This window comes from Nocardia sp. NBC_01377 (genome assembly GCF_045040005.1).
Lineage (GTDB): Bacteria > Actinomycetota > Actinomycetes > Mycobacteriales > Mycobacteriaceae > Nocardia > Nocardia noduli.
In genome coordinates this window covers 287,150-344,820 of record NZ_CP109567.1, presented here as the reverse complement: position 1 = coordinate 344,820, position 57,671 = coordinate 287,150, and the positions used below count along the sequence as shown (strand labels likewise).

45 protein-coding genes and 2 pseudogenes (1 of these 47 cut by a window edge) are annotated in these 57,671 nt (G+C 64.0%); 30 read left to right on the top strand and 17 right to left on the bottom strand.

The window, feature by feature from the left end:
• Window positions 1–1,160, top strand: partial view of a TniQ family protein gene (locus OG225_RS41960; protein ID WP_331757919.1) — the 3' portion only. The gene continues 58 nt to the left of window position 1, outside the view; the window shows 1,160 of its 1,218 coding nt (coding positions 59–1,218); the start codon falls outside the window, past its left edge; its stop codon occupies window positions 1,158–1,160.
• A 72-nt stretch (window positions 1,161–1,232) separates the two neighbouring features.
• The gene (locus tag OG225_RS41955) at window positions 1,233–1,571 is read left to right on the top strand and encodes a hypothetical protein (RefSeq protein ID WP_331757917.1); all 339 of its coding nucleotides are present in this window, start codon (window positions 1,233–1,235) and stop codon (window positions 1,569–1,571) included.
• 1,227 nt (window positions 1,572–2,798) lie between these two features.
• Here the strand turns inward: OG225_RS41955 and OG225_RS41950 are convergent.
• The 7 genes and pseudogenes from OG225_RS41950 to OG225_RS41920 form a co-directional block, all read right to left on the bottom strand.
• Window positions 2,799–3,653, bottom strand: coding sequence for a Fic family protein (locus OG225_RS41950; RefSeq protein WP_331757913.1), 855 nt, complete (start codon window positions 3,651–3,653; stop codon window positions 2,799–2,801).
• Between the two features lie 154 nt (window positions 3,654–3,807).
• A pseudogene (locus OG225_RS41945) lies at window positions 3,808–5,481 on the bottom strand (zeta toxin family protein); the annotation flags it as partial.
• 51 nt (window positions 5,482–5,532) lie between these two features.
• Window positions 5,533–5,697 carry a hypothetical protein gene (locus OG225_RS41940; RefSeq protein ID WP_405178874.1) on the bottom strand — a complete coding sequence of 55 codons (165 nt, stop codon included), beginning with the start codon at window positions 5,695–5,697 and terminating at the stop codon, window positions 5,533–5,535.
• A gap of 22 nt (window positions 5,698–5,719) precedes the next feature.
• Window positions 5,720–6,838 (bottom strand): annotated as a pseudogene (locus OG225_RS41935) (IS701 family transposase); the annotation flags it as partial.
• 536 nt (window positions 6,839–7,374) lie between these two features.
• The gene (locus tag OG225_RS41930) at window positions 7,375–7,995 is read right to left on the bottom strand and encodes a VOC family protein (RefSeq protein ID WP_331757909.1); all 621 of its coding nucleotides are present in this window, start codon (window positions 7,993–7,995) and stop codon (window positions 7,375–7,377) included.
• A gap of 187 nt (window positions 7,996–8,182) precedes the next feature.
• Window positions 8,183–8,770 (bottom strand): MepB family protein, encoded by a 588-nt coding sequence (locus OG225_RS41925; protein WP_331757906.1) that lies wholly within the window; start codon window positions 8,768–8,770, stop codon window positions 8,183–8,185.
• Between the two features lie 1,701 nt (window positions 8,771–10,471).
• Window positions 10,472–11,323 carry a hypothetical protein gene (locus tag OG225_RS41920; RefSeq protein WP_331757902.1) on the bottom strand — a complete coding sequence of 284 codons (852 nt, stop codon included), beginning with the start codon at window positions 11,321–11,323 and terminating at the stop codon, window positions 10,472–10,474.
• 2,680 nt (window positions 11,324–14,003) lie between these two features.
• On the opposite strand from OG225_RS41920, the gene OG225_RS41915 reads away from it, so the two are divergent.
• The gene (locus OG225_RS41915) at window positions 14,004–14,297 is read left to right on the top strand and encodes a hypothetical protein (RefSeq protein ID WP_331757897.1); all 294 of its coding nucleotides are present in this window, start codon (window positions 14,004–14,006) and stop codon (window positions 14,295–14,297) included.
• Between the two features lie 54 nt (window positions 14,298–14,351).
• On the opposite strand, the gene OG225_RS41910 is transcribed toward OG225_RS41915, so the two are convergent.
• Window positions 14,352–15,245, bottom strand: a complete 894-nt coding sequence (locus OG225_RS41910; RefSeq protein ID WP_405183567.1) for a helix-turn-helix domain-containing protein — start codon at window positions 15,243–15,245, stop codon at window positions 14,352–14,354.
• Between the two features lie 242 nt (window positions 15,246–15,487).
• Here OG225_RS41910 and OG225_RS41905 point away from each other — a divergent pair, with 242 nt between their 5' ends.
• From OG225_RS41905 to OG225_RS41885, 5 genes are all read left to right on the top strand, one after another.
• The gene (locus OG225_RS41905; protein ID WP_331757894.1) at window positions 15,488–16,375 is read left to right on the top strand and encodes an alpha/beta hydrolase; all 888 of its coding nucleotides are present in this window, start codon (window positions 15,488–15,490) and stop codon (window positions 16,373–16,375) included.
• A gap of 169 nt (window positions 16,376–16,544) precedes the next feature.
• Window positions 16,545–17,645, top strand: coding sequence for a hypothetical protein (locus tag OG225_RS41900; protein WP_405183566.1), 1,101 nt, complete (start codon window positions 16,545–16,547; stop codon window positions 17,643–17,645).
• A gap of 627 nt (window positions 17,646–18,272) precedes the next feature.
• Window positions 18,273–19,757, top strand: coding sequence for an NAD(P)/FAD-dependent oxidoreductase (locus OG225_RS41895; RefSeq protein WP_331757890.1), 1,485 nt, complete (start codon window positions 18,273–18,275; stop codon window positions 19,755–19,757).
• 48 nt (window positions 19,758–19,805) lie between these two features.
• Window positions 19,806–21,599, top strand: coding sequence for a 3-deoxy-7-phosphoheptulonate synthase (locus tag OG225_RS41890; protein WP_405183565.1), 1,794 nt, complete (start codon window positions 19,806–19,808; stop codon window positions 21,597–21,599).
• 485 nt (window positions 21,600–22,084) lie between these two features.
• Window positions 22,085–23,290: a cytochrome P450 gene (locus OG225_RS41885; protein WP_405183564.1), complete on the top strand. Its 1,206-nt coding sequence runs from the start codon at window positions 22,085–22,087 to the stop codon at window positions 23,288–23,290.
• A gap of 118 nt (window positions 23,291–23,408) precedes the next feature.
• Here the strand turns inward: OG225_RS41885 and OG225_RS41880 are convergent, their stop codons facing one another.
• Entirely contained in the window at window positions 23,409–24,308 is a 900-nt protein-coding gene (locus OG225_RS41880; protein WP_331758832.1) for an aminoglycoside phosphotransferase family protein, read from the bottom strand.
• Window positions 24,309–24,321: 13 nt separating this feature from the next.
• The gene (locus OG225_RS41875) at window positions 24,322–25,659 is read right to left on the bottom strand and encodes a helix-turn-helix domain-containing protein (protein WP_331757884.1); all 1,338 of its coding nucleotides are present in this window, start codon (window positions 25,657–25,659) and stop codon (window positions 24,322–24,324) included.
• A 315-nt stretch (window positions 25,660–25,974) separates the two neighbouring features.
• On the opposite strand from OG225_RS41875, the gene OG225_RS41870 reads away from it, so the two are divergent.
• From OG225_RS41870 to OG225_RS41850, 5 genes are all read left to right on the top strand, one after another.
• Window positions 25,975–26,340 (top strand): hypothetical protein, encoded by a 366-nt coding sequence (locus OG225_RS41870; RefSeq protein WP_405183563.1) that lies wholly within the window; start codon window positions 25,975–25,977, stop codon window positions 26,338–26,340.
• Between the two features lie 233 nt (window positions 26,341–26,573).
• A complete protein-coding gene (locus OG225_RS41865; RefSeq protein WP_331758829.1) occupies window positions 26,574–27,419 on the top strand; it encodes a transposase family protein in 846 nt (281 codons plus the stop codon).
• Between the two features lie 88 nt (window positions 27,420–27,507).
• On the top strand, window positions 27,508–28,305 hold the full coding sequence (locus tag OG225_RS41860; protein WP_331757879.1) for an SAM-dependent methyltransferase: 798 nt from the start codon (window positions 27,508–27,510) through the stop codon (window positions 28,303–28,305).
• Window positions 28,306–28,914: 609 nt separating this feature from the next.
• Window positions 28,915–29,991, top strand: coding sequence for a cytochrome P450 (locus OG225_RS41855; protein ID WP_405183562.1), 1,077 nt, complete (start codon window positions 28,915–28,917; stop codon window positions 29,989–29,991).
• Window positions 29,992–30,034: 43 nt separating this feature from the next.
• The gene (locus OG225_RS41850; RefSeq protein WP_405183561.1) at window positions 30,035–31,258 is read left to right on the top strand and encodes a cytochrome P450; all 1,224 of its coding nucleotides are present in this window, start codon (window positions 30,035–30,037) and stop codon (window positions 31,256–31,258) included.
• 194 nt (window positions 31,259–31,452) lie between these two features.
• Here the strand turns inward: OG225_RS41850 and OG225_RS41845 are convergent, their stop codons facing one another.
• Window positions 31,453–32,451 carry a helix-turn-helix transcriptional regulator gene (locus OG225_RS41845; RefSeq protein WP_331757874.1) on the bottom strand — a complete coding sequence of 333 codons (999 nt, stop codon included), beginning with the start codon at window positions 32,449–32,451 and terminating at the stop codon, window positions 31,453–31,455.
• Between the two features lie 498 nt (window positions 32,452–32,949).
• Here OG225_RS41845 and OG225_RS41840 point away from each other — a divergent pair, with 498 nt between their 5' ends.
• The 3 genes from OG225_RS41840 (at window position 32,950) to OG225_RS41830 (ending at window position 36,008) form a co-directional block, all read left to right on the top strand.
• Complete coding sequence (locus tag OG225_RS41840; RefSeq protein WP_331757872.1) at window positions 32,950–33,747, top strand: helix-turn-helix domain-containing protein; 798 nt, start codon at window positions 32,950–32,952, stop codon at window positions 33,745–33,747.
• Between the two features lie 167 nt (window positions 33,748–33,914).
• Complete coding sequence (locus tag OG225_RS41835; protein WP_331757870.1) at window positions 33,915–34,742, top strand: helix-turn-helix transcriptional regulator; 828 nt, start codon at window positions 33,915–33,917, stop codon at window positions 34,740–34,742.
• Window positions 34,743–34,892: 150 nt separating this feature from the next.
• Window positions 34,893–36,008 carry a helix-turn-helix transcriptional regulator gene (locus tag OG225_RS41830; protein WP_331757868.1) on the top strand — a complete coding sequence of 372 codons (1,116 nt, stop codon included), beginning with the start codon at window positions 34,893–34,895 and terminating at the stop codon, window positions 36,006–36,008.
• On the opposite strand, the gene OG225_RS41825 is transcribed toward OG225_RS41830, so the two are convergent.
• A complete protein-coding gene (locus OG225_RS41825; protein WP_331757866.1) occupies window positions 35,940–36,554 on the bottom strand; it encodes an NUDIX hydrolase in 615 nt (204 codons plus the stop codon). The two genes, OG225_RS41830 and OG225_RS41825, sit on opposite strands and share 69 nt — an antisense overlap.
• 739 nt (window positions 36,555–37,293) lie before the next feature.
• Between OG225_RS41825 and OG225_RS41820 the strand changes: the two genes are divergently transcribed.
• Window positions 37,294–37,770 carry a hypothetical protein gene (locus OG225_RS41820; RefSeq protein WP_331757861.1) on the top strand — a complete coding sequence of 159 codons (477 nt, stop codon included), beginning with the start codon at window positions 37,294–37,296 and terminating at the stop codon, window positions 37,768–37,770.
• Between the two features lie 458 nt (window positions 37,771–38,228).
• Window positions 38,229–38,810, top strand: coding sequence for a hypothetical protein (locus OG225_RS41815; protein WP_405183560.1), 582 nt, complete (start codon window positions 38,229–38,231; stop codon window positions 38,808–38,810).
• Window positions 38,811–38,845: 35 nt separating this feature from the next.
• On the opposite strand, the gene OG225_RS41810 is transcribed toward OG225_RS41815, so the two are convergent.
• The 3 genes from OG225_RS41810 to OG225_RS41800 all read right to left on the bottom strand — a co-directional run bounded on the left by OG225_RS41810 (window position 38,846) and on the right by OG225_RS41800 (window position 42,207).
• Window positions 38,846–40,153: a hypothetical protein gene (locus OG225_RS41810; RefSeq protein ID WP_331757856.1), complete on the bottom strand. Its 1,308-nt coding sequence runs from the start codon at window positions 40,151–40,153 to the stop codon at window positions 38,846–38,848.
• A gap of 161 nt (window positions 40,154–40,314) precedes the next feature.
• Entirely contained in the window at window positions 40,315–40,830 is a 516-nt protein-coding gene (locus OG225_RS41805) for a hypothetical protein (protein ID WP_405183559.1), read from the bottom strand.
• A gap of 318 nt (window positions 40,831–41,148) precedes the next feature.
• Window positions 41,149–42,207, bottom strand: a complete 1,059-nt coding sequence (locus OG225_RS41800; RefSeq protein WP_405183558.1) for a hypothetical protein — start codon at window positions 42,205–42,207, stop codon at window positions 41,149–41,151.
• Window positions 42,208–42,712: 505 nt separating this feature from the next.
• Between OG225_RS41800 and OG225_RS41795 the strand changes: the two genes are divergently transcribed.
• From OG225_RS41795 to OG225_RS41745, 11 genes are all read left to right on the top strand, one after another.
• Window positions 42,713–43,672, top strand: coding sequence for a nucleoside hydrolase (locus tag OG225_RS41795; RefSeq protein ID WP_331757849.1), 960 nt, complete (start codon window positions 42,713–42,715; stop codon window positions 43,670–43,672).
• Between the two features lie 1,140 nt (window positions 43,673–44,812).
• The gene (folP, locus tag OG225_RS41790) at window positions 44,813–45,700 is read left to right on the top strand and encodes a dihydropteroate synthase (protein ID WP_331757844.1); all 888 of its coding nucleotides are present in this window, start codon (window positions 44,813–44,815) and stop codon (window positions 45,698–45,700) included.
• Window positions 45,697–46,686 carry an NAD-dependent epimerase/dehydratase family protein gene (locus tag OG225_RS41785; protein WP_331757843.1) on the top strand — a complete coding sequence of 330 codons (990 nt, stop codon included), beginning with the start codon at window positions 45,697–45,699 and terminating at the stop codon, window positions 46,684–46,686. Before folP ends, OG225_RS41785 begins: the two co-directional genes overlap by 4 nt.
• Window positions 46,687–46,754: 68 nt before the next feature.
• Window positions 46,755–47,456, top strand: coding sequence for a hypothetical protein (locus tag OG225_RS41780; RefSeq protein ID WP_405183557.1), 702 nt, complete (start codon window positions 46,755–46,757; stop codon window positions 47,454–47,456).
• Complete coding sequence (locus OG225_RS41775; RefSeq protein ID WP_405183556.1) at window positions 47,453–48,553, top strand: MazG nucleotide pyrophosphohydrolase domain-containing protein; 1,101 nt, start codon at window positions 47,453–47,455, stop codon at window positions 48,551–48,553. The genes OG225_RS41780 and OG225_RS41775 overlap by 4 nt, the downstream gene beginning before the upstream one ends.
• Window positions 48,550–49,194 (top strand): ATP phosphoribosyltransferase, encoded by a 645-nt coding sequence (hisG, locus tag OG225_RS41770; protein ID WP_331757838.1) that lies wholly within the window; start codon window positions 48,550–48,552, stop codon window positions 49,192–49,194. Before OG225_RS41775 ends, hisG begins: the two co-directional genes overlap by 4 nt.
• Window positions 49,191–50,423 carry a hypothetical protein gene (locus OG225_RS41765; RefSeq protein ID WP_331757835.1) on the top strand — a complete coding sequence of 411 codons (1,233 nt, stop codon included), beginning with the start codon at window positions 49,191–49,193 and terminating at the stop codon, window positions 50,421–50,423. Before hisG ends, OG225_RS41765 begins: the two co-directional genes overlap by 4 nt.
• Window positions 50,420–51,586 carry a hypothetical protein gene (locus OG225_RS41760; RefSeq protein ID WP_331757833.1) on the top strand — a complete coding sequence of 389 codons (1,167 nt, stop codon included), beginning with the start codon at window positions 50,420–50,422 and terminating at the stop codon, window positions 51,584–51,586. Before OG225_RS41765 ends, OG225_RS41760 begins: the two co-directional genes overlap by 4 nt.
• 11 nt (window positions 51,587–51,597) lie before the next feature.
• Window positions 51,598–52,443, top strand: a complete 846-nt coding sequence (locus tag OG225_RS41755; RefSeq protein WP_331757830.1) for a class II fructose-bisphosphate aldolase — start codon at window positions 51,598–51,600, stop codon at window positions 52,441–52,443.
• Between the two features lie 4 nt (window positions 52,444–52,447).
• A complete protein-coding gene (locus OG225_RS41750) occupies window positions 52,448–53,017 on the top strand; it encodes a thioredoxin family protein (protein ID WP_331757828.1) in 570 nt (189 codons plus the stop codon).
• Window positions 53,017–54,063 carry a hypothetical protein gene (locus tag OG225_RS41745; protein ID WP_331757826.1) on the top strand — a complete coding sequence of 349 codons (1,047 nt, stop codon included), beginning with the start codon at window positions 53,017–53,019 and terminating at the stop codon, window positions 54,061–54,063. Before OG225_RS41750 ends, OG225_RS41745 begins: the two co-directional genes overlap by 1 nt.
• Window positions 54,064–54,154: 91 nt before the next feature.
• On the opposite strand, the gene purN is transcribed toward OG225_RS41745, so the two are convergent.
• The gene (gene purN, locus OG225_RS41740) at window positions 54,155–54,772 is read right to left on the bottom strand and encodes a phosphoribosylglycinamide formyltransferase (RefSeq protein WP_331757824.1); all 618 of its coding nucleotides are present in this window, start codon (window positions 54,770–54,772) and stop codon (window positions 54,155–54,157) included.
• Window positions 54,773–56,034: 1,262 nt separating this feature from the next.
• Here purN and purD point away from each other — a divergent pair.
• The gene (purD, locus tag OG225_RS41735; protein ID WP_331758826.1) at window positions 56,035–57,279 is read left to right on the top strand and encodes a phosphoribosylamine--glycine ligase; all 1,245 of its coding nucleotides are present in this window, start codon (window positions 56,035–56,037) and stop codon (window positions 57,277–57,279) included.
• Between the two features lie 95 nt (window positions 57,280–57,374).
• Here purD and OG225_RS41730 read toward each other — a convergent pair whose 3' ends face one another.
• Window positions 57,375–57,617 (bottom strand): hypothetical protein, encoded by a 243-nt coding sequence (locus tag OG225_RS41730; RefSeq protein WP_405183555.1) that lies wholly within the window; start codon window positions 57,615–57,617, stop codon window positions 57,375–57,377.
• Window positions 57,618–57,671: the final 54 nt, after the last annotated feature.

Below are 57,671 nucleotides of genomic sequence, written 5' to 3'. Positions count from 1 at the left end.
ACGACGAAATCCTGCCCGGCTATCTCCTGCGACTGGCACACCGCCTCGAAATCTCACCCAGATACCTGACCGCCCTGGCCGGACTTCGCGGCAACCGCTACGCGCCCGGTCGCTCCGTGCTCCTCGGGCTCGTCGACCCCGCCGGGTTCGCCCGCGCGGCCAGGCTGTCCATAACCGAGGTCGAGAACATGTCTCTGGCGGCCCTGGCAGGCCGCTATCCGCCGCTGCGGCTGCAATACCTCGGCAAAACCCGTGAGCCACAGGCGCTTCTCAAAGAGCCATGGGTGTTCTGGCGGTGGACGAGATATTGCCCGCAATGCCTGGCCGGTGACGGCACCGCCATCCAGCGACACCACGGCGGCCCCTGGAAACGAGCCTGGCGCTTGCCGATCGCCTTCAGCTGCCTGACGCACCGCAGGCTTCTCCTGCACCTCTGCCCCGACTGTCGACAACCCGTCAACCAGCAACCGGTCTATGGACACCCCTTCGACCTCTTTATCGCCAACCCACAAGCCCAACTGCACCCCACACAATGCCGATCCGGGAAACCACGACCTTGCGGCAGCTTCCTCGGCGACGCTCCCCTCGACGGCGACGAACTCGACCCCCAATCCCTTTCCAGCCTGCTCACCACCCAAGAGCAGCTGACCCACCTGCTGGCACCGAACGGCCCCACCACTACATCGAGCGGCGGTCAACCCACTCCCGCACCACTGATCTTCACCGATCTGCGCATGCTCTCCGAACTCCTCATCAAAAGCTGGCCGACCGCCCGAGCCTTCGCCCCCACCGCGCCCATCGCCGAAATCATCGACCAGCACACCGCCGAACTCCGCCACAGAGAGGGACCACAGCACCAGCCAGCAGGCAAGCACCGGGGACCATGCCGACCACCCCTGCCGGCCAAAGAATGCGGCGCGCTGCTCACCACCACGTTCAACCTTCTGAACATCCCAGACCACGAAGACATGGCAGCTCTGATCGATGAAATGCTCCACAACGACTACACCGGCCGACTCTGGAAAAGACTCTTCCTCCCTGCCCAACACGCTTGCTCGCCAGGACTGAGCCAAGCGATAGCTGCCTACTCGCGAGCCCATCCACCACCACCGCTCGGACGGCGACCACGCATCGCGGTGTCAGATATCGTGCTGAAGTGACAGATGTGATGCCTCGTCACAACAAGCCATCCCGGAAACCCGCTCGGCAATTAATCGGCTACTATCGAATGCGTGTTCGATGACTGGCCGGATCAGTTCACCCCACCTTTGCGGTCGGTGGTCGATCCGCCGCGGCCGGTGATCGTGGATCTGGCTGTGGCGCTCCCGACCCGTCCCGAAGTGTTCGGTCTCGATGCGGTTCCGCTCAGGGTCAAGTCAGGCGGGTTGCGCGTGGTAGGCAGCGTTCCCGGTCAGTTGCACGCGTGGGCGCGCACGCACACCGGTGTGTGGATCGGTCTTGCGTCGTTTGTCCTCGAGACCGGAAACAAGCAGGGCCGGATCGAGGTCACGCAGTGGTGCTCGGCGGCCGCGCTGTCCGCTGCGGAAACGCCGAGTCCGCCACGCCAGTAGTACTTCATCTGGACTGTTGTTCACGGCTGCGGCGGCCGCGAGCAAGCCAGCTGACCGATTCCGGTCGGGACCCCGTCCCTGTCGGTCATGCCCGGCCGCGTCGGACAGCCGAATAGCTGCGTACTGCTGTACTATTTGCTTCAAATGTGCTGTGCGGTCGGGGAGTTCGATCCGCTCGGTGCCGATACGTTGACGTTCGGCTGGGTGGTGAGTGCACTGTCCCCTCGGCACAGGCCGAGTGGGGAGGGGCTGTGGATCAGCACGGGCATGTGCCGGGCAGGGGTATGCATTGGCGTGGTCGGTTGCCGACTATCGCGGGTCTGTGGGAGGCGTGGAGTCACGCTGACCGGTTCGGCAAGGACGAGTCCTTCGCTAGCGAAGTGCACCGGTGCGTGGCGGGGTTGGTTGCCGCACACCGACGTTGGGAATTGGCGGGCACCGGTAGCGATCATCCGACCGGGGACGCGGTCAGCGCCGAAGCTGAGGTCTTCGTGCTGATGCAGGTCCTCGACGACATGGTCACTGCCTGGCTGGGTGAGCCCGCGGACGGAATCGGCGAGCACGAAGAGGGTTTCGGGGCGGTGATGAATCGCCTGGCGAGCAGGTACGTCGCCGCGTGGCCTGCCTCGGGCGCTTGGGGTACGGCCGATTCCCGATTCGAGTTCGGGCGCGAATGCGGGCGCTACACCGAACTGATCGAAGAGATCGCCTCAGGTCGGCGACGTTTTCCCCGCAGCGAGGGTGGCGGCCGTCACCGGCCGAAGTCGCGGGCCGCTGCCGAGCCGCCGCCGAATCAGCGGAAGTCCCGCGCAGCTCTCAGGCCGATGGCGGGCCGATGTCGAGTCCCCTCCGAGGTACCGGCAGGTCGGACTCGGCGACGGAGTCACCGCCGGGCCGCGCTGTCGAGTGGTCGACGCTACCGGGCAGGACAGTCTGGATCGTCGGTGCGATCCGGGCCACGTCGTTGGCTCGCGGTTGCGGGCCAGGCCGTAAGCCTTGTTCGCGGTCACCGGCCAGCAGCGGCTCGTCGACGACGGTGCCAACCTGACGGTCGGGCTGCTCGCAGGCGATCGTGGGGAATTCCGGGGCCGTTCGTATGGAGAGTGCGGCTCGAACGGTCGCTGGGGACCGCTGACGGGCTCGGGGGACCGCCCGGTGCCGACGCGATCTGTTGACGGCTTGCAGTGTCGTAGGCCATGTATCGGTGGCGGTGTTCGAGTCCGATCGTCACGGACCCGCATCGAGCTCGGTGCCCGAATCCACCGTAGAGGCGCGTTCCTCGTCGGCGACGCCCTGGTCGGTGGGGGAGGAGTCGATGATCCGCTGCGGGTTCAGTCCTGCTGCGTCGATCGCGGCGCCGGTCTCGTGCCCGGAGGTCACCGATTGGCGGGCGTTGTCGATAATCAGTTGCAGATCGAGTGGGTCGAGAGGATCGAGTTCGACGGGGGATCTATCTCGGCGGCTGGCGATCTCGTTGAACACTGCCTGCACGGGACGGTGGTTGGTCGGCCCCGCGTATTTGGTGGGGCGTGAGGCCATCGCCGCGGTCTCCCATCGTTCCGGACTGACGCGGGTGTAGTCGAGCATGTAGGGGGCGGCGGCGATCTGGCGATCGAGAAACAGCCGGGTCGATCGACCGTTGCCCTCGCGGAACGGGTGAACCCAGTTCAGGAGCGTGTACAGCCGCGCGGCGTTGTCCGCGAACTGGTATCGGGTCATGTCCGCCCAGTCGAGGTCGGCCACTGCGTCGAACACCTTGGGGATGACCTCGGTGAAATGCTGCGGGTGCAGGAAGTAGTGGCCGTCGTGGCGGGTGAAGCTGACCGTGCGCAGCTCACCGGCCCACGAGTAGACGTTGCCGAACAAGTGCGAATGGACCGCCTGCCATTCGGCGAGGTCGCCGGTCGAGGGGATCTCGACTTTGCCCAACTGTAGTTCCAAAGCGCGCAGCGCCGTTTCGCTGTATTCGCGCCGAGCCAGTTCTTCCGGGTCGTGTAGGCCGTAGAGATTGACCAGCATCACTTCCCCGGGGCCGGCGTCCGAGGGCCACAGGTAGGAGTTCCAGTTATCTTCCTGACTCACCAGCAGCGACCCGCCTCAGCCTCGACCAGGACCGGGAACTGCACAGGAGGTGCGATGCTCCACATCCGGAGTTGGACCGCTGTGGCGGTGCTGCCGTCGTTGTCACCACGACGTCTTCTCGGCATCAGTGGTGTCGGTCGAACCGGGGTAGTTCTCACGCCGATGGCCCCATGTCCGGCTGGCTCTGGGGTGCGGTCGAATCCGTTTCCGCCATGCGGTCATCGAGGTGGCTCGCGGTCGAGCGGTCGACGTGGCCGGGCAGGGCATCCTGGATCGTCGCGGCGATGCTGTGAGGGTCGGTGGCTCGGCGTTGTGGGTGAGGACCAGGAGGTGAGGCTACCTCGGGGTCCGCGGCGCGAATCGCTTCGTCGACGACGGTGCCGATCTGGCGGGCGGCGGCGACCGCGGCGTCGCTGGGGGACTCCGGGATTGGTTGTGCGGGGGTCTGCTCGAACAGTCGTGTCGGCCCGTCGATCAGCTCGAACACTTCCAGAGCGCCGAGCGCGATCCGGGTGCGCCAGGCGGGGTCGCCTGCCGAATACTGTTGGCGGAGGTCGGGACCGGATTCGCTGATCGTGGGCGCGGCCGTCGTGATCGCCCGGTCCAACACCTCGGTGTAGGCCTCGCGGGGCTCGGTCGTGGTCTCGAGGAGTACCAGATCGAAGGTGTCGGGGTCGAAGCGGCGGTTGAACGCCTCAGGGTCGAGTTCGGGACGACCGATGACCTCGAACTCGACCTGGTGGTGCAGGTCGGCCACGATCAGGGCGTTGCGCCACATAGACATCTGCTCACCGACGGTGATCGGGTTCAATTCCGGTGCCGCCGCGCGCTGCCGGTCGGCAAGAAAGTCCTTCACACGCGGCGCGACATCGGAACTCGCTGCACCGCCGCGTGATACGTCCAGGATCCCGATGGTCAGAGACGAATGTTGCCGCAGAATGTCGCGGACCGCGTCCACATGCGCGGGAGTGACGATCTGGAACCGGCCGAACGTGACAGCCCGCTGACGTGGCGAGGTCTCCGACTCGGTGACCGGCTCCAGGATCAGCATCGCGCTTGCGTGGGTGAGCGCGCGACGCCAGCGTGGGGGCAGCTGTACCAGCAGTCGGTCATGCAACCGCAGCCAGTCGAGGCCCTCGGCAGGTGACAACTCCAGCGCACGAGTTCGTCCGACCAGCTCACGAGCACCCATCGCGGCGGCATTCGCCGGCAAGCGGCCACCGAGGTCGTGATGGACCCAACCACCCCGGCGGTCGCGGACCCGCCGCGCGATCGGGCCGGAACCGCCGCGGTACAGACTGATCTCGGCCACAGTCGTCGACGCTTCGACCCATTCGACGACCTCGAGGACACCGGCCGCGGCACGGTCCAGGACCGGCTGGCCGGGATGGTGCTCGGCGATCCCGAGTTCGCGGCTGCGCTGTACCTGTGCCAGGCACGCCAGTTCGCTACGCGCAATAGGGGTAGCCAGCACAGCGACCTCGACCATGTAGCCAGAACCTACTCCGGGACCGGATTCGATCGATCCGGCGAGTTCGGCGACGTAGGCAGGGTCGGTGAGGACGTCGTCGATGATCACGCTGACCTGCAACCGGCGCAGATAGTCCAGAGTCATGCGCATCAGACGGCCGGCCTCAGCGTCAGTCCGGGTATCGGCCTCCTGCTGACCGAATTCGGCGATGAACTCGTAGTACCCGGGAATAAAAGGCCGCAGGTCGCTGCGGCCGAGAACCAGCGGACGCGCCCCGGCCTCGACCTGCTCACGCAGCATCACCGCCAGCTCTGTCTTGCCCGCGCCGGGCTGCCCGACCAGCAGGACAGCCCGCGGTCTCCGCTCCGGAAAGACGCCGTCGCCTAGTACTGCAACGGCACTCGGCGCTCAGGTAAGTGGATGTCCGCGTCGCCGGTAGTGGCTGAGGCGGGCTTGGTGCTGGCGTCGTCGTCGCCAGGTCGACCATGACCAGATGTGATCGGCGGCATGGCGTGGGGTGAGGACGAACGCGATGAGCAGGCGGCGGATCTCCGGTAGCGTGAGAGCGATCATGCCCTCGTCGAGGTCACTGGTTCCCCTTTGCAGCAAGGGTTTTCGACGCGGCGAGCCATGCCAGGGCGAGCATCGACAGGGTGATGTGGGCGTGCCAGGCCCGCCAGCTGCGGACTTGGTAGTGATCGAGTCCGGCTTCCCCTTTGGCCTGCTGGAACGCCTCTTCCACATGCCAGCGTGACCCGGCCGTCCAGGCCAGATCGACCAGCCGGGCGGTGGCGGGGCCGTAACAGATGTAGTAGGCGATCTCGAGTTCGCCTCTGCTGTTGGGTGTGAGCGAACGTCGCGCCAGCAGCCAGTGTCCTCGCCCGGCGGCCCAGGTGCCCTCGATTTGGCGGCGCGCCCAGTCGTATTCGCGCGGTCCGTGCGCGCCGGCGCCGACCGAGAGCCGCTGCCAGGTGCGGCCGCCGAACTCGGCGACCAGATCATCGGCGCGCGCGACACGGTCGGCGCGGGTGGCCATCTGGTGGTCGCAGCGGGTGGCCATCACGTAGAACACGTCGTGGTCTTCGCACCAGTCCCGTAGGTAACCGGCCTGCCCGTAGGCCTCATCGGCGGTGAACCACCCGAACGGCACCTTCGCGGCCAACGCGCGTTCGAGCATGGCGATCATCAGCCGGGGTTTGGTGGCGAACTCGACCTCGTCGGGAATCCCAGCGTCGCGGCAACGCTCGCGATCGCTGGTCCACGACTCGGGAATATAGAGTTCCCGATCGATCAGCGCGTGCCCCTGCTTCGACGCGTACGCCAGGAACACCCCGATCTGACAGTTCTCCGTACGCCCGGCTGTGCCCGAGTATTGGCGTTGCACCCCAGCAGATTTGGTGCCCTTCTTCAAGAACCCGGTCTCGTCACCGGCCAGCACAGCGTCAGGGTCGCCGAGGTGTTCGACCACGTATTCCCGCACATCGTCACGCACCCCCTCGACATCCCAATCGGCTTTGCGCAGCAGCCGCTGCATCCCGTCCGGGCACCCCTCACCAGCGCGTTCGGCCAGAGTCCACCCGTTCTTGCGTTCCAAACCGGCCAGCAGGCCCGACACGTACTCCCGCGCCCGCTGCCGCGGCTCGGACCGCGCGAACCGGGAACCTATCCGAGACATCAACGAATCCAACTCGGCCACAACACGATCCAACACCACATGCCAGATCTACCAGCACACACTCAACCGAGTGCCGTTGCAGTATTAGCTCGACACCTCGCCCCCAGCACCTGAGCCGGCGTCGCCTCGGGCGTTGTGGTCGACACCATCTCACCCCACCCGACACGGTCGAATCCAATGGCGCACAACGAGGGTGCCGGGAATGCGGATTAGACCGGGTTCCAGAAGGACAGACCCTGCAATATGACTGCCACGCCCGGGTGCAACGCCGTGGGCTCGGGCTGGACTCGTAAGCGTGTGAGGCGGCAGCACTGGCGAGTGCAGGCGTGCATGTGTCGACAACCTGCACGCCCTGCGAGGGTTCTGCACGAGAAACTGCCTGTTGCAGGCGTGCAGGTATTGCAGGCGTGAAATCCGACTTCTCCAACCACCCTGCTTCCTCGTGAGGGGCGCCGCATTGCCTCATGCGCCCGCGCTGAGCTGCTGAGCCGCGAAACCCGGTATCGGCACCAACCGCCGCCGCCACAAATGGCAGCCGGTAGGGATGCCAACAACTTCGTTGGAGACGCCAACGCCTATAGGAGGGTTATTGCCCCTTCGGGGCCTTCGATGGTGGCGACCAGGGCAGGGCGTACTCCAGGGTGCACTGTGAGGTCAATTGACAGGGCTTTGAGCTTGGCAATAACCGCTGTCGGTTCAGGATGGACGGTTTCGAAGGAACATAGAGACGCTTGAGGCAGCGCGGCCGACGGGTGTGGGGTGGTGCCCCAGTCGATAAGGAACGGGATCACTCCGCCGTGGCTGCCGTCGGTGCTGAGTGTGAGTCTCCATTCAAGCATTCGGCCTTCGGGAGTGGCCCGAGCCATTTGCGATATCTCTCCGGGATCGAAACCGGCTGCGCGTGCGATGGAAACAGCGGAGTCGATCCCTACCACCTGTGCTGCCCAGGTCACCAGCCGCGGTTCGGTCAGATCGTCAAGCCCGAATGGGCGCTGCCGCCGCGGATTTGGCTGGCCTGGATCTATACCAACAATCTCGAGATAGCTGCAGTCACCCAGGCCGAGTAGGAAGTTGCGGGTGCCGAATCCTGGGTGGCTGCCGCCTTCGGCCGGACCAACTCCCAGCACTTCCTTCACCGTGTGCACGGTCTCGAACAGGTCCGGGGTCGCCAATACCAAGTGGTCTAGCTTGCTCATCTCGACGATTCTAGGCGGTTGCGGCTACGTCTCGTCCTATGGACGCTGTGTTCGATAGATATCACTGGGGTGGTTAGTGTCTGAGAACGGCACTGGATCGCCGCGGAGCGCTACCATGTTCGAAGAATCCGTTGATCTCCCGCTCGAACCTCGCCGATACACTGACCTTCTGGTGATGACGTAGCGGTTAGCTCCGGATAAGATCCCGTAGCAGATCGGCGTCGAAAGACGCCTGGGGCTGGAGCAGGACAAGTCGATCGCTCTGCCACCGCTTTGTCTGAATTGCTTGTTTAGAATCCGGGTGCACCCATGGTGCGTAGACACGTATTGCCCTCTTCCCGCCCTTTCCAGCGACTGACATGATTCCTCTACGAACCAGCTCTTTACGGTTGAAGACGAATATCCCTCGATGGTCCGCATCGAAGGCTGCAATGACCACGGAGCTGATGCCGTCCGCAGTGTCGAGCGGCGCGATATCGCGTGCGACATCCGGCCTCTTCCAAATTGTGACAAACTGTCCGATTTTGGTGGGCGTAGTCTTGGCCACCCGAAAGGCAATGCTCCGACCTTCGATCTCGAATCTGCAGGCGCCGTACTCAGCGCTTTCAGCCTCCCGCGCAGGAGGTTTCGTCAACGCGAGGCCGGACCTCTCGAATGCTTCGTGAAGGAACTCGGTGAGCTGAATGGGGAGGCTGCCTTGGGCTGGGTCCCCGGCCCATCGGTGAGGAGGATCGACATCCCCCTCCTTGATCGTGGTATGCGCAAGGTCTTTCATGGAGCACACTCCCTACTGTCAACTTCGAGCTTTGGTGCTTGGACTGGAGGCGATGGAATGGCCAGCGACCACCAACGAGCGAGTGTCGGTAGAAGCCTTGACTGGGTGGGAGTTTGGGTCCAGAACGATCCCAGTCGGGGCTACCCACCTGCCCCGACTGTGAGGCGAGTGCGAGTCTAGCAATCACAGCAGGGGCCCGGCGCGAGCCACGAGCACGACAAGGCGTCGTTGCTGGCGTGCTGTCAGCCCGGCGTGGGGCACATCTCAGCTGGATCCTGCCAACACAGTCCGCATTCGGACTAGCAGAACCGGAACGACATGGTTATCGAAGATCCACGTCAGGCGATCGTCGTGTGGCTGCACCATCAGCGCGGGTTCGTCAACGCCCCATACAGCGGACCGTACTGCGTGAGGACCGCCCGAACCCCGTCTACATCCGCTGGATCCAGCGACTTTCGCAGTTCCGTGAACTTATCGCGCCGCTCGACCCACTCCGGATCGTGCTCAGCGCGAAGGCTCGCGTCCGCTACAAGCCCGCTCAAGATCTTCACGGCCAAGTTGAAATCTGCCTGTCTGTCGATCGAGCCCTGTTCTGACATCGAAAACCCGTCCTGTCCGTGCAATGTCGTTGGATACGCGGTGAGCAGACGTCTGGATGACCGACAGGACTGGAAAAATCATGTTTAGATGCGCATATCAACGTATCCACACACTTCACTGGTCTGAACCACATGCGTCACCGAGCTGGACCACGAGCCCTCTGTACGGACCTGCTCCATTGTCGACGACCCGACCCTTCCCTTGTTTCCGTCCGCTTGCGGGGCGATGCGCCGCACGACATCAGTTACGAGACATCGGATCCCACTCAACCAGGCTATCGACCTGTCCGCGGTAGGGCAGGTCCACGCCACCACATCGGACAGTGTCGCAGCGCCGGGCGACCGGGCATTCGCGAAATCGACGGCGTTGACCTGCTCCGGCGGTTTGAACAGAGCCGAGGCATCCTATCCGCGGCCGACCGCGAGACCATCACGGCAGCGAACCCGAGCTGAGCACCAACCTTCTCTTCCACTACAAAACCAGCGGCGTGGCGATCTACACGGTGCACCGAAGGGACTCAGCACCATCTTCACGCTTGCGACAGCGGCACAGCGTGAACGTCCGGGAGAGTTCGATGGACTACGACCTCGCCGAACAGCGAATAGCCGATATTGATTGCGCAAATAGCAAGAAGGGCACTAAGATACGAGGGCAATTCAAAGAGGTCAACCAAGCGCATTTCGCTGGAAATAATGGGAGTGCACCCGATGTCGTACCAGATAGTCCGCGATGGTGACGGCCGTCACTACCTGGCAGCGCCCATAAGGACGAAGTCCCCCCTTCCGTTCATCCTGGCAGGCTTTCTCTTCACAGTTATCTACGTCTATTTGATGATGGCCACCTACATGATGCTTGGCACAGGAGCACGTGGACAAGCCATCACCGAACATCTTCTGGCAGCCGCTGTCCTCTTCGGGTTGACATTCCAGCTGCCCGGTCTCCTATTCTTCTTTGGCGCAACCTTGCGCATCCGTCGAAATCGCCGAATCGACAGACAATTCGTGCAGCCATCGAGGAGTGCGCCGCGACCAAGGTTGTGAACTCTGCATCGTTGGTCTCAGCGCTGCCATCGTGCCAGCGCCGTGCCGCAGATTCCGAAGCTCAGGGCCTAGAGCGAGTGCGCCGAGCCATGCCGGTCGGGACGATGAACGTAGACTTCGGGCGGGTTGTCGGAGCTAGGACGCACATCCGCCAAGGCCGTTGGTACGCAAATTCCGGCGCAACGGCATGACGGAACCATTCCCGGGTGGTTCCACCTTCCTGATCTAGCGTGACGATGTTGGTAGTCGGCACTTGGTCCGGCGGGATGTACGTATTCCACAGTCTATTAAAGTCCTTTGCTACCGCCATTTCATCGCGGAACTGCTCGAATGCTCTTCTGGTCAACAGTCCTGGCCAGAGGCAGGCCGCAGCACCAACATACAAGGTTGCTTCTTGCTCCCAGTACGGCTGTGGGAGAACCTCTTTAGCAGAATCAGATGTCAGCAGCCAAAGAACCAGATTCCCCATCTCGCAGGCACCGGGGAATGTGCGATCGAATTCTTCGTTAGAGGCAAGGATATTGAAGGTTGCCGGCGTGTACAGACAGGCCGGACCAGTAATTACGTCGAGCAAGGATAGGTCGTAAGGCTGTGGTACAGTTCTTTCTCCTGCCAGTATTCTGGCCAAGACTGTCTCCGGCTGCGTCGCCAACGCCATCAGCTGATCGCGTGCCAGAGGAAATATTCCCAGCTCCTTAGCAGCGCCTTCCAGATACTCGAGCGTGAATCGTCGAGATCCGAGCTCCATTTTCTCGTAGTGCCCGGGCGAACAGCCTATAGCCCTCGCTACCGACAGACGAGATCGTTTCTGCTTCACGCGATGTTCGGCGAACACGTGACCAATGTCGGCGCATGAGTTGTCGTCATCGTTGTGCCCCCCAGGCATCGCCGCGTTCGGCGTTGCGTGTCCCATTGGCCAACCATATCGCTGACCGGCGGTCTGTCAACCTGAATCCCCGCGGCTGCCAGCGCATATCGCCGTCAAGGTGGCTCGCAGCCTGGTCCGCTCACGTCGCAGCTCGATCCGCTAGTGGAAAATCCCCCCAAATTGGGGGGATTCCGACTATCGACGGAAATGCGGACGGGCGGTTCACTAGGAGCAACAGACAGTCGGATTCTGCGAGAACGAACGACCACAGACGCGAGAGCAATCGCGGATGCGGGTTTTCGCGCGCAGCACCACCTTCCGCGTATCGCCCTCCGCAGAGGTCAGGTCGGTCGATCTGTAGGTACGAATGGAGACAGGTGATAAAAGACAGCAGATCCGGATTGACAATTTGGCCTTCCGGCTGCGGAGCTGAGAGCCGAACGCCACTGGTACGCGACGTATATCGCGGCAGCTGCTCGTCGTGGCCGGGTGGCGAGCATGATTCGCTGTCACCAGCGGATGGCAGTTGGAAATGTTTGAGGCGATGGAGGAGTGTCGATAAAGGGGAGTAGGAAGACATCGACGATAAATGCCTGGTCTGCGACCAGGCACTCTCGTGCGTGATCGGCGCCTAGCGTTGTGTGGCCACTGTTCGAACGACAGCGCGCCGAATCCAGGACTGTCGTAAGCTTTATTCGTCCCCGGTCAGAAGCGACACTCGACGACCGACTGAAATCCACTGTTCGGCTGCGAATTTGAGAGGTACCTATGTCTGCAGGGGCTGCAAGGCTCTACCTGGCGCATTCGGCCGAGCCGAGCCCTACATCCTTGCCGGGTATCTTTCCGCGATCAACCTCCGAGGCCAGACCGATGGTTGCCGGGGTTGCTTTCGTAGACGACATCGGGGTCGCAGTCGCAGAGTTCGCGTTCCGGGAGCATAAGACCCTCGACGCTGCGACTGATGGACTAGCACTGCGTTTCGACTGCGTGCACCCGGCGGCCGCGGTCGCCCAGTGGTGCCAGCGAATCGATGATTGTTTGCAACAGCTGCCTGTCGTCGGCGTGTACGGGTTTCAGGACACACTCAAAGGATTGGCCAGCCTGGAGACTCCGGAAGTGGCGGCGGCAGCGCGGGTATGGTCTGAAGGGTTGGAAGCAAGGCAGCCGCCCGGTTGGCTGCTCGATATTGCGTCTGACTGCATTGAGCCAGATGTTCCATTCCACGTGGCTTGTCGCGAAGCAGGCCTTTCGAGCAGGGCCTTCGTCAGGAGGACTCCGAAAGGTGCCCTGACCAGGGCAGCCGCGATCGGGCTGATGGCGGCTCGCGAGATCAATCTGTGTACGTGGAGCCGACCCGTCAATGTGGACGCGGTGGTCCGCAGCGCGCTCCAGCCCGACGGACAGTATCGGAAGCCTGAGGCCAGCAGGGCTGTCAGAACGCGAACGCCGTCACATGACGCCGAAGAGAATATGCCGAAACGGCTCTCCGCGTTGTGATTTGTTCGATTTCCGCAGTCGGGCCGGGGATCAGTCGACTGCGGATTCCCCCCAAACTGGGGGGAATTCGGGCAAGCGAATCCGCCTCATTTCAAGGATGATTCATACGTCAGGCGCAAAATCGAGGTCAGGGGCAGTCTTGAGTGCGGTAGGCAGGTCACCGGTTTATGTAGCACTAGGTGTGGTATTACTCGGCGGATTGGTATATGGCGCCATAACTATCGCGATCAGTCTGTGGCTGTTTCCGCCCCGATCCCGCTCACGAAAGTCCGGAGGCAACTGCAACTGACCGGGTGGCGTGGTAATCACATCGAAGATGCTCTTGATCAGGCTGATGTGGTTCAGCCGTGGCTGCGCCGAAGTGCGCATACACCAGCAGGGAGACAAACGGTTCCCGCGCAGCGTCGGGCAGCCAACTTCCGACCGGCCACTCGACATGTCCAGTCGCGTCATAGTCGGTGGTCTACGGTGAGCGTCGGTGGGAGACGAAGCAACCTACAATTCAGTCTGGTCACGAGCCAACCGTAGGGGGCGTGTTCGTCCACCAGGTGATGGTCGCTGGGGGTGTGATGTCGCCGGGGAGCGCCAGTCGGTTGGCATGCTTGGGTGTAGAGGCGGGCGATGCGGTCCAGGACTTCCCCGTAGGACTCGTGATGGAGAACCGCGTCGGGAAGTGGTTTCGGCAGCCGTGTGGAGACTTCCTGGTCGATCTCGCTCCGGTACCCGCGGATTGCCGTGCCAGCATTTGCTTGGTCAACGCTGTTGCCGTCGGCCTCTGCCTTCTCGCGCAGCCGATGCGCGGCGACCAGACCGGCGATGCACTGGTGAATAGGACTCGGGAGCGTTGTCGTGTCTCCGGGTCTGTCGGCAGCTATCAGTGCGGGCCACAGGCCCGACCAGGTCGGTAGTTGCCCGTCCCAGTGCCAGTCACGGTCCATCTGATGTTTCCCCGATCGCGATCTCGACTGCCGTGTGCGTTCAGGACGATAGCCCAACCGGCGCTGTCGACGCACCGAGTGGACTCAACTAGTGGATACACAACAGCTTCAATCCTCGCCAACGGGGGTGCTGTGAAGGCACCCGCCCACCGCTGGCGATAGGTTTGCGTAGCTCGTGTGGTTTGCGGCTCAGCTGATCAGCGGCGAAACTGGGGCATGAGGTGAATCACGCCACCGCAGATAGTGATTCGATGGTCGGGGTGATCCGGCCGAGGGACGTTGGGAGCACCATGGGCGGCGACAATCCTGCACCAGCCGGGCCCACCGCGTTGCCCGAGGTTGTGCTCAATGAGCTACGGATGCAGGCGCATACGCTGTGCCCGACCGATGAGTGGACACGTTCGCAGCAACGCGAACAAGCAGAAGTCGTGGTGCGAAGGTGGGGTGAGGTGTGGGTCGCCAGCGTGCTTCGGCGGGAGTTGGTGCTTCGCAATCCCGACGACGTCGAACTGCCGTACCTGGACCCGGCCGAGTGTTTGAACCTGATTCGCGCCGAGGCCGCCGAGGAGCAGTTCATGAAATAGCTGCGACGGTCGTTCTGAAGTCGGCTGTTGCGTGCAGCACACGGGTTGGGGCTATTACTGCTCGATGTCATCGATGCTGGACAGTGGCGGCCTCCACCCCTTGCCGGCCAGACCCAGTTCACGCCATTCGGTCACAGAGATCCCGTAGTGTCGCTGCCATGCCCCTCGGAATCCAGTGGTAGAGCCGAATCCGCAGTTGTACGCGATCTCGTTGAGATTGATTCTGGATGGGCTTTGCAGTAGTTGCGCGGCCCGCTGGAGCCGGACACCTCGCAGCATCTTGCCTGGGCTGGTGCCCATGTATTCCAAGGCGTAAGCCAGTCTGCGGGATGACCAGTTGAGATGTTGGGCAACCGATGCCGCAGTCACCCGGTGATCGGAGTAGTTGCGTTCGACATAGGCTCGCGCGTCTCTCTCGACTTGGGCGAATTCGGCGATCTCAGGCTCGCGACGTGGATCGACCGAACCGGCCACCAGGTCGGTCAGCGCAGCGAACACCCTGTTGAAACTTTCGGCGGAGGAAGTTGCGCGGGTATTGACCAACGCCTGGGTCATCGCGACTGCGGCGGCGATCGCGCCGTCCTCAGGGTTCAGTGCGATCGGAGTCCTGTCGGTCAGCGTAGGGATCGCCTTCTCGGGGATGGTGAGAATCCACGCACGCACACCGTCACCGTGGGCCAGGCCCATCGGCAGCGCCATGGTGATGATGCCCAGATGCCCGGGCAGTAGGACTGCCTCACGCTCACGCTGCTTGAGAATGACTTCGCCGGTTACGGGGATAACGACCCGTTTGTCGGTGTCGTCCCCGGTTTGGTGGGGGAACCGTTCGTAGCACACCGCGTCGGATTGGAACTCCACGATCTGGCGAACCAGCGAGCCCTCCACCGCTCGCTGTACCTGCGTCTTTCCGCTGAAGGCATGCGTCCCGTTCGGGAAACCGAATTCCATCTCGCAGTGGTTCTTGTGCACCTCGCTGGTCCAATAGTCCACTCCATCGGACTGCGGGAGCCCGGAGGTGTCCAGCGTGGTCCTGAGGTAGTCCGGCTCGTCCACGCAACCTCCCCTCGAGTGCAAAAATCTGTCGGAATCTGTGCAGAAATCTTGTCGAAGCCAGCGATTCCGCGCCGCTAGCCTCCCCTGTAACCGTATCGCTATCACCGGGATTCGGGCCGACGCAAGAAGGGAATCGTATGCCGTTCGCAGACCTCAAGGGAACCAGGATCGCCTACGTCGACAGTGGGCCCGAGACAGCCATCAGAGGCACGGCCGTCCTGAGTCATTCCCTGTTCATGAACAAGGCGATGATGGCGGAATTAGCCGATCACCTACGTCAGAGTGGATTTCGGACCGTCGCCTACGATCACCCCAGCCAAGGGGCGTCTGCGCCGGTATCGCGCGCCGATTTGTCGCTCGATCGGCTTACCGAGACCGCGGCAACGTTCATCGAATCCCTCGCAGTCGCACCGGTGCACTTCATCGGCAACAGCCTCGGTGGCATGGTTGCCCTGCGGCTGGGAACCCGCCGCCGAGACCTGGTACACACGATCACCGCGCTGGGCTCCTCGGCAGAGGAAGAACACAGCCTGCCCGAATTCAGGCCGTTGGTCGATCACCTCGGTCTTCCGGGCGGGGTCCGGGAGCGGCTGGGTGAGTTGATGCACATCATGTTTGGCGATCGCTCACTCGCCGAGGCCGCGAGCAACCCGATCATCGGGCAATGGAAGAGCTATATGGGCGCGCTTCCTACCAGCATCAGCGCGGCCGCGGCCGCGGTCATCACCCGGGATCGGATCATCGAGGAGCTCGAGCAGAACGGGAGCGTGCCGGTTCTGGCCATAGGAGGCACCGACGATCACGCCTACCCGCCACTGATCTCGGTGGACCACATCGTCGCAGCCACCAACGGCACAGGCGCGGTGATCGACGGCGCCGGTCACTCCCTGGCCCTCGAGGCCCCCGCACGCGTGGCTGCGCTGATCCTCGAACATATCGATGCCACACACGACATCGACGCACAGCGCGCAGAGGTCGGTGGCCTCGCTGCGGCAGTCGCAGCACCAACGGCGACCGTCGTGTAGATCGTGGCGTCCGGTTGGTGCTCTGCGCTGCGAAGGTCAAGGCGATGATCGGCACCGTCTGCGCGGCCGGTGCGTAACTTACTGCTGGGCAGCAGATTTGGCGTAAAGTGTCATGGATGCGGAGTCTGTGATCCCGCGAACTGTGAACGCCGACAGAAGAAGAGCCGACATGACCAGATATCTGCATTCTGTCGGCTCGATACCCGCAGAGCTGATGACCGATGACCGAGCAGCCATGCAATGGCTCGTCGACCACAGCCAGGGCCGACCGGTCACCGCGATCCCCTGCGATCTGGATCCGGACTGGATTCTGCAATACCTTCGCGACCGCGCCGAACACAGCGACATCCTCGAGGTCGTGCGGGGCGGGAAATTCGCCGACTACGGCGACTTCCCGACCTACGCAGTCCGCGCCGGTCGACTACTGGAAGCGCGGCATGTGTCGATGGATCGGGTCGAGCGGATCGGTCAGGTCGTGTCGGCCTTCGACGCGCTACGCCGTGTCCGACCGGAACTGTCGGACACCAGAGTGCAGATCAGCCAACCCAATCCACTGGACCTGGCGCTGTTCGTCTTCGCGGGTGCAGCGGTATCGGGCGGACTGCCCCTCGGCAAAGCCTTGCGGCGAAGCGATGTCGTCATCACCGCATTGCGGCACCTACCGGTCTTCGCCGAGGCGGCACTACAAGAGATCACCGAGGTGGTGCGGCGCTTCGGTGACCGCGTCATCTGGCAGCTCGAGTCGCCCGTCGCGCTTCTGAGCATGGTTAAAGCACATCAACTGCGATCGCAATGGGCGCTCGGGCCGGTCGTCGCGCGCCAACTCGCCGGGTTCCTCGCGCGTATGCACGCCAGCGGCGCCCGGACGATCGTGCATCTGTGCTACGGCGACTACAACCATGAAAGCCTGATCGCGCCGCGCACCCTCGAGCCCGCGGTGCGCCTGCTCGCTCATACCGCGCGTCGCCTGCGTCGTCAGGGACTCGCGCTCCCGGCGGTGCACATCCCTTGCGCCTACGGGACTGCGCCCGCGCCGCTGCGTCCGGGCTTCTATGCCCCGCTGCGCAAATTGGATCCAGGCTGGCGGTTGATCGCCGGTGTGGTGTCGCCGAAGTCCGAAGCCGACAGCGCGGAGGCCCTCGCGCTGTTCGAACGCTCGACCGGCACCACGGCCTATGGAGTCGCCCCCGCATGCGGGTTGGGCCGGTGCAGTGTCGCCGACGCCGAACGCGCGGTCGCGACCATGGTTGCTCTGTCCGAGCGACCCTAGACACGCAGGGCACGTTTCGGTGCGACTCGCCGTGATGCCCCGGTGGCGCGGATTGCTCCGAATGCCGCTCGCCGGGCCTGAATCGCGCAGATTCGGTGCTGAACGCAAAGCATCGGCAAACCCGCTCTGCGGCAGAGGCATCCATCCGATCGCCGTGTCCTGGCGCTGTCGTTGGCGATAGCGAAGTCCTGGCAGATCGGCGTTCGGCAGCCACTTGTCGTGGTGGTTCGTGGCCGCCGGTGGCGAGCGGCGAGACCAGCGCTAGCAGTCCGGCCAGACGGTTTCTTTCCGAAAGGGCGACAACGTCGTGCAAGACGTTGTCGGAGAGCGGATCTGCGCCGATGGCACCCCCATGGCGTCGCCGCGAGGCTCGGTGCGCGGGTTCGTGAATCCGGGTGCGGACAGTTCAGGATGGAACTTCCATAATGAGGTCTCCGCTACTGATCAGATATCCGCTTTTCGCTCCGGGCGGGGATCTCCCGAATGCGTTCTTCCAATTGAAGATTCACTAATGATTGCTTAAGATAACTGGCGGCAACAATCGCCGTAGTTGCCGAGCCAAGGGGGCTCCGGATTCACACCGGTCGACGGTGATCAACTGCGATCAGCAGTGGCAGGGAGTTTGCTATGGGGAATACGCCGCATGTCCTGGTAATCGGTGGAGGCCCCGGGGGTTCGACCACCGCCGCGCTTCTCGCGCGAGCAGGTATCAGGGTGACCTTGCTGGAACGAGATCAGTTCCCGCGCTATCACATCGGTGAGTCATTGCTGGCCTCGGGGCTGTCCACGCTGCGCCTGTCAGGAGCCTACGACGCGGTGGCCGCGCACGGGTTCCAGGTGAAGCGGGGTGGGTTCTTCGAGTGGCGCAACGACGTCTGGCGCTTGAACTGGGCCGAACTGGTCGCCGCCGATGCCCAGTCATGGCAGGTCGATCGTGCTGCTTTCGACGACATCCTGCTGCGCAACGCCACCGCGCAAGGTGTCGAGGTGATCGAGCAGGCGACCGTTCGCGAAGTGATCTTCGACGGCGCCGAGCGCCCGACCGCGGTCGAGTGGACCAAGGCCGGTGACGATCAGACTCTCACGACCTCGTTCGACTTCCTCGTCGACGCGTCCGGGCGAGCCGGATTGCTTTCGCGCAGGCATTTCAATATGCGACGGCCGCTGCCCGACCTGCAGAATATCGCAATCTGGTCGTACTGGACCGGCGCCCGACTGCATCCGGAAAGCCCCGAAGGGGCTATCAACGTCGTGTCTACAGAGGAAGGCGGCTGGTTCTGGCACATCCCGCTCGCGGATGGCCGATTCAGCGTCGGCTACGTGATCGCCGCAAGTCGAGCCGCGCAGATGCGGGCCGAGCACGGCTCCGACGCGGCCTACTACGACTACATGCTGCGCAACAGCCCGGGAATGTCGCAGCGGCTCGCCGGCGCGCAACAGGTTGCCGAGGTCCGCGTCGAGCAGGACTACTCCTACGTCTCGGAGCGGTTCTGCGGTCCGGGTTACGCGATCGTCGGTGACGCGGCAGCTTTCCTCGACCCGCTGCTTTCCACCGGCGTGCACTTGGCGACCTACGGTGGTTTGACCGCCGCCGCTGCGATCGCCACAAGTTTGCGCGGTGAGATGGCGGAATCCGATGCCCTCGATTTCTACGAATACACCGCACGCAGGGCATTCGGCCGCTTCCTGTCGCTTGTCACGCGGATGTATCGCGACTACATCGGCTCTGCTGAGTATTTCTCCCACGCCCGCCGTCTCACCAATGAGCACAGTAGTGACACAGCACAGGAGTCGTTCACCAGAATCTCTGCGGGTCTGACCGACGTCGTCGAGACGTCCGGGCAGGCCGAGCGGGTCGGCACTGACACGATCGTCGCCGAGGTCGAAAACCATCAGCCCGATCAGGAAGGCAACATCCGCTACATGGGTGGCCTGGACATGTCAGTGGTGTGGGACCACTGGCGCGACCCGCTGGGTCCCGACAGCGCGATGGACGGTCTACGTATCACGACCGAGCCTGTGCTCGGTCTGACCCGCCGCCCTCGCACCGACGCGGAGATCAGCGCCATCGCTCGTCCCGTCGTGCCACCGACAGCGCCGGGCCTGCACTAGGTTTCGACGCGCACGATCATGAAAACCGCGCGGGATCTCCCTGATCCGGTGGAGGACTCATCATCGGATGGCCCGGCTAGCCGGGCCATCGATGATGAGATCGCCCGTTTCACCGATCCGGGGACCAGAGCGCTGCTCGCCAGCAGCGGGTTCACCATGCCGATGCTGGAAGCAGCGCTGGACACCACATTAGGCGTGCGAGTGCTGCGCCAGGACTGCATCACGGCGGCTCACCTGCCGGACACCATCTGCGCAGCCCTACAGGTCGCCGGAAGCGACTGCCTCGTGATTCGGCGGTCACGTCTGGTCGACCGCCACATGCGGACCGCGTCGATCAACCTCGTCATCGGAATCAGCGGCCCCTCCGCCGCCGCCGGGGTCGACGACGTAGGTGTGCCGATCGGACACAGTCTGCGCGCCCGAGGCCTGACCCAGCGACGACACATACTGCGGGTGGGATTGACGCGATGGCCGGACGGGCGCCTGAGCGCGACGAAGGCGTACGTCATCATGCTCGGCGACCGCCCGCTGTGCTACATCCGGGAAGCGTTCAATCCCAGCGTGATCGTGGCCGACCACCACGGCACCGACGTCAGCGAGGATCTGCACTGGAACGACGAGCCGTCGAGCGCCCAGACCGTCGGCGCGGATGCTCTGACGTCGAACGCGCCGACCAGAGCCAGCCACCCACTCGAACCTTCGTCCGGGCGGCGGGAGTGGTTCACAACCCGTCCGCGCGAAAGCGCACCGACACACTCCAGTACTCCCCAGAAGGACTGCCTCAGCAGTGATCTGGACCGCGCTGCCCGCGGCGACGCTATCGTTCTGCACCTGGCCGACGGCTCGACGCGCACAGGCCACAACCTGCCGGCACGCGCATCCGAGCGCGACGCCCTACTCCACGCTGCGGCCGCGGTCCTGAGTCAATGTTCGAGCCGAGCGGTCGTGGCGATCGCCCACTCGTCGCCCGGCCCCATCAGGGCACGCTCGGACAAAGGGGGCCCACCGGACTCCGGCCAGCTGCCACGCGCTTTTCGGCGCCCGGTCGTCGTGTTCGACGACCAACACGGGGACCCACCGTCGACGCCGTCACCGGTCGATATCCTGCGCCGAGTCGCGGATCGGTGTGAGAGCGCGACGCGCCGTGATCTGCTCCGCCATGTCGCCGGGCTGCTCGCGCTCGCCACGGACATCCCCGCAGGTGGCTGGGAATTGCACAGTTCGGTTCCGCAACTGCATCTTTCGAGGGAGTACACCGGACTCCCCGAGCTCCCCAGTCGACCACCGGACAGTGCGGCCCTGTTGTGGATCGGCGACCGAACAGGTGCTGACGGCGGCCTCCGGGGCACGCTACGTCCAGGGCATCCGACGGCCATCGCCCTTGACCGGCAGACGACACCAGCTGATGTCGTGATGCTCTGCCGCAGGTGGAATCCCGAGAATCGCCCCGGAGTTCTCACCCTGGTGCCGAGCGTTGCCCTGGACGCCGGTGACCACCTCCGCGCGCTGTTCGAGGCTGGCGCCGACTGTGGGACGCCAGTGACGTGGCTGTGTGATCCCATCCCGACGGGACTGCGGAACGTCGACCGCGGCCTCCGATGCCGCACCGAACTGGCAGCGGCATCGATTCACGCCTTCGGTGACGCCTGCAGATCGACCGGGACATCTTTCGGCGGCCTACACCTCGAATATGCACCCGGATCTGTCAGGGACTTGTTCGGCGCACCGAGACGCGACCGTGAACGGTTCTGCGACAGTGCCTTCGAGCACGGCCGAGGCCTCGATCCGAGCCAGCTACTGCGCTGCGTGATTGCCGCCCTGGACGATGTTCACGTGCCCTGACAGCGGTTCTCAGCTGTGCCAGCGAAGTCCTCGCGAGGCTGATCGCAATGTGCTGCTGGGATGCGGGGACCAGACCTGTGAAGATGCCCGGCGCGCACTGAATCTGTTGGTGTCGCGTCAGATTGGCGCGAGCCGACGATGCGTTGAGCAAACCCCTTCGTGGTCGGTGACGTCCAGGCGCGGGCGGGTTCGCCAGCGTCGACGCGAGAGGGTTGCTATGTTTCTTCCGTGGGCGAGTCGGCAAGGTTTGGACAAGTCGTGGGAAGCTGTCGCTCAGCGCGAACGACCAACCACCTGTTAGACCGATGAGCATCGCACGCCGTCGATGATCGAGGCGGCGGTTCGTCGCGCCCACTGATCATGCTTGTCGAATTCCTGTTCCACTGTCTGGAGTCACGTCTTTGACCACACCACCGCCACCCATACCTACGCCACACACCGCCGAGGCCCAGTGGGATCCGGACGACGAGTTCAGCTCACCCGTCGTGCTCGCCGAGGATCGATACCGCCTGTACACGGAGAAGTTCGTCGCAGACCCTCACGCCGCGTACGAGCAGATGCGCCGAAAATTCGGCACGATGGCCCCCGTGGACCTCGCACCGGGCGTGCCTGCAACGCTCGTACTCGGCCATGCCACCGCGGTACGCATCCTCAACGACCCGCACCATTTCCCGGCGGATCCGCGGACGTGGCAGGAAACCATCCCACAGGATTGCCCTGTCCGGCCGATGATGGGCTACCTCCCGGCGGCGCGGAACTCCGACGGAACCGAGCACGCGCGTCTGCGCAGGGCATCGGTCGCGGGCATCGAGGGGATCGATCTGTACACCGTGGATCTCCTCGTCGCGAAACATGCGGTCCCGCTGATCAATGCCTTCTCCGAACAGGGAAGTGCCGATGTGGTGTCGCAGTACGCGTTCCCGCTCGTATTGCATGTCCTCAACGAGATGGTCGGATGTCCGGAGGAGATCGGAGAGCGTGTGGCGGCCGGGATGGCGGCACGGTTCGAGGGGGACCCCGGGGGGATGGCGATCCTCAAAGAGACACTGATGGAGTTGATCACTCTCAAGCGCAGCAACCCCGGCAACGACGTGACGTCCAGACTCGCGCAGGACTCCGGAGCTCTCACCCCGGTGGAGATCTTCGCGCAACTGATGAGTTTCTACGGCGCGGGCTTCGAAGCCCAACGCAACCTCATCACCAACGCACTGCTGCTGCTGATCACCGACGATCGCTTTCGGTCCGGTCAGGTTCTCGGTAGGAATCTTTCGACCAGCGACGCCATCGACGAAGTGTTGTTCAACGACCCTCCCATGGCGAACTTCTGCACCACCTACCCACGCCAGCCCATCTCGATCGACGGCACCTGGCTGCCCCCACATCAACCAGTTGTCATCAGTCTCGCTGCCTGCAACAACGACCCAGCGATCCGCGGCAGCCGGCACGGCGGCGACAGCAGTATCGGAAACCGCTCACATCTGGCGTGGAGCTCGGGCCCGCACGTCTGTCCGGCCAAGAACGTCGCGTATGCAACGGTGCAATCGGCGATCGATCAGCTCCTCGACGCGCTTCCGGACCTTCAACTGGCCATCACACCTGCTGAGTTGGTTTGGCGGCCAGGACCCTTCCATCGAGCCATGTCGGAGATGCCGGTGAGATTCCCCAACACGGCGCCGATGGCAATCGTCTAACCCCAGCGGCGCATTAAGCCCACAGTTCAGATGAACAGACGGCCAGGAGGGTTCCAAACTGGGCACACTGGGCCTGCGTCGGTACTCGGGCGATCGGCTGTGGATTGGTGAGGGCAACTCATCGGTACGGCCGCCATCGCGTTGTGCTGTCGCCTTGGCGCAGTGCGGCCAGGCGGCGGGCGTGTTCGGCAGCGACTGCTGGTCGACGGGCAAGGTCGGGTATGACGCTGGTGATCAGTCCGAGTTCACGGATACGGCGAAGCACCGACCATGCCGGATCGGTGGTGACGTCGTAGCCGTACGCAGAGGCGAGGCGTTCGTGGTCGCCGCTGGCGCCGAAGCGCACCGCGTCGACGGCGCTGGTTGCCAGGTCCCAAGCCAGTGGGCCGTACCCGGCACTGTCGAGGTCGCATAGCACCGCACGCCCATGGTGGTCGCACAGCAAGTTGCCTGTATGGGCGTCGCCGTGAACGATGCCGCACCGCTGGGGGCGCAGCCCGAAGTAGTCGTCTTCGACCTGCTGCCACTGCTCGTCGATCCAGGCTAGATCCGGTGCAGGCAGTGCAGGATCGGCCGCGGCCAGGCGCCGCTGCGCCGCCGCGAATGGGTCCCATCGTGGCAGTGATGCGTCCTCGGGTGGCTCAAGGGCATGCAATGTTCGCAATGGCACAGCCAAATCGGTGATATCCCAGTGGTTCTCGCTGCCTGGCAGCCACTCCCAGATCGTGGCCGCGGTGTCGCTCGTCACGACGGGTTGTTCAATTCCCGGATGCAGGCGCGGTACAGGTGCGTCGTTTTCAGCGAGCCAGTTGGCGAGACGGACGACCCGCGGCGCGCGAGTGCGCCCAATCTCACCGACACCTATACGCACAATCACCGGCGCGGTAGCGAGGTGCCAGACGACGTTATTGGTGTATTTGATCAACTTCGCGTTGCGGTCATCGAGGCCAGCCACGCGACAGATCTCAGCCAGCGACGACTGTAGTTCATCGGAGGCCGAACGTGAGAGTTGTGTCATCGCATTCAACACTCTAGGCCGTCACGAGTTGCTCTACCTGCTCGATGAGGTCGATGACGCCGCTGTCTGCGGCATGGGGCCTAGCAGCTGCGATCAACTCAGGAAGCCGATCGATGCCGCGTTGGGTTGCGATCGTGCCGAGTCCGGCGATGGCGCGTTCGGTGATCGGTATCGCAGTGGCAGGGTCATCGACGCGAAAGTGATTGGTTGCGGCGACGATGTCGTCGAACAGTTTGGATCGAGCGGGCCGGTCCGGCCCTGACTCGCCTCGGGCGATAGTAGTCAGTTCGACGGCGCGCGCGGCGCTGTTCATCGCGATGCGGGGGTCGGTGCTGTTGGCGGCCAGCACGCCGTGTACCAGGGCCTGGTGCCCGACATAGTCGCCAGAGGTGTAGAAGACCTGCATCCACGGCTCGCGCGGCATTGGGGCCAGCGCCATTTCGTGCTCAGCGCGGGCGAGGCTGTCTCGCATCAGGCGATCCGCGCCTTTGTGCGCGTACGCCCATGCCGCAGTGGCGTGCAATTGTGCCGTGGCTGCGGTATCGGCGGCCTTCGCCGCAGCGATCTGACCTAGCTGAACCATCTCCAGGGCAGCGTCGGGTTCCCTTTCGTGCAACTCCACCCTTGCGAGGCCGAACAGCAAATCGGCGCAAAGGCTGTATGCCTCGGCTGTGGCCGCCTCTGATGCCCATCGCACGCCCTGGGCGAGATGGAGACGGGCTTGGCGCTGTTGCCCGGCGTCGTGATGTGCCCACGCGACGATATTGGACAGGTCAGCCAATGCCACGTATAGCTGCCGCAGAACGTCCTCGTTGCGGCAGCGCGGCAGCATCGCCGCTCCTCGACTCAGCGCGCCCAGGCTCGGATCCACTGCGGCACCACCACCGAATCTACTGTCCAAATCGCGGATCTGGTCCGCTGTCATGCGCAGGCGGGTGACATCGCTCGCACCGATCTGCGCAGGTAGTGGAGAGCTGGTCGCGGGCAGCGTCACATGCCAGCGTGACAGTTGAACTGCGGACCCCATCAGTGCACCTGCCAGCGCGACCAAGAACTCTCGACGGTCAGGCCCCTCGAAACCGACCGCCGCTGGAATTGGTATATAGCCCTCGGCGACCATCGGGTCCTTGAGCATCGCCTCGAATCGGCTGCGCACCTGTTCGTCTGAACCCTCAAGCATCCGCTGCAGCAGACGTCGGCTGGCCTGGTTTGGTGTCGTGGTCCGGTTGTTTTCCCAGAAAATCACAGTCCGTCGGGTTACCCCGAGGTGCTTGGCGAACTCTTGCTGGCTGAGCATCGCGGCCCGCCTCAACGCTCGGATCTGGGGTGGGTACCACCGCAGGGCGATCATCGGCCCGCCTCGACGTCGTCGTGATCGCTACGAGGGTTTTTCACAACTTTTTCACTGGTGTGGCACTGGTTTGACACAGCGTTCATTATGCAACCTTGCTGGTGTGTCGCTCCTCAAATCTGTTGTCCTGATGGACTTCCCGTCCGGGCCGTGGCGACCTCGTCATCGCAGGCACCGAAAGGCAGAAAATATCATCACGCGCGTTTCGGCTCTGACCGGCACCCAGTACACAAGTCAGGCGAAGATACTCACTCGGCGTGCTGTCACTGGCCTATTCCGGGTCGGCACTGCTCAAGGTGTCCGATGAGACAGGACATGGATTGGCGGGTCGACGCGGGAGTTGCGTTGGCCGCTGCCATCGAGGGGGACATCGACACGGCAGCCGTCCACGTGATGGATTGGGGGCGCAGCGAGATGACCCAGGGTTGCCTGTTCTGGATCGACACGTTCCTCCGCACGTCACCGAGGGCACGACAGTTCGCCGACCTTCCAGCAACCGATGGACTCGAGGCTGAACAGGTCTGGGCGTTGCAACTGGTCTCGGCGCGCGCGCGAATGGCCTTTGAGGATGCCGAGAAGATATTCGCGATTCGGTTGCCTGCCGCGGGGTGCCTTGCCGCGCTACTGACGCTCATCGGCACACAGCTTCGCGGACAGTGCAACCCCGATCTGTTCCGATAGCAACCTGAATCCAGAAGCTGTGCCGGTAAGTAATTCGGTGCCAAGCGTACATGCCGGACTCATAGTTCCGGCCGGGCCGGGATCACCACACAGTGAACGTTTCCGAGTAGTGGTCTGACGGATCGGTTGCTGCGGCGGTGCTGAAAGATGTTGGGGTGGAACGCGAAACGCGGAACCTCTGGCGTATGAAGGAGGTCCGACTAAAGATCAACTTCACAGAGGTTCCGCGCGTCATGAGTGTCGCATACATCGCCATCCTGCCGTTGCCCGAGTCCACCGTCACCCACGTCGCGGGCTTGCTGGCCGCGCGCCGCCAGGCCTTGGGGACCCGCTGGAGGGCGTTGACCTGCCTCGAACAGGCAGTGCTGGGGTTGCGGTGGTTCACCGACGGCACCCGTGTCGAGCAGCTCGCCCTGGACAACGCGATCGGCCGCACCACCGCCTACGACAGCCTCCACGAGGTGATCGATACTCTCGCCGCCCAGGCCCCGGCCTTGCACAACGTGCTGCTGGCCGCGAAAGTCGCTGGGCACCAGCACATCAGCGTGGACGGTACGCTCATCCACACCGACCGGGTCGGCCAAGCCGGCCCCACCACCGCCAAAGCCACCTCGGTGCCACGCCGGGTCAAAGTCGACCTCTGGTGGTCGGGAAAACACGGCCGCCACGGCGGGAACATCCAGGTCGTTACCGCCCCGGACGGGTGGCCGATGTGGACCTCCGAGGTTCGTCCGGGACGTGAGCACGATGTCACCGCGCTGCGCGCCCACCCCGAGATGCTGCCCGCGCTCACGGACTGGACCGGTGAAAACCTGCCCGTGCTGGGCGATCTCGGATACTTGGGCGAGGCCACAACGATCACGGTCGCGGTCAAGAAGCCCAAGGGCGGGCAGCTGACCGACGAACAGAAAACGGCGAACAAGGCCCACAACCAGGTTCGCGCGGTCGGTGAGCGCGGTAACGCACTGCTCAAATGGTTCAAGGCATTGCGTCGAGTCAGCTTGTGCCCGTGCCGGATCGGTGCCATCGCCGCAGCCGCGCTGGTGTTGCTGCATCTTCAACACGGCCGCAGCGTCTGACCGTGACACGCCGCTACTCGGAAAGGCTCAGTGACCGGCGGCCTCGTTCCTTTGACATATCTCAATATCACGAACGGAGTTCAGCGAATTGCCCGAAAAAAACGAACCACTGATCAGAACCGATATTCCCCATTCGGCCCGCATCTGGAACTACTGGATGGGCGGCAAGGACTACTACGAAATCGACCGCATCGCAGGTGATGCCGGCATCGAGGTCGACCCCGACATCACCACCATGGCGGTGCAGTCGCGCCAGTTCCTCATCCGCGCGGTCACCTACCTCGCGGGCGAGGTGGGCATCCGCCAGTTCCTCGACATCGGCACCGGACTTCCGACCATGCAGAACACCCACCAGGTGGCGCAGAGCGTCGCACCCGAATCGAAGGTCGTCTACGTCGACAACGACCCCCTCGTCCTCACCCACGCCAGAGCGCTACTCATCAGCACCACCCCCAAAGGTGTGACCACCTACGTGGATTCGGACTACCACTTCCCCGAGCAGATCATCGCCGACGCCCGCAACGTGCTGAATTTCAACGAGCCGATCGCCGTCATGTTCATGGGCGTGCTCGGCCACGCCAAGTCCTACGACGAACTGCTGCGCATCGTGCACACCGTGCTCGACGCCGTCCCCGCAGGCAGCCATCTGGTGATGTGGGACGGCAGCGACGACAGTCCGGCCTACGTGACCCTGTGCGAGAACTACACCGGAACCGGTGGCACACCGTATGTTCCACGACCTCAGGCTCAACTCCGCGCCGTCTTCGACGGCCTCGAACTGGTCGAGCCCGGCTTCACCTCGATCACCCAGTGGCGCAGCCCGGACGCCGAAGTGGGCTCGCCGCGCTCGATCTCCGCATATGGCGGTGTCGCCGCCAAACCGTAAGAGATGCCTTCCGCAGCGACGGCCACAGGGCCTCCGAAGGTGTACGTGGAGGTCCACCGCCGCCCGCGGGCGCAGTCATCAACCCACACCGACTTGTGCGAATTTCTCCAAATTTCGCACGCACCAGTGCGAATTTTTTCGAGTGGTGCCTTATGGCAGCATTTGTATGTGTTCAGCTTGATCAGCTCCGCATGTGGGGCCATCTCGGCGAAGTCGTTAGCGTGCGCTAGTTGACGCGAGTGCGTACGATCGGTTGAGCAATTTATATTTGCTGCTCGGTAGGAATCTTGTGTCTATGTTTCGCTTGACGAGACGGCGGACATATGCGGAGTGTCAGGGTGTCGAAGCCAGTCGCCATCAAAGCTATCCCCGTTCCCGGCTACTAATTGGAGAATCTCTGTGCCGACGTCTGATCCGGATACAGCGTCGCAGTCCCAGTCCGTGCGCCCGTGGTCCTTGCATGCTGGCGCAAGGGGCGGTGCCGAAGGTCGCCTTGCGATGCACAGCGCCAGCTTCGCGGCTGATCCTCATGGATTCTATGAGTCGATGAGGACCCGATACGGCGGACTCGCCCCCGTCGAGCTGGCCCCCGGGGTTCCGGCTACGTTGGTGCTCAGCTATGAAGTCGCTCGGCGAATTCTCAATGATCCCGACCATTTTCCAGCAGACCCACGGGTCTGGGAGCAGGGCATCGACGACAGCTGTCCGGTGCTTGCGATGATGCGGTGGCGGCCTAACGCATTGCGCAACTCGGGCCCTGAGCACCTTCGTTACCGCGCACCGAGCAGCACTGCCATCTCCGAGGTCAACCTGTTCGAGCTGCAGACAACAGTCGAACAAACTGCTATATCGCTCATCAACGGCTTCTGCGGAAACGGGAAAGCCGACCTGCTCGAACAGTATGTATGGCCGCTGGTGTTCACGGCGTTGAACGCAATGCTCGGCGTTGAGCCCGACATCGGTCAGCAGGTCGCGGCGGGTATGGCTGCGATGTTCGACGCGGGAGCCGAGGCTGGTGCGGGGGAACGTCAGCTTGTCGACGCACTACGGACACAGACCGAACAGAAAAGGCGCGAACCTCACGACGACGTCACATCGCGATTGATTTACCACGCCAATGGCCTGACCGATGAAGAGGTGGTACATCAGCTCGTGACGTTCTACGGGGCGGGCATCGAGCCGCTGGTCCACCTGATATCGAACACATTGCGCACCATGTTGACCGATCAGGGGTTCGGTGATGGTGTGTTCGGCGGCAGCTTGCCAACTCGAGATGCACTGGACGGCGTGCTGTTCACAGACCCTCCGCTGGCTAATTTCTGCGTGACCTATCCGCGGCAACCGATTGTGATCGAGGACTTTTGGCTGCCCGCCCACCAACCGGTCGTGATCAGCATGGCCGCGTGCAACAACGATCCGAACGTCAAATCTCCCCATGGACACGACGGCAATCGCTCACACCTTGCCTACGGTGCGGGCCCGCACACGTGCCCCGCTCAAGACCCTGCTCGGCTGATCGCCCAAAACGCGATCGATCAACTCCTCGATGCGTTGCCCGAAATCAGGCTGGCAGTTCCAGAGGCGGCGCTGGCATGGCGACCCGGCCCCTTCCACCGCGCGCTGACCACCTTGCCGGTTGAGTTCCCGGCGTCATCCCCACTTCCGGCACCCGCTCAGCGGACGTGATCCCTGCTGTTCAAGAAAGTCTCACATGAGTAGGAGCTCCACCATGTCACGATCATCACCTGCCCCGTTCGTCCTGGACCCGCGAGGCGCGAACGTTCAAGGCGAGGCCGACGAGTTGCGCAAGCGCGGAGCGGTGACACTCGTCGAACTGCCCGGCAACGTCATCGCTTGGGCAGTCACTGACCTGGAGTTGGTCAAGAATCTGCTACTCGATAGACGTGTCTCAAAGGATGCGCGCAAGCACTGGCCTGCGTTCATCAACGGTGAAATCACGTCGGCGTGGCCGCTATATACATGGGTCGCGGTCAAAAACATGCTTACTGCCTATGGGCCCGATCACAAGCGACTCCGCGGATTGGTCAGACCCGCGTTCAGCAAGCGGCGTGTCGACGCGATGCGATCGCAGATCGAACACATCACAGAAGACCTTCTGGCCAACCTCGCAGCGGCGCCGGAAGGTGACTGCGTCGACCTGCGAGAGACGTTCGCATATCCGCTGCCTATCAAGGTCATCAGCGACCTGATGGGGGTGCCCACCGACCTCCAGCCCGGACTCCGAAAATGTGTCGACGGCATATTCGACACCGACCCTGACACCGGGTTGGCTGCCTATTCCGATATGCAGAAACTCCTTGCTGCTCTTGTGGCTCATCACCGCGACGAGCCGCAAGACGATATGACCAGCGTGCTCATCGCCACTCGCGACGAGCAGGACCACTCACGACTCACCGAGCAAGAACTGATCGACACACTGCTGCTCATCTTGAGCGCCGGACACGAAACCACCGTCAATCTCCTCGATCAGGCTGTGTTCGCACTGCTGACCCATCCCGCACAGTTGGCGGCGGTGCGTGCTGGCGAGCAAACCTGGGAAGCTGTGGTGGAGGAATCGCTGCGATACGAACCACCATTGGCGAATTTGCCACTGCGCTTCGCAGTCGAAGACATCAGGGTTGCAGGCGAGACGATCAGAAAGGGGGACGCGATCATCGTCTCCTACGCGGCCGCAAACCGCGATCCGCGATCCTTCGGTGACACAGCCGCCGAGTTCGACATCTTCCGGAGCAACAAGGACCACGCAGCATTTGGATTTGGCGCGCATATGTGCCTCGGCGCACCGCTCGCCCGCCTCGAAGGCACGATCGCGCTGCGGATGCTCTTCGATCGCTTCCCCAATATGAAACTGGCAGCGGATCCCCAGGACATGGGCACCGTCCCCGGCTTCATCAGCAACGGGCACAGAAGGGTTCTGGCCCGACTGTGCTGATGGCGAAATTTGCCTGCTGCCCGCGTCGAGAAATAACACGGGCGGCAGCGCGCCAATCAGGACCCACAACCAGGTTCAACGGCACGTGCGGCAATCCGAGCGGTGAACGCAGCCGTCCGAACCCGCGCTCCCAGTCCGGGGCGTTCAGCGCCGCGCCAACCGCAACCTGACGGACACGACACAATACCCACTGGTCAGCTACGTGTTTCGACCGGTGCTGGCCACTTACCGTCCGCAAGGCCGATGTCGCGCCAGTCGGTGGGCGACATCCCATAGCGGATCTTCCATGCCTCACGAAACGCGCTCGTAGAGCCGAACCCACATCGGAACGCGACTTCTGAGGTCTTAAGGTTCATCTCGCCGCTCAAGAGCCGCGCTGCTTCTTCGAGCCGCACGCGGCGGAGCAGCCTTCCTGGAGAGTCGCCCATTTTCTTCAGCGCGGTCGCCAAACGGCGTTCCGACCAGTTCAGATGCTTCGCGATCGAGGGTGCCGTCACCGTCGGGTCTCGGAAGACGTTCGCGACGAACGCGCATGCCTGTCGGTGTACGGTCGCGTAGTCGGCGGTCTCGGGTTCTTGGCGCGGGTCAACCGAACTCGCCAGCAAGTCGGTCATGCTGAGGAACACCCGCCGGAAATCCTCACCGCTACAGGTTTTTCGGGTGTCGGCGAGCGCCCGGGTCATAGCGATCGCTGCGGCTATAGCACCGTCTCTCGGGTTGAGAGCGACTGGTGTGGTGTCGGTCAGGTCTGGAATCATCTCGCCGGGGATAGTGAGAATCAGTGCCCGCACACCGGCTACGTGTCGGAGGCCCATCGTGCGGGCCATCGTGATCATGCCGAGCTGGCCTGGCCCCAGTACCGCCTCGCGGTCGTCCTGCTTGAGGATGACCTCCCCGTCCAGGGGCACGATCGCCCGTTTGTCGGTATCGTCACCCAGTTGACTGGGCAAGCGTTCGTATAAAACTGCATCGGATTCGAACTCGACCATCTGGTAGATCCGCGAGCCGTCGACATACCACTGCGCATACGTCCTGCCTCGGAAGGTCCTGTAGTCGTCCGTGTCAGGGACATCGAAGCGCACATCACATTGTCGGCTGCCCACCTCGGTGCCCCAGAACGCCACTCGATCGCTCGGATTGATCTCGTCATCGTGGGTGCTCTGCTCTGTCTTGACGTACGGCCCCTCGTCCACAGAGCTCTCCTCCCGTGCAAAAATCCGTCGCAATCTGTGCAAAAATCCGGTCGATCCCGGAGTTTCACACCGGCTAGCCTCGCTGTAACCGTATCGCTATCACAGGGATTCGGACGATGCAAGGAGGGGATTGTATGCCGACTGCGGATCGGGGAATACCGACGCCGACCACGAGAACACGATCGTGGCCCAGTCCACACCTTTCTCCTGTTGCCGGGCCGCACTCCGGGACTTTTCGGTCGCCGAGCCCAGTCGGGAATCATCGACCGACCTGTTCCTTGCACGACGAATCCAGAGAGAACGATGGTGCCACTCGCGAGCAACTCCGGATGGAGCGATGCAGTGCAGCGCCGATTGATCGCAGACCAGCGTGTCGACACTCCGCGGCCGCCGTGGCAATCCGGAGCGCCGATTCGGTCGCTGAGTGCTGATCGCATCTATCGGAAAAGCGCGTGACAGGCGACGAAACGCAGGGAGGGCAGTGTGGCGCGAGTAACTATGAATGGCACAGCCGGTCTGGCATCGGTGGTGCTCGGATCGATGATGAAGGATCTTCGGACCAGCAAGGACCCGAAGGTCACCCAGGCAATGGTCGCCGATCAGGTGGGTGTAACCACATCGGCGTACTTTAAATGGGAAAGCGGACTGCGCCGAATCACTCCAGAGCATCTGGAGCGTATCTGCGAATCGCTGAATTGTAAGGATTGGCGACGGCGGAGCATGATGTCACTACTGTCAGGTACGATGTCGGACTTCAGGTTGGGACAGCAGCCGAGGATTTCCTCTGAGGACGTCGAATTCATCGAGAGCCTTTCTTTTCCCGCGCTCTACAGGAGCCTGCCCGACTTCGACATTATATATAGCAATCAGGCATGCATTTCCGCTTTCCCCATGTTCACGCCCGCCCCACTCAATGAAGCGCATCGCGCGAATCTGATCGAGCGGATGATTACGGACCCTCGTTCACCCCGCGTCTTCGTCAACTGGTCCCAGGTTGCCCATCGGATGGTCTACCTGAAGAGGTTGTGGTCGTCGGGCACTTCAGCCGCACATCATGAACGCATCATGCGAGCGTGCCGCAGCGAGGCGGCGTTTGAATATATGTGGCGCACCATACCTGGACCGGATGTGCACGGCAACAACCGGATCGCGGTGCGTGACCCTGTGACCGGCGAGGTCCGGAACCGCACGGTTCGGTGCCTAATCTCCAACTCTCGCACGGGCAGCGCCGATATCATCGCGGCCCCGACCGTGCGGTCGACCGAAGCGCTCGAGCCGTCAAGCATCGGAAGCTGATTTTGACGGCGACTGCGTTCTATGGGAACTCCGCTCAGTTTTCAGCGATGGAGTCGGATATGCGACCGCTTCTGCCGACCTGGCGGTTCACGGGCAGATCCTTCGCGATGTAGAGACGAGGACACTGTGAAGAATTCGGGCGTACGCGATCGTAGGAATTACTGCTGATGATGGTTTCGAATTTGGTTGGCGTGGTTGGTGGCGATGAGGATTCACCTCCTGATATCGCTGATGTGTTGCTGTCTCTTCGGATCTATCGGCGTATGACGCGGCGGGTTCTCGCACAGAAAACCGGCATATCGGCCCAGACGATCGAGGAGGTCGAGCAGGGACTGCGCCCCGTCAGTCGCACGTTTCTACGTCTGATGCTTGAGGCACTCGATAGCAACCCGGTAGCCCATTCCGAGTACGCCGATCTGGCCTTCGAACCCGACACGGTCAAACAACGGCTGTCCGCGGCTGAGACGAGCTCCCCCCAAGTGCACGACCTGGCGGAGCTCCATGCCCTGGATTGTCCCGCCGCGCTGATGACACCGGCCGACTGCAACCTGTTAGCAACCAATGAGCAGTTCGATAGAGCGCTGCCTGGTGCTAGTGAGCACGGCAATCTCATCAAATGGTTGCTGCTGGACGAGCGTGCTCGGAGGGTGCTGCCTGAGCCGTATTGGACACGGGAGACGCACCAGTTGGTTGGCACTCTGCACTGTCTGTGGCCGACGTTCGTTCCCCGACCGCGTCTGGGCGTTCTGCTCAGCGACCTTGTGGATGCGCCCGAATTCCAGCGATTCTGGTTCACCCCGACGGAGACGGTCGAGGACCCCTCGAACAGTATTCAATTGCGAGACTTCAAGACCGGCGATGTCGCCGAGCACTACCGGCAGACCAGCCAGCCAGAACCTCCGCAGCCACGTACGTGGCGACTATTCAAACTGACACCGAAATTGCCCGATAGGGGAGGATCCCCGCAGCAGGAGTTGTTCCATCTCGATGATTGATCCGGGCTTGTCCAGGGCTGCCGATCCGGTGGATGCGTGGCGACGCAATATGTCTGGGCTTGAGCCGTCGACGATGAACTTGTCCCGGATTCAAACGAATCTGCCGAGCCGAACGCCTTGTATGTCGAATCGGGGAGTCGGGGGCCAGCCGTGATCGACGGAGCGAAGATTCGCAGCGCCCGCGCCGCGCGCGGCTGGTCTCAGAGCGACCTGATGGCGGCGATGCGCACCCAAGCGGTGCGCAATGGGTGGACCCTGATGCGTCCAGACAGCCTTCGCGGAGCAGTGTCGCGGTGGGAGAACGACCGGCACGCGCCGGATCACCACTACTCTCGGCTACTGCGAGCCGTAATGCCCGAACTCGACCGTAACGAACGGTTGGTAGGCGAGCCGAATGTTGCCGCCAGTGTCAGCGCCGCGACTGAGGATTCCCTTCACAGTGTGCTCGCGGCTCATGTCGATAGTTGCCGAGCCCTTGATCGCCGCTTCGGCGCCCCGGCAGCCCGAAAACAGACGACCGCACACGTCGAATCATTGGATATGCTGTGGCGCAACACCTTCGGCGCCGACAAGCGGACGGTGGCGTACGCACACGCCGAAGCAGCGAGCCTGGCGGCGTGGCAGGATCTCGATGTCGGTGATCTCGTCTCTGCGAGCAACCACTACGCAGCGGCGAAGCTAGCGGCGGCGCGAGCCGAGGACCCCGTTCGTCTCGCACACACGATGGGCGAGGAGGCAATAATGCTCGCCGAGACCGGACGGGTCCGGCAGGCGGTCGATCAAGTAGAAGTGGCCACCGCGGCTCAACAGTTGCCGACGCTGCTGCGCTCCTGGTTGTGGGCGACTAGAGCTCAGATTCACGCTGGTGCAAATTCCGACGCTCGAGCAGCTCGGCGCGCCTTGACTCGTGCAGAGAAACTGCTGGCCACCACAAAGACCGCAGAGGCTCCGGAACTTCCGTTCTTGTCGCACAACCCAGTGCATTTTGCACGCTGGTCGGGCCACGTTCTCGCTCTGCTGAGCGATTCCGCGGCTGGTCCAGTTACACGTGACGCTCTTTCCCAGCTCCCGTCCGACTTTGTGCGCGCACGGGCCGCTCAACACCTGGACTTAGCCCAGGATGCGCTAAATGGACAGCGTCATGCGGAGGCGGCGGGGATTCTGAGTGCATCCGCCGAGTCGATCGACGGCCTCGGTTCAGTTCGTCTGCGGCGACGCCACCGGTTGCTGTCCGGGCGAGTCCGAAGTCCGGCGGAGACCGTATGACGACAGCGCGGCAAGCAATGCCACAGCGGTTCCGCAGCCGAGGATCTGCCCCGCGGCAAGCAGATCCGGTGTCTCGGTGACTGGGACCCATAGCAGCTGCGCAGCTTCCTCGGCATCATCGGGCGCTCCGACCTGACGGGGATCGTGTCCGAGGTAGATGTGATGGCTGCTCTCGATCAGCCCCGGCATCGGCTCGAGCTCACCGATCGGTTGCATTTCCCCACAGACGAAACCGGTTTCCTCGCGTAGTTCCCGCCGGGCGGCCGCGACCGGCTCCTCACCAAGGCCGATGATCCCGCCTGGTGCCTCGAAGCCGATGCGGTCGACTATCCAGCGGTGCCGCCGCAACAGAAGCGCACGCCCGTGCTCGTCGACAACAGCCACGATCGCCACAGGGTTGAGGATGACAGCGTGATGGGTCCGGCGGATCCCGTCGGGAGTCGTGATGGTGTTGTCGCTGACCGTCAACCACGGCGGGCCCTCAGGATTGTTGGCGACATAGACCGGATCCGACCTATGAACTGTAGTCAGCGGCGGATCCTGCATTACAGCGATGTTACCGGCAACCAGGGTCTTGCTAAGTCATTGCTACGTTCCACCAGCCCGTCGTGCTCACGACGATCAATATCATGACCGCGCACGCAGATTTGCCGATGGACTGGCTGTACCAATACCGCTTGTGGGGACTTCCGGTTCAAATCGCCGGAACCGGAGTACAGCTGGTGACCGATGACTGGACCACTCTCGCCTCGATGCCCGCCAGCCTCGGTCAGGCAGTCAACACGCCGCTGCTTCCCGGCCCGGTCTTGTGTCAGCACGATGGTCATTCATGGCGATGGTCGTTCTTCGCTTGGCTGGACACTCCGTTGGACGGATGCAACGACGCCATTCTGGCCGCCGCCGGTTTTCGGCTGACCCCCACAGGAACCACGATCGCTCTGCCTGCGAATACTGGTGAGCCACGCTGCCACTGGGTACATCAGCCTGGCCAAGACCTACCCCCAACATCACGGATCCTCACCCGAACGCTCACCACCCTCACTACGACGCGTAATCGACGCTCAAACGGGCTGCACTTGGGCGTGCCCCGTCGTGTCGCCGCACCGTCCCCTGTGGCCCGCGATTCGCTCGCAGGTGGTCGGCGACGTCTGTGCACAGCAAAGTCGTTGATTCGAGGCACCTCATGAGTGCGTGGGTCGGCACCGGCGCGCGACCACCGGCCAGCAGGTGGATACCCGATGCTGCGACAATCGAATATCATTGCGCCGGGCGAGCGTCAGAGCTGATGACCTCGGTCGCAGCGGGCTACGTCGGGTGTGCGCTGGCATCGCGGGGATCGGCCTACGGGTTGAACAAGCATCCAGCGGAAGCCTTGGTCAGGCGGTGGTCTCAGGCAGTGCAAAAGCGCTGGGATCACGCAGGACTGAGCGATATACAGCAGATCGCAGCCCACAAGCAGCTTCCAGAATTCGCGGCTACGGAGATCAGCGTTGGCATCGGTTTCGGGCCCGAGCACGTCTTCGTGGAGCTGACAGAGCGACAGGACGATTCGACGCCGCTCGAGGAGCTGGCCGAATTCGTCGACCATGTCGACCAAGACTTCTATGCCGGGCTGGCAGTGACACGCTGCTGGGTCCGAGTGCGTCACACCTCACCAGTCCCCGTCACACGAAATCAGGCCAGCCGACCGAGGATCGAACTCCCTCCTCGTGATCCTCACACGACTCAGCCTCTCGGTGTTTTCGGGAAGCTTGCGCGGTGACGGCGTCGGCACCAGGCCGCAGCCGACGGCAAGTGACGTCCGCAGACCGCGTGGCAATGGTCGTTGCAACCGCCGATTCCGGACGACTACTCGCCCTCGCCGTCCAGCTTCAGGGCGGGCTGCGATCACCAACATCGACACAGCGCAGACCGATTCACCGCCTACCTGAGACTGCGCCGCATTCCCCGGATCAGCTCAGGCGGCATCGAGTTTGTGCAGTTCTCAATGAAGCGATGGCGGTTGATCGCCACCGGTCGCGAATGGATCTTGGTTGTCGTGAGCAACGAGACGGCGGTGACGATCGGCCGAATGTCGGTATCACACGCGGCACAACTAGCCGAGGACGTGGACCGGGTCAGCACGCCTTCGTTTACCCATCCGCCGCGTTTGAGAGCCAGAGACCACCATGCTGAGCCGATCCCGCGAGCACCTAAATTCGACCGAGGCGAGCATAATTCATGATCACCCAGCCCGACCAGACGAATTGCACAGGCCAGGCGAGCGGAAACCGCATTCGAGATGCCGCGGCTGATCGTCACGATCTCACAGACGTGACGGACGAGTGTCCCTGGCTACTCACGCCTTCGGAAGCAATTAGCGCGATCTCGGGGTTTGCACATCGCGACGCTCGTCAACTCGGCGCTGCTGCCGCGGTGGCGGTGTGGGCTCGCGAGCTCAGTGACTTGCACGCCAGCCTGCTGCCGGTCGAAGACTGGAGGCATCCCGCTGACTTCGACGAACGTGCCATCCGCGCCACCATCGAGCAGATAATCGCTGCGATCAACGACTTCGCCGATGCACACCTACTGGCTGCTCATAGAGTACCCAAGCACAGCCACGGTCTGGGCGAAGTAATCAGCCAGATCGCCGCGACATTCGCAACCGCCTGGAACACAGTAGCTTTCGCTCAGGCACCGGAGGCAAGGCACCGCGAGTGGACCAGACTTGCACAGGTGCGAGAGAAGTACGCTGACCTGATCGCCGATCTTGCCGCTAACAGAGCTGCGCCGCCGTTGCAGGGCAGCGCAGTGAAACAATAGAGGCGCGCAAGGATCTACTCGCGTCGCTGCGGCCACTATTCCAGATCTTGCCAGCCCCACGGAGCGGACTGCCCGCCTTCAGGTGTCCGCCCGTATCGAGAGGGAGGCGAGACCTCGACACTGCTCGGGAACAGATCGGTCCGCCATGTCGGGGGAACCCGGTTGGTGAGTATGTCGATCTGTCCGGTCGCGCCCACCAGTCGCAACGCTTGCATCAATCTGCTCACGTGGAAGTCGTTGGCGAGGGGCGCATTCGTGGCGGCGCGGCCTGCGAAAACTTGAGCGAGAGCATGCGCACCCGTCCGCCACAAGGCACCCAGCAAGTCCGCTGAACCGATGGCGTTGTCGAGCGGGGCCTGTGTGGCCGCACGGCGCGCGAGTTCACCGATGTACTCGCCCGCACCAACCTGCTCCATGGCATTCACCAGTTGGGCTGTGCCGTAGGTGCTATCGAACTCAGTGTCCCAGGCAGCGCGGCGGGCCAAGGCATGAGCGTGCGTGGTTGCACCGACTTCATGCAACGTCCGTATCAGTTGGGCTGTACCGTCGGCGACGGTGAGCGCGGCCTCGTTTGACGTACGACAGGCGAACAGCTCAAGTTGGTCAGCTGCGTCGGCCACACTCAACGCCTTCAACAGTTCTGCAGCACCATAGACACTCTCAGCAGGAGACTCCGTTGCCGCGCGCCGTGCGAACAGATCTGCCGACTCGCTCGCTCCGATTTGCCGCAGTAATGACAAAAGGTGAGCTGCGCCAGAGGCGGAGTCGAGCGGGGCGCCAATGGCCGCGCGTTGCGCGAATCTACCAATGTGTTCCTCTGTGCCTATCTCACGCATTGCACCGACCAGCCATGCGATATGAGATACACCGTAAGGAGGGTCGAGAGTCGCCGCGCGAAGTACGACCCGACCGAGGGGCTGATTCGCGCCCACCATCCGCAGCGCCACCACCAACGCGGCAGCGCCCTTGCTGTCGGCGAGCGGGACTTCTGTGGCACGAGGCGCGACGACCTCGATCTGCTCGACTGCGTCGACCTCACGCAACGCCTTCAACAGTTCGGCGGTTCCATTGGCGGTATCGAGAGCGGCATGTTCGACGATCCACTCGAAACACCGTCGGTCACGATTGCCAACGCGATCGAGAACACGAATCAGCGAGGCGGCGGCAAAGATGTCGCCGTAGGATGCCGCACCCTTCCAGAGCTGGGCGGCCGTGCGGTAGAGACCGCGGCGGTCGGCTTGCTCGGCGAGCGCGCGCATAGCAACCAGATCCGTGACGCGTGCTGCAGCAACCCAGAACTGTTCTGACGCAACGATGTCGGTGTCGATACTCCCCGCGTCCACCACAACACCCTACCTGTCCTGACCGCCGGCCTCGGGAGTTATTCGGCAATGTGAAGTGGTCGGCGTCGAACAGGGCAGGCCTGCGAGTGATGCCTCCGCGCGAAATTTCAATTCACGGAGCGTCGCCGCCGATCGCTGAGTTGTTACCGACAGATACGACCTCAGGTGGTGGCAGTTACCGGAAGCCGCAGAGTTCCTGCGGCGAGCCTGCGGATTACCTTGTCGTAATTGGTGAACTCATGTCCGAGCAGCGTCCGGGATTGCGCGGGTCCCCACTGCCCGGACGCCGGCCACGCGCTTGCGTAGAGCGCGGCGATCCGGTCCATCATGGACGCGTAGCTCTCGTGATGTTCGTGGGCGCCCGCAGTCGGGGGGCCGAGCATCGTCGTAATGGTGGAGTCGAGAGATTCCTTGAGGCGGCTGATTTCCGCTTCGGCACCGACCCAGTCTCCCGGTGCGGGTGAGCCGATGGTGGCCCACCGACGATGAGCGGCGACCATCTCTTTGACGCATCGGTGTATTTCGGACGCCGGTTCGGCACCCTCATCGATTCTGTCGGCGGCAAATAATGCTGACCACAATCCCTGGATCGTCGGCAGATGCCCGATCTGATCGTGGCCAGGTCGGGGAGGTTCAACTCGTGAATTCATACCTGCTCTCTCGGCATAATCTGTCATCTTCGTATTTCAAGGGCGCCAGCCTGCGGATTCGGATGTAGCGATCGATTCCAGATCGGCGCTGCGTAGCCTCGGGGAGTGGCTGTGGAGAAGGCAACTCGATCGGTGAGCCATAGCCGCGACTCCGAGTACTTTGTAAAACCCGACCGGCCGACCCGCACGATGATCGGTTCAGTGGCCAGCGCCCAGACCGCGTTGTTGGTGTAGCGGAGCAGCCGGGCACCTCCTGGACGGAGGCCCGCTGCGGCGCACACCTCAGACAACGCACCCCGGAGTTCGGCGGCACGAAATGCAGAGAGTTCGGTTGCCACGTGCTGCTCAAACGCCAGAGGTGGCCGAGACGAGTTCATGGTGCAGTTGTGTGAGGGTGCTGTTGTGAGTGTGGGGAGCGGCGGCGTTTATGACTTCTCGCAGCCGGTCGTTGGCCCTGCGACTGGTGGTCTCGCGGGCGCCGGTCAGTGCGCGGCGGGTCATGGTTATTCCGGTGTCGAGATCGCCGAGGCGCAACGCCGATTGCGCGGCCACGATGGCATCGAAAGTACGGGACCGTGATGGCCGGTCGGGAGCGTGCGCGGATAGTGAGGTCCGGGTCTTGTCCAGGGCGGTTGCCGCGCTGGCACGGGCCACGGAGGCATCGGCGGTGTGGTTGGCGAGCTCGCAGTGCATGAGAGCTTGGTGACCGGCGAAGTCGCCCGCGGAGAAGAATATCTGCTTCCAGGGCTCGCCGGCGCTGGCACTACTCATCGCGTCTTCGGCGCGGGTGAGGCTGTCGGTCATCGCGTGCGGGTTGTCCAGGATGGCGTGTGCCCACGCGGCGGTCGCGTGCAGTTGGGCGGTTGCGCCGCGGTCGTCGACTGCGGTGGCGAGTGTGTGGCCGTGTTCGACCAATCCGAGAGCGGTGCGGGGGTCTTGGCGGTAGAGCGCGACCCGCGCCAGACCGAACATCAGGTTGGCCGCTAGGCCGGTGCCTTGGGCGGTTCCGCTGGCAAGCGCCCGGTCCAGACCCCACATCAGGTACCCGGTGGCGTCGTCCTGTTGGCCCGAGTCGTGGCATGCCCAGCCGGTGACGTTTGCCATGTCGGCCAATGCCAGATCGAGATCGGTCCGGGTTCGGTCGTCGGCTACGCGGTCCAGGAGCCTGGCGGCGTGGGCGAGCGCAGCACGAGCGGGATCGACCGTGGCGCCACCGCCGACCTTGGCATCGAGGGTGCGCAGATGGTCGGTAACCAGGCGAACCTGGTCTACGTCAGTGGTTCCCGCTCGGGCGGGCAGAGGGCCCCAGCTCAGTGTTTGTTGCTGCGGCCACCATTGCGCCAGGCCGGTGCGTGTGCCCGCTACGGCGGCCGCGATTGCGGTGAGGAGCTGTCTGCGTCGCATCGGATCGGTTTCCTTCCGTGGGTGGAGATCGGCGGTGGGTATCGGGGCACCGATGGCCGTCAGTAGTCCACGGTACGTGCGTTGCGGCCGGGTTTCGTCGTTCTCCCATCGTCTGATCGGGCGATCGTCGCAACACACGGTGATCCCGCTGCGTTCTGCCTCTTCGCTGAGCTGAGCGGCCATCTCTGACTGCGTCCAGCCCTGCTCGTTACGCCATCGGCGTAACTCTTCACCCCACGACACGTTGCACCCCTGTTGAAACTGCCTATCGGCCAACATATTTAGGACAGCTTCGCAGATCATCGCGGGTTGCGTCGTCCGAACTGGTTGAGTTGTGCGACTGAATGTGAAATGTCCGGTGAGATGTCCGGTGAGATGTCCTGGTCAAGCTCGGTGTCGAGCGAGCATTGTCGAAGGACCCCCGGAGCTGTGGGATGTCAACTTTCCGACTGTTCGTTGAATTCCATTGATTCCGAACTTTTTTCACGCCGCGAGGATCGCTCAGATGACCGCTGTCAGACCGAATGCATTGCTGCCCGCCGTGATCTGCACGAATGCTGGAGGTGACCCCGACGACCTGCTCGCACTGATTCTCGCGATCGTCACGTTACGTTTGCGTTTGGTTGTCACTTCCGACGAGTTCAACGATGGCGAACGTGCACGCCTGGTTCGACACCTGCTGGATCTGTGCGGCCTGTCCGGTGTCGGCGTAGTCGCGGGCGCCGAACTCGACGGCGCGCATACCCGGTGGGTGTGCGAAGGTCTGGTCCCTCCTGGCTATCCGAAGACTCCGTTGCTGGACGTGAGCGTCGAGGACGCCGTAGATGACGTACTCGCCGACACTCCAGCGGCATTGTGGATCGGGCAGGGTCCTCTCACCAATCTGGCCCGGCTATACAGAAACGCTCCACGGACCGCCCAGCAGTTGATGGTCTGGCAGGGATGCGGAGGCCCAGCGCGGCTGTACCAAAGTCCTCAGCACGCGAGCTACAACCTCGAACTGGATCCGACCAGCGCCGCGGAGATATTGACTGCCCACGATCTGAACCTGGCGCTCGTGACCTCGAACCTCTCATGGACCGAGCAATTCGCGATCGGCCCCGGCAGCGAGATCTATCGGCTTCTTTCCGCCGATAACGCACCCAGCTGGGCCCAACTGGCAGCCGCAGGCTATCGACGATGGTTCCAGCGTGCGCACCCGAATTCGAAACCGGCGAACCCATTGACGATATCCGCCGCGGCCGCAATGCCGTTCGTAGAATTCACGCCTCACCGGATACGGATCGATCCTGACGGACGCATGCACGAGCATGCTGACGGGTTTCCGATGCTGATGTCTGACTCGGCCGATCACTCCGGCTTCCAGCGGTGGGCGACACGGGTCGTGTCCGACACCTTGGACCTGGGGATCGCATATCGCCCTGCGGTGTTCGTCGACCGTGTGGGAGCGTCCGATGCCCGCTGAGCCCTGCACCGAGACCGGGCACCGGATACATCCCGGCCGTCTGCGAAACGCACGACCGGCCCACAGGGCGAATGTCGATACTCCAGACACACGCTGCTTGTACTACCGACACCGATGCAGTCTGGCGGCCATGGTGGTTGTGGGTGGTGGGATCCGCATTCAAGCAGGTCCGGTGTCGGCAGTGCGAATGCCATCGAGCATCGCTCAACTGGTGAAGGTCGATCTCGACCGCCGAGCGGTCGAAGGTCCGATCATCTGCCACCCCCGCGCCAGGGTGTGGACCTTTCTGGTGCAATCGGATATTTCCGCCTCGGCGCGTCGGGATGAGGCTGAGCTATGGCGCGGGCGGATCCAAATAGCCCAGCCCGGACAGTTGGTCGCATTGCCGTCACCGGCCGATCGCGGCGGGCTCTATTGCGGATGGATCCGAGCCGCCCACACCCCGTTTCGACCGTCGGGGCTCGCGCTGGTCCGCTCCATCCGAGCCGTACTAGAACCGTTCGACGCAGCCGAGGACACCGTGGAGCTTTCGATTGTCGGCGCACACACCGCGATCTGAACGGCTACGAGTCGAACGAGACTACACAGACTCGCTAGGGAAAGTGAATTACATTGTCCTACAGAGTGATAGGGCGCGGCCGTTTCGCCACGACGGATCACACGCTCGCTGTTCAGAGCGCCAGCGATCGTCATCAGCCCAGACTGGGCCCGCACTTCCGCACAGGCTGGCACCGTGATGTCGCGATCGGCAGGATCCCGTGACCGCGCCGAATCGGACCGACTCTTCCTCGTCCGAGCCGGGCTCGATAGTCGCCATGTCACACGGAATCGTCATGAGTGTCCAGGATGTCCCGAACTTCTTCGCGAAATGCCCTCGGTGCGGGTACGCGGCCACGGCCTCCCAGATAGTTCGCGGATTCGACGACGGGCGCACGGAGATCACCTTCCATCCCACCTGCGGGTTGCCGTGCGGGTGGCGCGGCCCTATCAAAACTTCCGTGCGAGGACCGGCGGCCGGACCGGTGACGACATCCGCTGGTTCCTGAGAACCCGCGAATCCGGCCGACGGTCCTGCCACGTCGCACCCTCTTGAGCTCCGCACGATCCACGATCTCCGCTCGAACATGAAAGGCCTGTGTCATGAAACCTCCCGAATACCATCGCTACCGGAACTGGCCGGTGAAGTTCGCCGAGGCCGTCGACATCGTAGGTGTCGTCAATACCTCGCCTGATTCATATTTCGGGCCTTCGATCGCATCCGACGTCGACGCCGCGGTGGCCGCCGCCCGCACCCACATCCAGCACGGTGCGCACTACGTAGAGGTCGGAGGGCTCTCGGGTGGGTCGTCGGCCAAGCGGGTGAGCGAGCAGGAAGAACGCGACCGGACTCTGCCTGTGATCGAGGCGATCGTCGCCGAGTTCCCGCAGGTCAACGTCACTGTCGACACGTTCCGGGCGGAGATCGCGGCCGCCGCGCTGTCGGCGGGGGCGTGCGCGATCAACGACGTGACCGCCATGACCTATGACCCGGCGATGGTGGCGGTCGCGAAAGATGCTGGCGCGCGGGTGTTCCTGATGCACTTGGAAGGGCCTGGCGGTCATGCCGGGCGGAAGCTGAACCGGCCGCGCTACACCGACGTCGTGAAGGAGGTGCGGGAATTCTTCATCGAACGGATCGGGACGCTTTCTGCGGCGGGGATCGACAAAGACAAGATCGTCATCGATGTCGGGCTGGGCGCGGGCAAGCGACCCGCCCACGACTACGAGCTGCTGGCACGCCTGTCGGAATTCAGTGAACTCGGTGTGGCCCAGATGTCGGCGTGTTCACGCAAACAGTTCGTGGAGGCGATCAGCCCGGTGCCGCCGGAGGAGCGCTTGGGTGGATCGCTGACGGGTTCGCTCTGGTCGGTGCTGGCCGGGTGTCGCTACCTGCGGGTCCACGAGGTACGCCCCTACGCGCAGATGCTCGATGTCTGGAACGCGATCACGAGCCGGGTCGTCGACGCCCAGGGCGAGGTTGTGCAGTGAACGCACGGGTGGTCGTGACCGGCGCAGGCGGCTATGTGGGTGGACTGCTCTGTCGGGCTTATGGCGAACAGTACGGCGCGGCCTCGGTGCGGTGCGCAGTCCGAAACCCGCAGGACGCGGCGAGGCTGGCGGGGCAGGGCTTCACCGTCGTCCGTGGTGACTTGATCGACCCGGAATTCAGCCGCGCTGTCGTCGCCGACACGGACCTGGTGATTCACGCCGCAGCACGGTTGGGGCACGGAACCCTCGGCGAGTTCTACAAGGTCAACAGAGGTATCAGCGAACGGCTGGCCCGCGCGGCAGCCAGCAGCGGGGCACGAATGGTGTTGGTGTCCACTATCGAGGCTTACGGCGCGTTCTGTGGCAGGACTCTGGAGGAGGACGCGCCCCACCGAAGCAACGGACATCCCTACTCCGATTCGAAATACGCGGGCGAACAGGCAGTGACACACGCCTACACCGCCGCAGGTTCGAGCGAGTTCGTCATCGTGCGTCCCGGCGCTATCTACGGCCCTGGCTCACAGTATTGGACCCACCGATACCTGTGGCAGGCGGCCCGACGCGGCGGCATCGGTGTGCTCGGAGACGGCGGACGGATATTCCCGGTGTTCGAAGACGATGTCGTCGACGCGATCCTCGCAGCGAGCCGACACCCCAACGCGGCAGGCCGCACCTACAACCTGGTCAACGACGAGGGCCTGACCTGGTTGGATTGGGCGCGCGCGCATCACCGGGCGGTTGGCCGCGGTGCCCCGCGCAACGAATCGGTGCGTGCGCTTCGGCTCCGTTCGCGCATTCACCGTTGCCTGGGCCTGCCGGGTTTCGGGCGCCGACTCGAGGTCGAATTGCGCCGCGCGGTCATCCCGCACGAACGTGCTCGCATCGACCTGGGATGGGACCCTCGCCCGTTCCTGGTCGGCATGCAGGCATGTGAGCCGTCGCGCATCTTCGCCGATAAGTCCCCGAAAGAGCAGTGGGTTCGATGACCGGTGCGCACCAGAGCAGCGAAGACGTCGGTCCGATGGCCGGAAATCGGCGGATGCGGCGCCATGCCGTGTCGATAGCACCTGACCGGCGAGTGGCGTGGCTGACGGTCCCGGTGGACGCCTCGGCACGCCGATTCCAGGAAGGCGCGGTCGGATGGGCATCGCCACAGCGCGGATGGACCGACCCGGCAGCCACCGTGGCGATCGACACCGAATCCGCGATGACACCGGACGAGGTCCTCGACGCCATCACCGACGAAATGCACCGTGCGTGCGTGGGAAACCCGCTGTCGATTCCGCCGATAGGCCTGTGCCTGCTGATGTGGTTGTGGGACAGCGAGTTCCGCACGAGCGGGCTGTTCGCCAGCAACGTCTACCTCGCCTCCTCGCGGTCGGTGTGGGCCATCGCCGAGATCACGGACTGGCGATTGCCCGAGCCCGCCTCGCCGGACGGGTTCGACCGCGTACTGCGGGGGATGTGCGAAGCCGAGTTGCTGTATCAGTTCCCGGTCGCCCTGAAATTTCGGGGCGAGTACGGTCCGGACCGTCAGCTGCGGTTGAACTGCTGGGGGCGTCGCCTGGCCGAACGGCTGGCGCGGGGCTGTCTGGCTCCCGACGTCGCGGTGGCCCGCGAGACGATCCGGGAGCACCTGAGCGAGCACTATCCCGCCTATGAGCGGCACATGAGCCTGCTGGGCCACATCGACAGCGAACCCGCAGGCATCGCATGGGAATCGGCGATGACGCTGCCCGTCGGAGTATTGACGTGACCCCGACCGAACCTCCGCAGCTCGCTGTGGTGTGGATCCCCACCGCGCAGACCCCTGCGGCCGACCTCGAGAAGGCCCGCGCCACCGGCGTCGCTCGCGTCGGCCAGGCCGCGGTCGCAGTGGTCATCGGCCCGACCACTTCGCACGTGAATTCGATAGCGCAAGGGTCGATCTCGGTGTGGTGCGCACCGGATCGGCGCCACGAAATCCGGATCCACGTCACTACCTGGGACCAGGTGCGAACAGCGGTGACGCCGGTCCTGCTCGCGCTGGTCGCATACCGGAACGGCATGCTGTATCTGAGCGGGCACATCATCGAATCGAACGCGGCCGGACTGCTGGTTCTCGGCGATGACAGCGACGGGCACGCGCAACCACGCTCGGTCCCTCATCTGCTCATCGACGCGCACCTCGACCCACCCGAAGCCTGCATCCTCACCGAGGAGAGCGTGTGGGAAACCCGCGCGCGGGCAGTCGAACCCGTGGCGGTGAAAGCTATCGTGGTCGTCGACGAACAGGACCGGTATCTGCCCGCCAAGGCGGTGATCACCCACCTGCGCGCGGCGCTCGGCAGCCCTGTCGCGGTCCTGGCCCCGATGTTCGGTGGACCCGAGGCGACAACTTCGCTCGCTGAGGTCGACCGTGTCGCCGAAGCCCACATCCACAGCCTGGCCAGCGCATTGACAGCCGCTTGTGTGCAGCACCGCCGTGTCGGTGGTTGGCGCGACGGTGCGATCGTGGACCTGCCGTTCGGGTCTGTGCCGGTGGTCTATCCAGCAGGGGCACTGGCGGGGTTGCGGACAATGCAGTCGGTCGCCGCGCAGGTATTCGGCAGACCGGAATCCGAGCGGGCGTTGTCGTGGATGCTCGAGGAAGCCGGCGAAGTGGCCAAGGCGATCCGCCGCTGCGAGAGCCCCGCCCGTATCGGGCAGGAACTCGCGCAGTTGTTGCATTGGGTGTTCTGCGTGGCCAATATCGGCGAAGTCGATCTCGCCGAGCACGCGGAGCGTGCGCTGGGCCACGAAGTCCTGCGACAATTGGATACTCACGGCGCACTGCGACCGTCTCGGTCCCCGGCGTTCCGGGAACCGCGATGATCCGGGTCGCGTTGCCGGGTGGGCGACTGTCGAGTCAAAGCCGCCACCTGCTCACTCAACTCGTGCCCGGGGCCCGCACCGACACCCGCAGATACGCCTTCACTCGCGGCGACGGCGCGCTGGAAGTGCTGTTGTTGAAGGTCCCCGATATCCCGACCGCCGTCGAACGCGGCCACGTCGATGTGGCTGTCGCTTCGGATGAATGGATCGCCGAAACCGGTTGCGAAATCAGAGTTCTCGATCCGCTGTGCTGGTATCACGTGACGATCAGCCTGCTGGCGCCACAGCACCACACCGTCGCTACCGGCGGCACCTACAGCGTCGCCACGCCGTATCCCCGGCTAGCGGCGCGGCTGCTTCCCGCGACGGCGTCGATCACCACCATCGCCGGTGCCGTGGAGGCCTACCCGGGACGGTTCACCGACACCGCGCTGGACTGTGTCGAAACCGGGGGCACGGCCGCCGCCAACGGGCTGGTCGTCGTACGCGAGTTGATGCGCGCCGACGTCCGCATCGTGGTCGGCGCACACACCGATGTCTCCCATCCCCTTGTCCGAGAGGTCATTTCCGTCATGCAAGCAACAGCGGTCCATCCCGACTGCGACTTCGGCGCACTGAACGAATCGGTGATCCCGCGATGACCGACCCCGCCGTCCACGCCGCCGCCGCGCTGGCCTCGGCCGCGACCTCCACTGCCGTCGCGGCCGCATATCCCTTCCTCGGCCTGGGAGCGCAAGCCGCACCGCTGCTGGACCGTGCCGCGACCTCTGCCCTCACCGCCGTTCTGGCCACCGCACCGACCGAGGTCGGGTCGATCCGGCTGGGCGGGTGCGAAGGGGTCCGCGACGGCGCCGAACCACTACACCTCCCACCCGCTGAACACAGGGACGGATGGTGGCTGGTGTGCGACCCGATCGACGGGTCACTCAACGCAGCCCGAGGTGGCCCGCGCGCGGTCAGCGTCGTCGCTATGGGCCCCACCGCGCCCAGACTGAACCTCGCTGACGAGCAATCGATCTTCGCGATCGGCAGCCACAGCGTCGACGTCGGAGCGGTATTCGAGACCGGCAGGTGGGCCGAAGTCATCACCGATCACCTGCGTGGACCGGAAACGACCGCGTTTCTCAACCGCGACGACAACCGTGCCTTGCACTACAGGCTGGGTGGTTCCCCCGCGCGACGCATCGGATCCCGCAGCGGGTACCGGCCCTCGCTCGCAGGTGCGGGCTGGTTCGCCGTCGGCGACGCCACGATCACCCTTCCACTCGAATGCGCTCTCGAGTTCGGGCGAATAGGGCTGGTAGAAGCGAGAATTCAGTCCACGATCTACCACAGCTGGTCGGGGCTGGTGGTCTCTCGTGACACCATCTACGAACACCCACAGGGGTTGCTCGGCTACCTCGACCAGTACGTCGCCGCCCGCGCTCTCGGTGACACAGACACCTTGCGTGCGTTGTTCACCGCAGCCGAACTGGAGCGCTTCGCCGCCGCGGGCTCGAGCATCGAGGAGGTCACCACACCGCTGGATCGCGACAGCTTCGGGGTAGGTCCCGGGGCGGTGATCGCGATATCGGCGCTGAGCACACCGAATGACCAGCGCATCGACTTCGCCGATGGGCTGCTCCAGGATCCGGTATGGAACCCCGCGACCCGCTACCTGCACGTCGACACCCTCGTGATCGGCCCCGACATCTACGAACAGACCATCGTGCCGATCGAGGTCGACAACACCGCCGCGCTGCTGGCGCCGTTGCGGCAGTGGTACGACACGATGCATTGGTCGAGTCCGGCCGACGAGCCGGTGCTGCGGGCATGGTCGGAGGGGCGAACCATAGACGGCGACAACGCCATCGGAATGTTGGCGCTGTGATCGATTCACGTAGTCGCTGGGACCGCACCGTCGTGTCCGCGGCGTTCGTCGCGGAGGGATGCTGCTTCGCCGACATGAACGGTGACGGTGTCGACGAACTCGTCGCGGGAGAGCAGTGGTGGTCGCTCGATGATCCTGCCGCTGCATCGACAGTGTTCCGCACGGTCGAGGATGCGTGGCTTCCGCCGTGGGGCGGGGGACCGGACCGGACCGACCCGCACACTCATCTGCGTGAGGGCGGAGGACCGCCGCAATACAAGGCGGCCACCTACGATTGGCCGCTACCCGGCCGTGACGGTCCCGCGTTGCTGTCGGTCGGCATGCACCGCGACCCACTGCGCTGGTTCGAACATCGAGACGCTCCTGGGCTGTGGCGCGGCCATGAGATCACCCGCGGTGGGATCTACGAATCGGTCGTGTACACCGCACTCGATCCTCGCGGCACCCGCGGCCTGGTCACCGTCCCCGACCGGCCCAAGATCTCCTGGTTCGAACCGCGCCCGGACCCATACGAGCCGTGGATCGAACATCCGGTGGGCGACTACGGCGGTAACTGGCACGGGCTGGGGGTCGGCGCGATCGACGCCGACACCCAGCCTCATATCCTGACCCCGACGTGCAGTTACGTCCCAGACGGTGACATCCGCCGCCGGTGGCGGCGGACAGCGCTGATGCAGATCGATGAACGCAGCACCATCAGTGCCGGTCTGGGCGATGTGGGCATGATCCACACCCACCGGTTCGGGACCGGACCGGCGTCACTGTTCGCGGCCAGTCCCCACGGGCGCGGCCTGTGGCGCTGGGACCTGGCCGAAGCCAACCACCGCTGCCGCATCTACCAACGCCGCACGCTCGAATCGACCACCTCCCAACTGCACGCCCTGGCGGTGATACCGGCGACAGCGCAAGAACCCGTCGACGCGTGGGTGATCACCGGCAAACGCTGGCACGCCCACGGCCCCGGCTTCGACCTCGATCCCGGCGGGACACCGCTGCTGTTCCGAGTAGGCATCCACGCCGACCCCACCGTGCCAGCACAGACCGAAGTGATCGACGACAGCAGCGGTGTCGGCATGCAGTTCGCGGTACGCCGCCTGCCCGACCAGCGCATGCAGATCGCCACCGCCAACAAACTCGGCGTCCACCTGTTCACCGAAAAATAGGAGTAACACCGATGCCCAACCCGCCACGCACCATCACCGAACTCCTCGCCGACCTCGATCCCGCGAAAGCACTGTGCGCGTTCAACGTCGAAACTTTCGACACCCTGTATCCGGTGTTCGGGGCCGCCCAGAAGACCGGCGCGCCCGTCGTTCTCGCCTACTCGGTGCCCGCCGCCCGGTACCTCGGATTCGCCGAAACCGCCGACCTGGTCCAATGCCTGGCGGGCCAGCACCCCGACGTCGACTACGCACTGCACCTGGACCACTGCGAGGACCCCGCCGATCTACGCGCCGCCGTCGACGCGGGCTGGACCTCGGGAAATTTCCTCGACGAGGGCGCGATCGCGCCGGGGACCTACCTCGACACCGCCGCGGCCCTGCACAGCGACCTGTCCTCGCGGGCGTCGCTGGAATTCGTGCTGGGACAACTCGGTCACGCCGGACACGCCCACACCCCCGAACCGGTGACCGCGGCACAGGTGACCGACTTCGCTCGCGCGTGCAGCCCCGACATCGTCGGCTTCGACGCCGGATCACTGCACGGGATGACCGAACAGACCCGCGCGATCGACATCGACCTGATCGCCGCGGTCGCCGCGAGCACCGGACTCCCCGTCGTCCTGCACGGTTCCTCCGGCGTCACCCCCGACCACATCCGGCGAGGTATCGACGCCGGAATCCGCAAGGTCAACATCGAAACCCTTATCCGCGCCACCTACCTGGACACCGTGCGCGACACCGTCACCGGCACTGGGCCCGGCGCCCGCAAACCCCGATACCTGACCGCGGCCACCGACGAAGCCCTGAGCCAGCTCTACTCCAGCCTGCTCGCCGACTACACCCTGCGCGAGGTGTGACACCGTGGCCCGCACCGAATCACAGCCTGCCCGGATCGGCGCACCGATGCCCGCTTTCGAGCTGCCCGACCCCACCGGCGAACTCCATTCCAGTGCCGACCTGACCGGGCAGAACGGCACCCTGGTCATGTTCATCTGCAACCACTGCCCCTACGTGCGCCACGTCGCGCCCGGTCTCGCCGAGATCGCCGCGACCCTGCTCGCCAGCGGAGTCAGAACGGTCGCGATCAACCCCAACGACGCCACCGAGAATCCCGAAGACGGTCCCGAGGGAATGACCGCGGCCATCACCGAAAACCACTACAAGTTCCCGTATCTCATCGACACCACCCAGAACATCGCGCGCGCGTTCGGGGCAGTGTGCACACCGGACTTCTTCCTCTACGACCACGACGGAAACCTGTACTACCGTGGCCAACTCGACGAGAGTCGACCCGGCAACTGGCTGCTCGTCACCGGTGACCATCTCCTCGCCGCGGCCGCCGCGATGCTCGACCGTCAACCACCACCTGCCCAGCAGGTGCCGTCGCTGGGATGCAGCATCAAATGGCACGCCTCGAAGGACACCCCGTGATGGATGACAACAGCACCCTCACCACGCAACCGACGGCGACGGTGGCAGGAATGGTGGAGGATCTACGACGGCTGCTCGACCACGACGCACCACACCGGTTCGTTCCGCTGGTCCTACTCCCACCGATCACCGACATCTGCCGCCGACTGGAACTCCCGGCCCCTCACGTCATCGGCGGCAACCTCGTCGTCGGCGACTTGACCGAGGCGCAGTTCGTACTCTCGGCGCACCTGGACGAGTCATCGTTCACGGTCGTCGACGTCGGACCGCAGCATCTGCACGTGGCGGCCTGCCACAGGCTGTCACCGAACTTCACCCACGCTGCGGTGTCCTTCCTCGGTATCCGCGACGGCGCGGTGACCGATCTCGGGAATGCCGAGGTCAAATTACGTCAGGCTCGCTTGGTCGCCCGCACCGCCGCCGACATCCGGACCGGCGACCGTGCCGTCTACCATCAACCGATCAGCGTCGACGGAAATCAGTTGAGCGGCACAGGGATCGAAGACCGCACCGGTGCGGTAATCGCCCTCCATGTCGCCCGGGTTCTGACCGCGCACGGCGTGCCATGTGCGGTGGTGCTCTCCGACGGCGAACAGCACCTCCCCGAAGGCTATTTCTCCCGGACCTTCCCCCACATCCTGCCCCGACTGTCCCCCCAGGCGCGGATCATCTTCCTCGACGGCATCTTCGATCCCGCAGCACGCGACGGCCTACCACGCATCCATCCAGGCGCGCTCGTCGTCGCGCACACCGGCGACGGCGCCGGATACACCGTCGCGCCACAGACATTCGCGGCGCTACGCGACGAGCTCATACCCGCGGCGACCCGTGCGGGGATCGACGTGCGAGTCAGCAGCGCCTATCACTCGCGGGGCGACGATTGGGGGCTGGTGACCAACCCGACCTCCGGCACCGACCACGACGCGATGTTCGTCAGTTTCTCCGGAGACGGCGACACTCCGACACGACGCAGCATCGACCTGCGCGCGCTGACAGCCTGTCGAGATTTCGCGGTGTACGTCGCACTGAATCTGGCGCCTGTCTGATCCGGGATCATCTCGACCTCCGGCGGCGCGAGTCGATGTCGCCGACTCGCGGCCGGTTTCGGCGGTCGAGCCCGTCGCGCGCTCGTGGAGGTCAGGCGGGCGGGATGTTCAGAAACAGGCGGTGCCTGGTACCGAGCTGGGTGAGGACCATCGGCAACAGCGTGTGTTCAGCGGCGAGCACACGCCCGGCCAGGCTATCGATGGTGTCCTCGGGCAGCACCGGCACCTCGAGCTGGGCGATCACTTCACCGGTGTCGTAGTCCTCGTCGACCAGATGGACCGACGGGCCGCTGACCGTCTCACCGGCCTCGAGTACCGCACGGTGCACGTTCGCCCCCCACATGCCGTGGCCGCCGAATTTCGGCAGAAGAGCGGGATGGATATTGAGGATCCGCGGCGCGAATTCCTTGAGGGTGGCCGGGCCGAGTTTCTTCATGTACCCGGCGGTCACGACCCAATCGACCGTGTGCTCGACCAGCATCGCACGGATCGCTTCATCCAGATCGATCGGGTCGGGATGGGTCTTTCCTGACAGGTGCGCGGTCGGGATCCCTTGCTCGCGTGCATAACTCACGCCACCGGAGCCACTGTTGTTGCTGATCACCGCCGCGACAGTGAAGGCCGCGCCGGGCTGGGCGGACGCGCGGTGCAGAGCCCGCAGGTTGGAGCCGTTGTGGGAAACCAGGACACCGACCCGCAGTTGCGACATGGCTAATAGTTTTCCACACTCGCAGCGAACGCCCGACCCGCCGACCCCGTCACCGGAGTGACACGGGTGCTCTGCGGCCCCCCGCAAACACGACACATTCCCGGCGCAGGGTCATCGAGCCGAACCAGGTTCCCGCCGAGATGCCCCCGTGCACCCACCGCCCCCAGCACAGCTCGAGTCGCCTCGGTCGCCTGCTGACACCACCGGCGCAGTTCCGACGGCGACGCCTTGATCGGGCCCGCGATGTGCCCGGACCCGAGCAAACCCTCCAGCAGTCCCGCGACGAGCGCGTCGCCTGCGCCGACGGTGTCGACCACCAGACAGTGCGGGGCCGAAACCTGGATCGGCGATGCTGCGGTCCCGGCGCGGCCGTCGAAACACTGCACCCCAAACGACTGTTCAGGAACCGCGCCACCGTCGAATTCAGGGTGATCAGATCGAACGTCGACAACTGTCCCCACAGCAGCGCGGCTTCGCGAAAGTGCAGATAGTTCGGGTATCCGATGTCGATGACAGTCGTCCACCCCGCCGACCGCAACCGATACGCCCATTCCACGGTCACCGCGACCAGCTTGTCCACCACAAGTACCGACGGGGCACTCAGCATGCTCACTCCGGGCCCATTCGCCAACCCCGCACAGCTACCCAGCAGCGCGGCCGAACGCAAACCGGCACAACACGCACAACGTGCCCGCGTCGTATACCCGTCGACTCCTCGCTCCACGGGAAAGTGATGCATGGTGACCGTCGCACCGCGACAGCTCTCCAATCGCATCGCGATCCCGAGCCCCTCGTTGTCGGCCACCGCGACTGCCGCCTGCCTATCACGCCCCGCAACCGCGATGCCTGCGCACCGACGCCCACCGACCGCCAAATTCGCCAACGCATTCCACACGCTGCCCCCGCCACGAGAGCCGTGATAGATCAGTTCGCCTGATCGCGCGCGGTAGCTGGCGTCGTGCACAAGCCGGCCCAACCCCAAGACCGAAGAGCTTCTCTCTCGCAATACATTCCCGCCTGCTCCACCCGCCCACCAACATCCGATATCCTAGACACCCCAACGTCTGAATGCCGGAGCGAAAACCTCTGTGCACCTTCATGTATCGAGAACAGTGCGGTCTCGAGCCGGTGCCGCACTTCACACCGGCGCGCCGTGCGCACCGCAGACGGGCGCGATCAGAGGATCGATACCTTTCGCGCCGTGCTTCACCGACACCACTGAGGCACCGCCCACGTGCCCGTGACCAGTAAGGATGGACGCTGTGAAGATTCTCGTCGTTGGACCCGGAGGCCGCGAGCACGCCATCATCAAGGCGCTCTCTCGCGACCCGGAAGCCACCGCACTGCACGCCGCCCCTGGCAACCCCGGAATCGCCGTCCTCGCGCAGTGTCATCCGGTTGATGTCTGTGACGGCGCTGCGGTCGCCGCCCTCGCGGTCGAACTCGGCGTCGATCTCGTCGTCATCGGCCCCGAGGCGCCGCTCATCGCCGGTGTCGCCGACGCCGTCCGGGCCCGCGGCGTCGCCTGCTTCGGCCCCACCGAGGCCGCCGCGCGTATCGAAGGTTCCAAAGCCTTCGCCAAGGACGTGATGGCCGCTGCCGGGGTGCCTACCGCCCGATCCCGCACCTGCACATCAACCGTCGAGGTAGAGGCGGCGCTGACAGAATTCGGATCGCCCTACGTCGTCAAGGACGACGGGCTGGCCGCGGGCAAGGGCGTCATCGTCACCGACGACATCGACCAAGCACGCGCGCACGCGGCAGGCTGCGACAGGGTCGTGATCGAGGAATACCTGGCCGGACCGGAGTTCTCGGCTTTCGCCCTGTGCGACGGCAGCACGCGTTCGGTGCTGCTGGCCCTCGCGCGTGACCACAAACGCGCCTACGACGGCGACCTCGGACCCAACACCGGCGGAATGGGCGCGTACTCCCCGGTCAGCTGGCTTCCCGCCGGAGTGGAAGACACCCTCGCCGCTACCGTCGTCGACCCTGTGCTGGCCGAACTGGAGAAGCGCGGCACACCGTTCTCCGGCGTGCTGTTCCCGGGCCTGGTGCTCACCACCGACGGGGTCAAGGTCATCGAATACAACGCCCGCTTCGGCGACCCGGAGATCCAGGTGGTTCTCGAACGCCTCGAAACACCACTGGCCGGACTGCTGATGGCCTGCGCCACAGGCACTCTCAAATCCGATGTCGCATTGGACTGGAGCGGCGACACCGCCCTCAATATCGTGATCGCGAGTGACGGATACCCCACCGACCCGGTCGCCGGTGACACCATCACCGGCCTGGACGCGGCGGGCTCGGTCGAGGGCGCGCACATCCTGCACGCGGGCACCGCCTACAACGACACCGGGGAACTGGTCGCCGCGGGCGGGCGTCTGCTCAACGTCGTGGCGCGCGCCAGCACCCCCGAGCTGGCCCGGGCCACCGCCTACGAAGCCCTCGCTCACGTCGAACTCCGAGGAAAAGTCGTCCGCAGCGACATCGGCCAGGACCTCGCTTGAGCGACGGTTGGCCGCTGATCCACCGCGTGCGGGGTCGCGAACCTGCTCGTTGCACAGCCGACCCGTGATTCGGCGCGGCCACACGGGGTCGTGCGTCAGTCGATGAGTCGAATGTTGGGGAACACGATGCCGAAGGCGTAGTTCTGCATCGGCTTCGATGCAGGGCCCGCGCCGCGCCACAGCGCGTCGACCACAGCCTCGACTCGGGAATCTTCGGTCAGGTCGGCCTTGCTGTGCCTGTGAACGAGGGTGGCGAGCGCGTTCGTGTACGCCACGATCGACCCCAATGCCTCAGCGGCGATGTGGACGTCTCCGTCACTGTCCAACCCGGCAGCCATGTCCCCGCTCTTGAGTGCGTTCCACGACTCCTCGTGTACTGGTCCGGGGACCGT

Coding starts and splice junctions, on each gene's coding strand:
- OG225_RS41940 (WP_405178874.1), bottom strand. CDS start 5,697: ATGATCGCTCTCACGCTACCGGAGATCCGCCGCCTGCTCATCGCGTTC.
- OG225_RS41930 (WP_331757909.1), bottom strand. CDS start 7,995: ATGAGCAAGCTAGACCACTTGGTATTGGCGACCCCGGACCTGTTCGAG.
- OG225_RS41925 (WP_331757906.1), bottom strand. CDS start 8,770: ATGAAAGACCTTGCGCATACCACGATCAAGGAGGGGGATGTCGATCCT.
- OG225_RS41920 (WP_331757902.1), bottom strand. CDS start 11,323: ATGGGACACGCAACGCCGAACGCGGCGATGCCTGGGGGGCACAACGAT.
- OG225_RS41915 (WP_331757897.1), top strand. CDS start 14,004: ATGGGCGGCGACAATCCTGCACCAGCCGGGCCCACCGCGTTGCCCGAG.
- OG225_RS41910 (WP_405183567.1), bottom strand. CDS start 15,245: ATGGAATTCGGTTTCCCGAACGGGACGCATGCCTTCAGCGGAAAGACG.
- OG225_RS41905 (WP_331757894.1), top strand. CDS start 15,488: ATGCCGTTCGCAGACCTCAAGGGAACCAGGATCGCCTACGTCGACAGT.
- OG225_RS41900 (WP_405183566.1), top strand. CDS start 16,545: ATGACCAGATATCTGCATTCTGTCGGCTCGATACCCGCAGAGCTGATG.
- OG225_RS41895 (WP_331757890.1), top strand. CDS start 18,273: ATGGGGAATACGCCGCATGTCCTGGTAATCGGTGGAGGCCCCGGGGGT.
- OG225_RS41880 (WP_331758832.1), bottom strand. CDS start 24,308: ATGACACAACTCTCACGTTCGGCCTCCGATGAACTACAGTCGTCGCTG.
- OG225_RS41875 (WP_331757884.1), bottom strand. CDS start 25,659: ATGATCGCCCTGCGGTGGTACCCACCCCAGATCCGAGCGTTGAGGCGG.
- OG225_RS41870 (WP_405183563.1), top strand. CDS start 25,975: ATGGATTGGCGGGTCGACGCGGGAGTTGCGTTGGCCGCTGCCATCGAG.
- OG225_RS41865 (WP_331758829.1), top strand. CDS start 26,574: ATGAGTGTCGCATACATCGCCATCCTGCCGTTGCCCGAGTCCACCGTC.
- OG225_RS41850 (WP_405183561.1), top strand. CDS start 30,035: ATGTCACGATCATCACCTGCCCCGTTCGTCCTGGACCCGCGAGGCGCG.
- OG225_RS41840 (WP_331757872.1), top strand. CDS start 32,950: ATGAATGGCACAGCCGGTCTGGCATCGGTGGTGCTCGGATCGATGATG.
- OG225_RS41835 (WP_331757870.1), top strand. CDS start 33,915: ATGATGGTTTCGAATTTGGTTGGCGTGGTTGGTGGCGATGAGGATTCA.
- OG225_RS41825 (WP_331757866.1), bottom strand. CDS start 36,554: ATGCAGGATCCGCCGCTGACTACAGTTCATAGGTCGGATCCGGTCTAT.
- OG225_RS41820 (WP_331757861.1), top strand. CDS start 37,294: ATGACCTCGGTCGCAGCGGGCTACGTCGGGTGTGCGCTGGCATCGCGG.
- OG225_RS41815 (WP_405183560.1), top strand. CDS start 38,229: ATGATCACCCAGCCCGACCAGACGAATTGCACAGGCCAGGCGAGCGGA.
- OG225_RS41805 (WP_405183559.1), bottom strand. CDS start 40,830: ATGACAGATTATGCCGAGAGAGCAGGTATGAATTCACGAGTTGAACCT.
- OG225_RS41800 (WP_405183558.1), bottom strand. CDS start 42,207: ATGCGACGCAGACAGCTCCTCACCGCAATCGCGGCCGCCGTAGCGGGC.
- OG225_RS41795 (WP_331757849.1), top strand. CDS start 42,713: ATGACCGCTGTCAGACCGAATGCATTGCTGCCCGCCGTGATCTGCACG.
- folP (WP_331757844.1), top strand. CDS start 44,813: ATGAAACCTCCCGAATACCATCGCTACCGGAACTGGCCGGTGAAGTTC.
- hisG (WP_331757838.1), top strand. CDS start 48,550: ATGATCCGGGTCGCGTTGCCGGGTGGGCGACTGTCGAGTCAAAGCCGC.
- OG225_RS41765 (WP_331757835.1), top strand. CDS start 49,191: ATGACCGACCCCGCCGTCCACGCCGCCGCCGCGCTGGCCTCGGCCGCG.
- OG225_RS41755 (WP_331757830.1), top strand. CDS start 51,598: ATGCCCAACCCGCCACGCACCATCACCGAACTCCTCGCCGACCTCGAT.
- OG225_RS41745 (WP_331757826.1), top strand. CDS start 53,017: ATGGATGACAACAGCACCCTCACCACGCAACCGACGGCGACGGTGGCA.
- purN (WP_331757824.1), bottom strand. CDS start 54,772: ATGTCGCAACTGCGGGTCGGTGTCCTGGTTTCCCACAACGGCTCCAAC.
- OG225_RS41730 (WP_405183555.1), bottom strand. CDS start 57,617: ATGGCTGCCGGGTTGGACAGTGACGGAGACGTCCACATCGCCGCTGAG.